This is a genomic window from Pseudomonas sp. Q2-TVG4-2, assembly GCF_013620795.1.
Classification (GTDB): domain Bacteria; phylum Pseudomonadota; class Gammaproteobacteria; order Pseudomonadales; family Pseudomonadaceae; genus Stutzerimonas.
Map to the genome: position 1 here is coordinate 113078 of NZ_LGLW01000002.1, position 57671 is coordinate 170748.

At 61.6% G+C, this 57671-nt stretch carries 46 protein-coding genes, 1 tRNA gene and 1 pseudogene (2 of these 48 running past the window's edge); 21 read left to right on the forward strand and 27 right to left on the reverse strand.

The window, feature by feature from the left end:
* A protein-coding gene (gene rfbB / locus H3028_RS05595) for a dTDP-glucose 4,6-dehydratase (protein ID WP_181296079.1) crosses the window boundary here: on the reverse strand, positions 1–291 show its 5' end (the start). The gene continues 780 nt to the left of window position 1, outside the view; 291 of the gene's 1071 nt are visible here — the first part of the coding sequence; its start codon is at positions 289–291; its stop codon lies off the left edge, out of view.
* A 381-nt stretch (positions 292–672) separates the two neighbouring features.
* On the opposite strand from rfbB, the gene H3028_RS05600 reads away from it, so the two are divergent.
* Positions 673–960: a hypothetical protein gene (locus H3028_RS05600; protein ID WP_181296080.1), complete on the forward strand. Its 288-nt coding sequence runs from the start codon at positions 673–675 to the stop codon at positions 958–960.
* 41 nt (positions 961–1001) lie between these two features.
* On the opposite strand, the gene H3028_RS05605 is transcribed toward H3028_RS05600, so the two are convergent.
* The 4 genes from H3028_RS05605 to H3028_RS05620 form a co-directional block, all read right to left on the reverse strand.
* Positions 1002–1625 (reverse strand): ABC-type transport auxiliary lipoprotein family protein, encoded by a 624-nt coding sequence (locus H3028_RS05605; protein ID WP_181296081.1) that lies wholly within the window; start codon positions 1623–1625, stop codon positions 1002–1004.
* Entirely contained in the window at positions 1622–2560 is a 939-nt protein-coding gene (locus tag H3028_RS05610) for an MlaD family protein (protein WP_181296082.1), read from the reverse strand. Before H3028_RS05610 ends, H3028_RS05605 begins: the two co-directional genes overlap by 4 nt.
* Before the next feature lie 235 nt (positions 2561–2795).
* A complete protein-coding gene (locus H3028_RS05615) occupies positions 2796–3578 on the reverse strand; it encodes an ABC transporter ATP-binding protein (RefSeq protein ID WP_181296083.1) in 783 nt (260 codons plus the stop codon).
* A complete protein-coding gene (locus H3028_RS05620; RefSeq protein WP_181296203.1) occupies positions 3575–4696 on the reverse strand; it encodes an ABC transporter permease in 1122 nt (373 codons plus the stop codon). The genes H3028_RS05615 and H3028_RS05620 overlap by 4 nt, the downstream gene beginning before the upstream one ends.
* A gap of 373 nt (positions 4697–5069) precedes the next feature.
* Here H3028_RS05620 and H3028_RS05625 point away from each other — a divergent pair, with 373 nt between their 5' ends.
* Positions 5070–5477, forward strand: coding sequence for a VanZ family protein (locus tag H3028_RS05625; protein ID WP_181296204.1), 408 nt, complete (start codon positions 5070–5072; stop codon positions 5475–5477).
* Between the two features lie 21 nt (positions 5478–5498).
* Here H3028_RS05625 and H3028_RS05630 read toward each other — a convergent pair whose 3' ends face one another.
* Complete coding sequence (locus H3028_RS05630; protein WP_181296084.1) at positions 5499–6155, reverse strand: DUF2238 domain-containing protein; 657 nt, start codon at positions 6153–6155, stop codon at positions 5499–5501.
* A gap of 117 nt (positions 6156–6272) precedes the next feature.
* On the opposite strand from H3028_RS05630, the gene coxB reads away from it, so the two are divergent.
* Genes coxB through H3028_RS05660 form a run of 6 tightly spaced genes read left to right on the forward strand, consistent with a single transcriptional unit; the run spans position 6273 to position 12686 of the window.
* Positions 6273–7289: a cytochrome c oxidase subunit II gene (gene coxB, locus H3028_RS05635; RefSeq protein ID WP_181296085.1), complete on the forward strand. Its 1017-nt coding sequence runs from the start codon at positions 6273–6275 to the stop codon at positions 7287–7289.
* Positions 7286–9814 carry a cytochrome c oxidase subunit I gene (gene ctaD / locus H3028_RS05640; RefSeq protein WP_181296086.1) on the forward strand — a complete coding sequence of 843 codons (2529 nt, stop codon included), beginning with the start codon at positions 7286–7288 and terminating at the stop codon, positions 9812–9814. The genes coxB and ctaD overlap by 4 nt, the downstream gene beginning before the upstream one ends.
* Entirely contained in the window at positions 9811–10224 is a 414-nt protein-coding gene (locus H3028_RS05645; RefSeq protein ID WP_181296087.1) for a hypothetical protein, read from the forward strand. The genes ctaD and H3028_RS05645 overlap by 4 nt, the downstream gene beginning before the upstream one ends.
* Positions 10221–10850, forward strand: a complete 630-nt coding sequence (locus H3028_RS05650) for a cytochrome c oxidase assembly protein (protein ID WP_181296088.1) — start codon at positions 10221–10223, stop codon at positions 10848–10850. The genes H3028_RS05645 and H3028_RS05650 overlap by 4 nt, the downstream gene beginning before the upstream one ends.
* Positions 10831–12078: a c-type cytochrome gene (locus H3028_RS05655; RefSeq protein WP_219919907.1), complete on the forward strand. Its 1248-nt coding sequence runs from the start codon at positions 10831–10833 to the stop codon at positions 12076–12078. Before H3028_RS05650 ends, H3028_RS05655 begins: the two co-directional genes overlap by 20 nt.
* A 2-nt stretch (positions 12079–12080) precedes the next feature.
* Positions 12081–12686, forward strand: coding sequence for a DedA family protein (locus tag H3028_RS05660; protein WP_181296089.1), 606 nt, complete (start codon positions 12081–12083; stop codon positions 12684–12686).
* Between the two features lie 32 nt (positions 12687–12718).
* Here H3028_RS05660 and H3028_RS05665 read toward each other — a convergent pair whose 3' ends face one another.
* Genes H3028_RS05665 through H3028_RS05675 form a run of 3 tightly spaced genes read right to left on the reverse strand, consistent with a single transcriptional unit; the run spans position 12719 to position 16295 of the window.
* Entirely contained in the window at positions 12719–13903 is a 1185-nt protein-coding gene (locus H3028_RS05665) for a polysaccharide pyruvyl transferase family protein (RefSeq protein WP_181296090.1), read from the reverse strand.
* An 8-nt stretch (positions 13904–13911) separates the two neighbouring features.
* Positions 13912–14970 (reverse strand): nitroreductase family protein, encoded by a 1059-nt coding sequence (locus H3028_RS05670; RefSeq protein WP_181296091.1) that lies wholly within the window; start codon positions 14968–14970, stop codon positions 13912–13914.
* A complete protein-coding gene (locus H3028_RS05675; RefSeq protein WP_181296092.1) occupies positions 14967–16295 on the reverse strand; it encodes a flippase in 1329 nt (442 codons plus the stop codon). Before H3028_RS05675 ends, H3028_RS05670 begins: the two co-directional genes overlap by 4 nt.
* A 930-nt stretch (positions 16296–17225) precedes the next feature.
* On the opposite strand from H3028_RS05675, the gene H3028_RS05680 reads away from it, so the two are divergent.
* From H3028_RS05680 to dctM, 4 genes are all read left to right on the forward strand, one after another.
* Positions 17226–17930, forward strand: coding sequence for a 2OG-Fe(II) oxygenase (locus H3028_RS05680; RefSeq protein ID WP_219919930.1), 705 nt, complete (start codon positions 17226–17228; stop codon positions 17928–17930).
* A gap of 491 nt (positions 17931–18421) precedes the next feature.
* Positions 18422–19183: a TerC family protein gene (locus tag H3028_RS05685; protein ID WP_181296206.1), complete on the forward strand. Its 762-nt coding sequence runs from the start codon at positions 18422–18424 to the stop codon at positions 19181–19183.
* A gap of 723 nt (positions 19184–19906) precedes the next feature.
* Entirely contained in the window at positions 19907–20533 is a 627-nt protein-coding gene (locus H3028_RS05690; protein WP_181296094.1) for a TRAP transporter small permease, read from the forward strand.
* Entirely contained in the window at positions 20534–21814 is a 1281-nt protein-coding gene (dctM, locus tag H3028_RS05695; protein WP_181296095.1) for a C4-dicarboxylate TRAP transporter large permease protein DctM, read from the forward strand. It abuts the gene before it with no gap.
* Between the two features lie 89 nt (positions 21815–21903).
* Here the strand turns inward: dctM and H3028_RS05700 are convergent, their stop codons facing one another.
* The 3 genes from H3028_RS05700 to H3028_RS05710 form a co-directional block, all read right to left on the reverse strand.
* The gene (locus H3028_RS05700) at positions 21904–22599 is read right to left on the reverse strand and encodes a TrkA family potassium uptake protein (RefSeq protein WP_181296096.1); all 696 of its coding nucleotides are present in this window, start codon (positions 22597–22599) and stop codon (positions 21904–21906) included.
* The gene (locus tag H3028_RS05705) at positions 22589–23917 is read right to left on the reverse strand and encodes a TrkH family potassium uptake protein (RefSeq protein ID WP_181296097.1); all 1329 of its coding nucleotides are present in this window, start codon (positions 23915–23917) and stop codon (positions 22589–22591) included. Before H3028_RS05705 ends, H3028_RS05700 begins: the two co-directional genes overlap by 11 nt.
* A 270-nt stretch (positions 23918–24187) precedes the next feature.
* Positions 24188–25102 carry a LysR family transcriptional regulator gene (locus H3028_RS05710; protein ID WP_181296098.1) on the reverse strand — a complete coding sequence of 305 codons (915 nt, stop codon included), beginning with the start codon at positions 25100–25102 and terminating at the stop codon, positions 24188–24190.
* A 176-nt stretch (positions 25103–25278) separates the two neighbouring features.
* Between H3028_RS05710 and H3028_RS05715 the strand changes: the two genes are divergently transcribed.
* On the forward strand, positions 25279–26289 hold the full coding sequence (locus H3028_RS05715; protein ID WP_181296099.1) for an NAD(P)-dependent alcohol dehydrogenase: 1011 nt from the start codon (positions 25279–25281) through the stop codon (positions 26287–26289).
* Between the two features lie 185 nt (positions 26290–26474).
* Here the strand turns inward: H3028_RS05715 and H3028_RS05720 are convergent, their stop codons facing one another.
* From H3028_RS05720 to H3028_RS05730, 3 genes are all read right to left on the reverse strand, one after another.
* Positions 26475–27131, reverse strand: a complete 657-nt coding sequence (locus tag H3028_RS05720) for an FMN-dependent NADH-azoreductase (protein ID WP_181296100.1) — start codon at positions 27129–27131, stop codon at positions 26475–26477.
* Positions 27132–27162: 31 nt separating this feature from the next.
* Complete coding sequence (locus H3028_RS05725; RefSeq protein WP_181296101.1) at positions 27163–29193, reverse strand: protein-disulfide reductase DsbD; 2031 nt, start codon at positions 29191–29193, stop codon at positions 27163–27165.
* A gap of 81 nt (positions 29194–29274) precedes the next feature.
* On the reverse strand, positions 29275–30321 hold the full coding sequence (locus tag H3028_RS05730) for a thioredoxin family protein (RefSeq protein WP_258237707.1): 1047 nt from the start codon (positions 30319–30321) through the stop codon (positions 29275–29277).
* A gap of 187 nt (positions 30322–30508) precedes the next feature.
* Here H3028_RS05730 and H3028_RS05735 point away from each other — a divergent pair, with 187 nt between their 5' ends.
* The gene (locus tag H3028_RS05735) at positions 30509–31915 is read left to right on the forward strand and encodes a PLP-dependent aminotransferase family protein (RefSeq protein WP_181296102.1); all 1407 of its coding nucleotides are present in this window, start codon (positions 30509–30511) and stop codon (positions 31913–31915) included.
* A gap of 403 nt (positions 31916–32318) precedes the next feature.
* On the opposite strand, the gene H3028_RS05740 is transcribed toward H3028_RS05735, so the two are convergent.
* Both H3028_RS05740 and H3028_RS05745 read right to left on the reverse strand, forming a co-directional pair.
* Positions 32319–32690 (reverse strand): response regulator, encoded by a 372-nt coding sequence (locus H3028_RS05740; RefSeq protein ID WP_309109527.1) that lies wholly within the window; start codon positions 32688–32690, stop codon positions 32319–32321.
* A gap of 26 nt (positions 32691–32716) precedes the next feature.
* Positions 32717–34885, reverse strand: coding sequence for a PAS domain S-box protein (locus H3028_RS05745; protein ID WP_181296104.1), 2169 nt, complete (start codon positions 34883–34885; stop codon positions 32717–32719).
* Positions 34886–35557: 672 nt separating this feature from the next.
* Here H3028_RS05745 and H3028_RS21210 point away from each other — a divergent pair.
* Positions 35558–36116 (forward strand): annotated as a pseudogene (locus H3028_RS21210) (alpha/beta fold hydrolase); the annotation flags it as partial.
* A 321-nt stretch (positions 36117–36437) separates the two neighbouring features.
* Here H3028_RS21210 and H3028_RS05755 read toward each other — a convergent pair.
* The 4 genes from H3028_RS05755 to H3028_RS05770 all read right to left on the reverse strand — a co-directional run bounded on the left by H3028_RS05755 (position 36438) and on the right by H3028_RS05770 (position 39829).
* A tRNA-Thr gene (locus H3028_RS05755) sits at positions 36438–36513 on the reverse strand.
* Between the two features lie 75 nt (positions 36514–36588).
* Positions 36589–37851, reverse strand: coding sequence for a methyltransferase (locus tag H3028_RS05760; RefSeq protein WP_375154393.1), 1263 nt, complete (start codon positions 37849–37851; stop codon positions 36589–36591).
* 63 nt (positions 37852–37914) lie between these two features.
* Complete coding sequence (locus tag H3028_RS05765; RefSeq protein WP_181296106.1) at positions 37915–39291, reverse strand: TRAP transporter large permease subunit; 1377 nt, start codon at positions 39289–39291, stop codon at positions 37915–37917.
* Complete coding sequence (locus tag H3028_RS05770; RefSeq protein ID WP_181296107.1) at positions 39284–39829, reverse strand: TRAP transporter small permease subunit; 546 nt, start codon at positions 39827–39829, stop codon at positions 39284–39286. The genes H3028_RS05765 and H3028_RS05770 overlap by 8 nt, the downstream gene beginning before the upstream one ends.
* 195 nt (positions 39830–40024) lie before the next feature.
* Between H3028_RS05770 and H3028_RS05775 the strand changes: the two genes are divergently transcribed.
* The gene (locus H3028_RS05775) at positions 40025–41128 is read left to right on the forward strand and encodes a TRAP transporter substrate-binding protein (RefSeq protein ID WP_181296108.1); all 1104 of its coding nucleotides are present in this window, start codon (positions 40025–40027) and stop codon (positions 41126–41128) included.
* Between the two features lie 64 nt (positions 41129–41192).
* Here H3028_RS05775 and H3028_RS05780 read toward each other — a convergent pair whose 3' ends face one another.
* The 4 genes from H3028_RS05780 to H3028_RS05795 form a co-directional block, all read right to left on the reverse strand.
* Positions 41193–41618: an OsmC family protein gene (locus tag H3028_RS05780; protein ID WP_181296109.1), complete on the reverse strand. Its 426-nt coding sequence runs from the start codon at positions 41616–41618 to the stop codon at positions 41193–41195.
* 101 nt (positions 41619–41719) lie between these two features.
* Positions 41720–42028 carry a DUF2388 domain-containing protein gene (locus tag H3028_RS05785; RefSeq protein ID WP_181296110.1) on the reverse strand — a complete coding sequence of 103 codons (309 nt, stop codon included), beginning with the start codon at positions 42026–42028 and terminating at the stop codon, positions 41720–41722.
* 66 nt (positions 42029–42094) lie between these two features.
* A complete protein-coding gene (locus tag H3028_RS05790; RefSeq protein ID WP_375154394.1) occupies positions 42095–46459 on the reverse strand; it encodes a PAS domain S-box protein in 4365 nt (1454 codons plus the stop codon).
* A gap of 245 nt (positions 46460–46704) precedes the next feature.
* Positions 46705–48333, reverse strand: coding sequence for a murein L,D-transpeptidase (locus H3028_RS05795; protein WP_181296112.1), 1629 nt, complete (start codon positions 48331–48333; stop codon positions 46705–46707).
* A 228-nt stretch (positions 48334–48561) separates the two neighbouring features.
* Here H3028_RS05795 and H3028_RS05800 point away from each other — a divergent pair, with 228 nt between their 5' ends.
* Positions 48562–49269, forward strand: a complete 708-nt coding sequence (locus H3028_RS05800; protein WP_181296113.1) for a murein L,D-transpeptidase catalytic domain family protein — start codon at positions 48562–48564, stop codon at positions 49267–49269.
* A gap of 136 nt (positions 49270–49405) precedes the next feature.
* On the opposite strand, the gene H3028_RS05805 is transcribed toward H3028_RS05800, so the two are convergent.
* Both H3028_RS05805 and H3028_RS05810 read right to left on the reverse strand, forming a co-directional pair.
* On the reverse strand, positions 49406–51184 hold the full coding sequence (locus H3028_RS05805; RefSeq protein ID WP_181296114.1) for a GspE/PulE family protein: 1779 nt from the start codon (positions 51182–51184) through the stop codon (positions 49406–49408).
* A 395-nt stretch (positions 51185–51579) separates the two neighbouring features.
* Positions 51580–52950 (reverse strand): inorganic triphosphatase, encoded by a 1371-nt coding sequence (locus H3028_RS05810; RefSeq protein WP_181296115.1) that lies wholly within the window; start codon positions 52948–52950, stop codon positions 51580–51582.
* Between the two features lie 104 nt (positions 52951–53054).
* Between H3028_RS05810 and H3028_RS05815 the strand changes: the two genes are divergently transcribed.
* The 4 genes from H3028_RS05815 to argA form a co-directional block, all read left to right on the forward strand.
* Complete coding sequence (locus tag H3028_RS05815; protein ID WP_168422611.1) at positions 53055–53732, forward strand: TIGR00153 family protein; 678 nt, start codon at positions 53055–53057, stop codon at positions 53730–53732.
* 37 nt (positions 53733–53769) lie between these two features.
* Positions 53770–55035 carry an inorganic phosphate transporter gene (locus H3028_RS05820; protein WP_181296116.1) on the forward strand — a complete coding sequence of 422 codons (1266 nt, stop codon included), beginning with the start codon at positions 53770–53772 and terminating at the stop codon, positions 55033–55035.
* A gap of 112 nt (positions 55036–55147) precedes the next feature.
* Entirely contained in the window at positions 55148–56305 is a 1158-nt protein-coding gene (argE, locus tag H3028_RS05825; protein WP_181296117.1) for an acetylornithine deacetylase, read from the forward strand.
* Between the two features lie 103 nt (positions 56306–56408).
* Positions 56409–57671 carry the 5' portion of an amino-acid N-acetyltransferase gene (argA, locus tag H3028_RS05830; RefSeq protein WP_181296118.1) on the forward strand. 39 nt of this gene lie beyond the right edge of the window, so the window shows 1263 of its 1302 coding nt (coding positions 1–1263); its start codon is at positions 56409–56411; its stop codon lies off the right edge, out of view.

A 57671-nucleotide genomic window follows, 5' to 3' on the forward strand; every position in this document is an offset into this window, starting at 1 on the left:
GATGAACTCAGCCGGGCCGTCGATGGAGCGATCAACGTGCGACTCGGCGGCCAGATGCATGATGGCGTCCGGCTGGAACTCCAGCAGCGCTTCGCTCACCCGCTCGCGGTCCGCGATGTCGGCTTGTAGAAACTGATAGCGATCGCTGTTTTGCACATCTGCCAGCGACTCCAGGTTGCCGGCGTAGGTCAGCTTGTCCAGATTCAGGACGCTGTGCCCGGTGTCTTGGATGAGGTGGCGGATCAGAGCAGAGCCGATGAATCCGGCTCCGCCGGTTACGAGAATGCGCATGATTGAAAGGCTTCCTTGGCGCGCTACAGAGCAACAGGCTCTTGGCATGTCGGCAGGATAGACCTGCCGAAAATACAAAAATTCCCAGCCGTGGCTGGAGTTGGTAAGACGCAGTGAACGTCTGGGCAGCTTTCAGCGGGCGCGACCGACGCTGTTCGTCGGCGCGGCGTTGCGGTGACCTACGACGCGGTGACGGTTTTTCTTACCCGCCGCCAATTCACGCAGGTTGCAGCAGCCCGTGCGCCGCTGTGCCAACGTCTCTTCTGCCTTCTCGGCACTGCGCGAGTATGCGAACAGACGCAAGCTGGCTAATAAGGAGCGGTGGCGCGAAGGGCACAATTGGGTAATATCAGCGCGATATTATCGACAGGTAGCAACGGAATGCACACCCGTAACGAACAGCTTGCCGAATTGCTGAGCCTCACCACGCACGGTTTTTCTCAACTGGCCGAGGCTCTGGTCACGCTCTCCTTTGAACTCATGGCCAGCGAAGACCCCGCAACACGGATCGCCAGCCGCCGTATGGTCACGAGGATGGCGGCGATCCAGTCGGCTTTCGCTCAGCAGTTGAGCCTGCTCGAACCCATCGGCGAGCAGCAGCCCGCCGCTCCGGACACATGGCCAGAAGACGGCATGGAAAGCCCGGGCGTGAACCCGTCAGACCGTTAACGCTTGAACTGCTCCAGACTTCGCGATCTAGCTCACGTCGGTTACGGCAGTTGACGGGCGTGAGACAGGGTCCAGTCGAGAATCTCCTGACTGAGCGTATCGCTGGCTCGCCCAAATGCCTCGATCACGCTTTCCACGCTTGGATCGGCGCTGGGCTGGCGAACCTCGAACCGTCGGTTGGCCAGGGTGTGCTGGTCGTTACGATTGACCAGGCGCGCATCGAGGGTGATCAGCACCATGGGTTTGCCGTCGATGTAGACGCTCTGAAAGGCGCGCAGATCGCTGTGCAGGCTGAGATCGGCATAAAGATTTACATCCTCGTTGCTCACCGAGGACATGCGGCCATCGCGCTGGAACGCTTCGATCAAGCGATCGCGCAGTAGCACGGGCGCCGCATCGCTCCAGCGTGCGCCGCCATAAGAGCTGATCTGGTTGCCCTGCGGCACCACGGCGATGCGCGGGCTGGAGAGGATGCGACTGGCCTGCGGGGTATTGATGCGCAGCGCGTGTTGGAGTGCCGGCTCGCTGGCCTGCTGCGGCGATGTCGTGGTGGGGAGGAGATAAATTCGCAACGGCTCGGACTCCGGCAGTATCGAGCAGGCCGAGAGGGTGACGAGCAGTCCGAGCAGGACGAGGCGAGGCAGGGAATGAAGGCGACGGTTCATGGGTTGAACTCCTGCAGTTTGTCTCGGCCGAGCAGGAAACCGCTCGGGTTGTCTTCCAGGCGCTGGGTCACCCGGCGCAGGGCGCCAAGGGTGGTGCGCAATTCGTTGATGGCCGGGCCCAGTTCGTTGAAGCCCTGCATGCCGTTGTTCAGCGCGCCCTGGTTCTCCTCCAACAGGGTATCCAGGCGCGCCGTGGTGCGATCCAGTGCGCTCATCGATTGGGCCGCGCTGTCGAGTACGCTGCGGCCCTGATCGTCGAGCAGACCGTTGGCGTTACGCGCCAGGCTCGACAACTCGCCCATGACGACGTTGGCCTGCTGGCTCAGCTGATTGAATTGTTGCAGCGTCTGGGCCAGGTCGCCGCGCTGGTCTGAGAGCACGCTGGTGGCCTGCTCCAAATGTTCCAGGGTGCGGCTCAAACGCGTGGTGTTTTCCTCGGAAAAGATCTGGTTGGCGCTGAGCAGCAGATTATTGATGTTGCTCATAAGGTCCTCGCCGTTCTCCAGCAGCGCGCTGAGCGAGGAAGGATCGGCGACGATCAGTGGCGGGTTATCGGGGTCACCTTCAAGGCGCGGGCTTTCCGGAGTGCCGCCGTGCAGCTGGATGACCATGCTGCCGGTGATGTTGGCGAGCGCCAGACGCGCCTGGGTGTCTACCTTGATCGGCGTGCCGCCATAGACACGAATGCGCGCGCGGACCTTGCGCGGATCGTCCGGCTCCAGCCACAGCTGGGTAACGTCGCCCACCTTGATGCCGCTGTATTCCACCGAGCTGCCGCTGGATAGCCCGCTGACGGCCTGGCTGAAGCCGATGTCGTAGTAACTGTACTCGCGGTCGATGCTGGATTTGCCTAGCCACAGCGCGAAGAGCAGCGCGCAGCCGACCGCGATCACGGTGAACAGACCGATCAGGACATGATGGGCACGGGTTTCCATTCAGAATGTCTCCAGCTTTGGCAGGCCGTCAAAAACTACCTGCGTTGGCAATACTGCGTTAAAACCGACCTGGGTCGCCAGCCCGGTCAAAATGCTCATTACAGCACGTAAACTCGTACGCGAGCCCGGTCCGCTTCTTCGGCTATTTTGACTCACTGCGCTCGCCCTTCGGGCCAGCCTTCGGCTGTTACTCTTTGGTCGTTGCGCCTTGTCTCGCCTGCCTCGCCTACGTTTTTCAACGGACTGCCAGCGCGGCGCCATGCGCAGCGCGGCCACGAGGGCCATGGAAGTATTCGCGGATCCAATCGTCGTCGGTGGCGGCGACCGCCTCCAGGGTATCGACCACCAGCACGCGCCTCTGCGCCAGTACGGCGATGCGATCGCAGATGGTGTAGAGCGTATCCAGGTCATGGGTGACCAGGAACACGCTGAAGCCCAGCGCATCGCGCAGGGTCAGTATCAACTGATCGAACGCTGCCGCGCCGATGGGGTCGAGGCCGGCGGTGGGCTCATCGAGAAACAGTACTTCCGGATCCAGCGCCAGGGCGCGAGCCAACGCCGCGCGCTTGACCATGCCGCCGGACAGCTCGTCAGGGTATTTGCAAGCGGCTTCCGGTGGCAGCCCGGCCAGCGCCAGCTTCTGCCGCGCCAGGTGTTCGGCATCGGCGCGCTTGAGACCGATGTGCTCGATCAGCGGCAAGGCGACATTTTCCTGCAGGCTAAGCGAGGTGAACAGTGCGCCGCGCTGGAACAGCACGCCGAAGCGTCGCTCCACCTCCGAACGACGCTGGGCGGGAAGCTTCAACAGGTTCTCGCCGAACACCTTGACGCTGCCGGCGTTCGGTCGGCGAAGGCCGACGATGCTGCGCAGCAGCACCGACTTGCCGGTGCCGGACCCGCCGACCACGCCGAGGATTTCACCGCGGCGGATATCCAGGTCGAGGTTGACATGCACCGCCTGTTTGCCGAAGCGATTGACCAGCCCGCTGACCTGGATCACAGGTTCTTTCGTGCTCACCAGCCCATCTCCATGAAGAACAATGCGGCGACGGCGTCCAGCAGGATCACCATGAAAATCGACTGCACCACGCTGGAAGTGGTGTGCTCGCCCACCGACTGTGCGCTGCCGCTGGCCTTGAAGCCTTCCAGGCAGCCGATCACCGCGATCAGGAAGGCGAATATCGGTGCTTTGCCGATGCCGACCAGGAAGTGATTGAGCGGAATATCGCGCTGCAAAATGGTGAAGAACATCGCCGGCGAGATGTCCAGCGCCAGCGAACAGACCACCAGCCCCCCGACGATGCCGCTGAGGATGCCGATAAAAGTCAGGATCGGCAGGGTGATCAACATCGCCAGCACCCGTGGCAGCACCAGCAGCTCGATGGGGCTGAGGCCGAGGGTGCGAATGGCGTCGATCTCCTCGTTGGATTTCATCGCCCCGATCTGCGCGGCAAAGGCGCTGGCGGTGCGGCCGGCGAGAAGGATCGCGGCCAGCAGCACACCGAATTCGCGCAGGAAGGAGAACGCCACCAGATTGACCGTATAGATGGTTGCGCCGAAGTCAGCCAACACAGTGGCGCCGAGAAAAGCCACCACGGCGCCGACCAGAAAGGTCAGCAGGGCAACGATCGGGATCGCGTCCAGACCGGTCTGCTCTATATGCGCGACCAGCGCGGTCACGCGCCAGCGCCGCGGATTGAGGATGACGGTAAAGAGTGTCTGCAGGGTCAGGCCGATAAAGCCGAGCAGGGTGCGTTGCTGGTTCCAGACCCCGGAGACGGTGCGACCTACGTGTGCCAGTACATCGGCCAGGCCGTTGGTTTGAGGTGCCTGTTCGGCTTCTGGTTGGTCCAGCGCGGCGGCGACGGTCGTCAGCAGCGCCCGTCGTTCCGCAGGCAGCTGCGGCGCCCATTCCTGCAGGCGGGCCATTCGCGCCGGTCCGAGCAGCTCGACCAGCAAGCCGGCGCCCGCAGTGTCCAGCTCGCCGATCGCATCGAGGTCGACTTGGTCGGCATCGGTGACTTGGCGGCGAGCCTGCTCGACCTCACGGCGCAGGGTTGCGTAGTGTTTCAGCGTCCAGTCGCCGCCGATCGCCAGTGTGGCGGCCGTGGGGTCGCTGTTCGGTTGCCGCTGCAAACTGCCGGGCGGCGAAATCGGGTGCGTCAAAGTGGTTTCCCATGTTTGCGAGGCGTAGGAGGCCGGTGCCCTGCGCCGCGGCTTTTGACAGATCCTATCAGGTCGGACCCTGCAATCACGGTTCCGTTTAGCGTGCCGCAGGCGAGGCGCAAACGGTGCGGCCGGTCGGCGACTGCGCAATTTGTTACAGGCGGTCGCGAACTATCGACTCCGAACGGCCTCCATAGCGTGCGAGTCAGGCAGCCCCGATCGGTACGCCATGCATCAAGGGGTTGCTATCTTACGCCGCCGGTTGCCGACGCTCCTTTATATCAGCCCGCTCGGGCCCTGCCAGCCGTTCATCTAAGACCACTGCGAGAGTCTCCGTTTGCCTATGAATTACTTGCGTGCCCTGCCGTTCATCGTGGTTTTGGCGGTGATCCTGTTCAGCGGTTTGCGGCCCGAACCGGTGCCGCAGGTGTTCGACCAGCAGGACAAGCTGCACCATATGCTGGGGTTCGCCGCGCTGGTTTTCACCTTGCGTCTGGCCTTTCCGCAGTGGCGCGTGGTCTGGACCCTCGCTGCCTGTACCGGGGCGGCGCTGTTGATCGAGATTGGCCAGAGCTTTTTGCCCAACCGTTGGGCATCGATAGGCGACATGCTGGCCAATACGTTGGGCGTGCTGCTTGGCTGGGGCTGCTCGCACCTGGCGTATCTCTGGTACCTGCGACGCATCGGTGTCACCACCGACCGTGAAGCCCCCGATGCGGTCGCGCGTATCGAGAATCCCGCGCGTCCCTGAGTTGTCCACGGGGCGTCAGCATCAAGGCGACGCCCGCCGGGCCAGGTGATTGACTCGCCACGACATCAGCGCCGTGCAGAGCATGGCAAATACCGCACCGGCCGCCGCCAAGGCCATGTCCTTCTGCGTATCCCAGCGATCATGTTGCGTGGCGAGGAAGGTTCGTCCCTCCTCGGCACTAAGCGTCGCGGCACCGAACCATTCGATCAGCTCGTAGACCGCCGAGGTCGAGAGGACGATGTCCACCGGCAGCAACAGGCTCCAGAAACCGGGCTTCACGCCCAGGCGTATCAGCACTTCATGGATGGGGTAGGCCAGCAGCAACCCGTAACTGAGATGCGCCAGCCGGTCGAACTGGTTTCGATCCCAACCAAGCGCCTGGTCCAGGCTTTCTCCCGTCATGGCTTGCCACCAGGCGTCGTAGGGCACCTTGGCGTAGGTGTAGTGCGCGCCCAGCTGATGGATGCACAGATAGAGGACGATCAGTGTCGCGGCGCTGCGCGAGGGCAGATAGTGCCTGTGGCCCAGTAGCAGAGCGACGGCCAACGCGAGCACCAACAGGTTTTCCAGCACCCAGTCATGCCGGTCCTCGGGGGCGATGGCGAGGCTTCCCCAGACCAGCAGGAACAGCATGAGCAGCGTCAGCAGATAGCGTCGATGGCTACGGTCGGCATCCATTCTTCTCTCCGGCAGTTCCAGCGCTTAACCATTCGACCGGCGCTGCGGCTAGAGAATCCATCCAACTTTTCGGCGTTCAAGGCGGTCACACGAACTGGACCTTCAACGAGCCGGACCATGTGGCAGCAGCTGAACAACGACATCCAGCGGACACGGCAATGGCAGCGCGGGCTCGGCCTGTTGCCGCTGACATTGCTGGTCGCCTGTGATGGTCAGCAATCGACGCTGAACCCCGCCGGTACCGGCGCTGAGAGCATCGCCACGCTGTTCTGGTGGATGTGCGCTGGCGGCGTGCTGATCTGGGCCGTCGTGATGGGCATCGCCCTTTACGTCACCCAGGCGCAACCCGGTGCACACGGGATCCGCAGTGCTCGCTGGCTGATCCTTGGCGGCGGCATCATCTTTCCGGTCGTCGTGCTCACGGCGTTGCTGAGCTATGGGCTGATGCTGATGCCGCCGCTGCGCTCAACCACCGATATCGACCTGCGGGTGGATGTATCTGGCGAACAATGGTGGTGGCGGGTGCGCTACCAAACCGAGGCCGGTGAACCCGTCGAGCTGGCTAACGAGATTCGGCTACCCGTCGGCCAGCGGGTGGCCTTCGACCTGACCAGCCCGGACGTGATCCACTCGTTCTGGATTCCCTCGCTGGGTGGCAAGGTCGACATGATTCCCGGCCGCACCAATCAGCTGGTACTCGAGCCGACGCGCACCGGGACCTTTCGCGGCGCATGCGCCGAGTATTGCGGGACGTCCCACGCGCTGATGGCGTTCCCCGTGGTGGTGATGGAGCCGGCGGCCTTCAGTAGCTGGCTCGCCAGCCAGGCACAGCCGGCCCAGGCACCTGAAACGGCATTGCAGCGCCAGGGCCAGCGGGCGTTTCTCAGCAACGGCTGCGGCGCCTGCCATCGGGTGCGCGGTACCGAGGCGGACGGCACGGTCGGCCCCGACCTCACACATGTCGGCAGCCGCTTGAGCCTCGCGGCCGGGACGCTGCCGGCCGATGTCGAGGCGTTCCGGCGCTGGATCGGGCATACCGGCGAAATCAAGCCGGACGTGAAGATGCCGACCTTCGGCATGCTGCCAGATGACCAGCTGAACGCCATGGCGCATTACCTGAAGGGGCTGAAATGAGCGAGCCGATGGATTACCGCGACCCGCCGGAAGAGGCCCGTGCCAAGGCTCAGGCCGAACGCCTCGCCGCCGCCTGGAAAACGCCCACCGGCTGGCGTTACTGGTCGGCGGTGAACAACACCGAGGTCGGGCTCTGGTACACCGGGGTGTCGTTCCTGTTCTTCCTGTTTGCTGGCGTGCTGGCAATGCTCATCCGCGCCCAACTGGCGGTGCCTGAGAACGATCTGCTGTCGGCCGAGACCTACAACCAGGTGTTCACCCTGCACGGCTCGGTGATGATGTTTTTGTTTGGCGTGCCGATCTTCGAGGCTTTCTCGATTCTCATCCTGCCGCAGATGCTCGGGGCGCGGGATCTGCCGTTCCCCCGGCTATCGGCGTACGGCTTCTGGTGTTTCATCATTGGTGGCGTGTTTGTCTGCGGTTCGATCTTCTTCGGCGTCGCGCCCCAGGGCGGTTGGTTCATGTACCCGCCGCTGACCACGACTTATCAGGATGGCCTCGGCGCGGATATCTGGCTGCTCGGGCTGTCGTTCATTGAGGTGTCGTCGATTGCGGCCGCGGTGGAGTTGATCGTCGGCGTGCTGAAGACGCGGCCACCGGGGATGCGCATCAACCTGATCCCCTTGTATTCCTGGTACATCCTCGTGGTGGCGGGGATGATCCTGTTCGCCTTTCCGCCGCTGATCGCTGGCGACCTGCTGTTCGAGCTGGAACGCGCCTTTGATTGGCCGTTCTTCGATGCCAGCCGCGGCGGCGATCCGCTCTTGTGGCAACACCTGTTCTGGATATTCGGCCATCCCGAGGTGTACATCATCTTCCTGCCGGCGGTGGCGTTGGTAGCGACCATCGTGCCCACCGCCGCCCAGCGGCCCATCGTTGGTTACAGCTTCATCGTGCTGGCCGCCGTGGGCACCGGTTTCATCAGCTTCGGGCTGTGGGTCCACCACATGTTCACCACCGGTATGCCGGCAATCTCGCTGGCGTTCTTCTCGGCCGCGTCCGAGGCGGTGGCGATTCCCACCGGCGTGCAGATCTTCTGCTTTCTGGCGACGGCGCTGGCAGGGCGTTTCGTTAAATCGGTGCCGATGCTGTTCGTCGCCGGCGCGCTGGCGATCTTCGTCCTCGGCGGTCTGACCGGGGTGATGGTGGCGCTGGCGCCGTTCGACTTCCAGGCCCACGACACCTACTTCATCGTCGCCCACCTGCACTACGTGCTGATCGGCGGCATGCTGTTTCCAGTGATCGCCGGGCTTTACTATTTCTTCCCGCTGGCACTCAGCAAGACGCTGTCTGATCGCCTCGGGCGGATCGCCTTCTGGCTGATGTTCATCGGCTTCAACATCGCCTTCCTGCCGATGCACTTCACCGGCCTGCTGGGCATGCCGCGTCGCGTCTACACCTATGCGCCGGACATGGGCTTCGATGTGCTCAATATGGTGTCTACGGTGGGCGCGTTCATTCTTGCCGCCGGCGTCGCGGTGCTGGTCTGGGATGTCATGCGGCCCAAGGGCAAGCAGCCCTACAGCAAACGCAACCCGTGGAATGCCGGCACCCTTGAGTGGCTCGCGGAAATGCCCGGCATGCCCTGGGGCTCGCGTTCGATTCCGATCATCAAGAGTCGCTACCCGCTGTGGGATCAGCCGAACCTGATGCGCGACGTCGATGCCGGACGCTTTTACCTGCCGGATGCCGAGGAAGGCAAACGCGAGACTTTGATCAGCAGCATCATCGACGCCGAGCCCATCCAGTGCCTGCGAGTGCCGGGGCCGACCTTTCGCAGCATGTGGGCTGCGATCTTCACCGGGGGGCTGTTCATCTTCGCGACCTACAGTTGGTACGTCCCTGCCTTGATCAGCGGTTTTCTCGCGCTGATAACCATCCTCGCCTGGCTCTGGACGGGCACCGCGGTGATTCCGGAGAAACCGCGCAAGGACATCGGCCTGGACGTGTCGCTGCCGTTGTATGCCTCGGGCGCCAAATCGGTGGGCTGGTGGGCCACCTTCATCACCATGATCGGCGACATGAGCGCCTTCGCCAGTCTGGTCTTCGGCTATTTTTTCTTCTGGACGGTGCACGAGAACTTTCCGCCGGCCGATGCTGCGGGCCCGGGTGTGATGTGGCCGACGGTCGCCCTGGGCCTGATTCTCGCCTCCTGGGGCCTGACGCTGTTGGCGCGCCGCTGCAATGACCGCGACCAGGCGACCGGCTTCTATGCCGCGCTGGGGCTGGCGGCCATTCTGACCTTGGCCGGAGCCTATTCGCTTTGGGCTGGACCGCATTTCAACGGTCTCGACCCGACCGAGAACGTCTACCCGGCGACGGTATGGGTGTTGGTGCTCTGGTGCCTGCTGCATCTCGGTGTGGGGCTGATCATGCAACTGTACTGCCTGGCTCGCCGTGCGGCGGGACGGATGACTGCCGAGTACGACATCGACATTCGCAACGTCGCGCTCTACTGGCACTTCATGGCCATCACCCTGGTCGTGACCGTCGCGGTCATCGCCGGCTTCCCGGAGGTCGCATGAGCGAACAGCGCGAACCCAGGCCTGAGGACCAGCCGGAAGCCACGCCACAGGTGCGAGACACGCTGTGGTTGCTCGTCATCGGACCGGCAATCTGGGCCATGCACTTCCTGTTGTCGTACGTGGCGGCGGCAGTCTGGTGCGCCAAGATGGCGGGGCGCGCCGGTCCCCTGGGCGATCTGCGTGTCGCCATCGGCGTGCTCACGCTCGTGGCGCTGGCGGGTATTGCGCTGACCGGCTGGAGCGGCTGGCGTCGGCATACGTTCGGCAACGCGACGGCCCCGCATGATTTCGATACGCCCGCCGACCGCCATCGCTTTCTGGGCTTTTCGACGCTACTGCTGAGCGGCCTGAGCTTCGTCGCTACGGTGTTCGTTGCGCTGTGCGTGGTCTTCATCGGGAGCTGCGAATGATCTGGCGGCCCTTGTCCTTGATGCTGGGACTGGCCACGCTGGCGGCGGTCTGGCTCGGCCCGCTGCCGGCGATGGCGGATCGTCTGTTCGTCGGCCACATGCTCATGCACGTGATGGTGGTGGCGGTGGCGGCGCCCTTGCTGGCAATCGGACTGGCCGGTGGCCGGCTGGACCTTTCCAGCCGAGTGCCGGTGCTGTTTTCGCCGATCCTGGCCTCGGTGATCGAGCTGTTCGTCGTCTGGGCCTGGCATATGCCAGCACTGCACCATGCGGCGCGAACCTCACAGGCCGCGCAAGTGCTGGAGCAGGGCAGCTACCTGTTCGTCGGGTTGCTGGTGTGGCTCGCAGCGTTCGGCGGAGTCAGGCATAGGCGTGCACTGGCCGGTATCGCCGGGTTGCTGCTGACCTCCATGCACATGACGCTGCTCGGCGTGCTGTTGGCGATGTCCAGCCGACCGCTATTCGAACACGCAGGTTCGGCGCTGTCGGGCCTCAGCCCGCTGGAGGATCAACAGCTGGGTGGCGTGATCATGCTGGTATTCGGCGGCACGGCCTACCTGCTCGGTGGGCTGTGTCTGCTCGGTGGACTTTTACAGGACAAGCGCGATGTCGTTTCGGTCAGCTAGGTCGTTGCTCTGCCGCGTGTCGATGCCGCTGCGTCGCTGGCTGCGCTGGCTAACCGGGGGTTCCTGGCGGCGCGTGGCGGCGGGCATCATGCTGCTGGCGGGGCTTGCTGGTGCGGGTGGCTTGTTGCTCGTCTCGCTGGGGCTGGTCTCGATCAGCGCCAGCTCCGGGCATTGGAAGGCGACTGGCTGGATGCTGCATTACGCCATGCGCCGCGCAGTCAGTACCCAGTCGATGGGCATCAAGGCGCCGCCCCTTGACGATCCCGCGCTAGTGCTCAAGGGCGCCGGGCATTACGAGACGGGTTGTGTGTTCTGCCATGGAGCACCGGGGCGAGAGCGTTCGCTGATCGTGCGGCAGATGACCCCCGAGCCGCCGTTTTTGCCCCCGCGGATAGAGCGCTGGAAGCCGCGGGAGCTGTTCTGGATCGTCAAACATGGCGTCAAGTTCACCGCCATGCCGGCCTGGCCGGCAACGAGGCGGGAGGACGAGGTCTGGGCGATGGTGGCCTTCCTGCAGGCGATGCCGGCGATGTCGGCCGAGCGCTACCAGCGGCTTGCACTGGGTGAGCGAGCCCGCGCGGGCAGCAAACCGCTGACGCCTGATTCTCCGCGGCCCTTGCAGGACCCTCTGGGCTCGGTGCTGGACAACTGCGCCCGCTGCCACGCGGCGGATGGCGGCGGGCGTGGCGAGGGCGCCTTTCCGCGACTGGCCGGCCAGAGTCAGGCCTACCTGCTCGGCACACTGCAGGCCTATGCCGGTGGAAAACGCCACAGCGGCATCATGCAGCCGATTGCCGCCGGGCTCGAACCGCCGGTGCTAACGGCACTTGCCAAGCATTACGCCGAACTGCCCGTGCCTGCCCGAGCGGACAAGCCCGACGCATCGGCTGCAGCGCTCGAGCGCGGCCGCGCCCTGGCTGAGCGCGGCGTGCCGGAACGGGGCGTGCCGTCCTGTGTTCATTGCCACGGGCCGAAGCGCTCGCCACGCAATCCCATGTATCCCAGCATTGCCGGCCAGTACAGCGCTTATCTGAAGCTACAGCTGGAGCTGTTCACTGCGGGCAAGCGTGGCGGCAGTGAGTACGCCAATATCATGCACAGCGCCGCGCAGCGCCTTAAGCCCGAGCAAATGCAGGAACTGGCGGACTATTACGCTTCGCTTCCGGCAAAGGCGTCACCCGCCCAGGCTGAGGTGCCAGACGACCTACCATCGATCCAGCAGAGGTAACGATGTTCGACAAGATCGTGGAAGTGGTTTCGGCGTTCGGCTACCTCGGCGTATTCGCGCTGATGTTGCTGGAGAACATCTTCCCGCCGATCCCCTCGGAACTGATCATGCCGCTGGCCGGCTTCGTCGCGGCGCGCGGCGAGCTGAATTTTGCCGCGGTGATCGCCGTGGGCACGGCTGGCTCGGTGGTCGGCGCATTGCCCTGGTACTACGCCGGCGCCAAGCTCGGTCAGGAGCGCATGAAACGCTTGGCCAAGCGCTGGGGGCATTGGCTGACGCTGTCACCGGAAGATATCGACAAGGCGAGCGGCTGGTTCGATCGGCATGGCAAGGGGGCGGTGTTCTTCGGCCGTCTGATGCCAGCGGTGCGCACCCTGATCTCGGTGCCGGCCGGCATCGTTGGTATGCCGATGGCGCTGTTTCTGATCTATTCGACGCTGGGTTCGCTGATCTGGACGGCGCTGCTGGCCCTGGCCGGTTTCGTCCTCGAATCGCAGTATGAAAAGGTCTCGCAGTACCTCGACCCGATCTCCACCGGCGTGGTGGTGCTGTTCGTCCTCTACTACCTGTACCGGCTGATCCGTCAGCGCTTCGCCGATAAGGATTGAGCCGCGGCGCCTCGTGGCGCCACGGCGATCCCTTAGGCCGCGCCTACCGCCTCGTGATGAGTGTGCCGGACACGCTCGCATCGATCGATCACGGCGAATACCTCCTGCCACATTTGCTCGGACTGATGCTTGAGCTGATCGGTGCGGGACTGGATCAGGGCCTTGATCCGAGCAGCGTCGTCGGTCACCAGGTCGATCTTGCGCTTGATCTCCGCCTCGTCGGTGGTGACCTGGACCAGGCCTTCCGGGAAACCGTAGTCTTCGAAGAGCATCTGGTATTTGTGACTCCAGCCCGTGGCCAGTGCTGGCACACCCTGAGACAAGGCGCTGACCAGGCCATGGAAGCGGCTGCCCAAGGTGCCGCTGCAGGCGCCGAGGATGCCCTTTATCTCCAGTGCGCCGCTTTCCTTGACGATAGGGATGCCGCCGACCGCTGCTGACAGCTCGTCGGCCAAGCGCTGATCATCCTTGCCTTCATGCACCAGCACGAATGGGTTGGCGCCTTTCTCCAGCAAGTAGCGTGTGCAACTGATCAAAAACGGCAGGTAGGCCTCGCGGGTCTTCTGGTCGGTCTTGTCGAGCATTCGGCAGTTCGGGACGATGCAGAAGCGGTTCTGCTCGACATCGAAGCCCGGCGGTAGAACGCCGGTGACCAGGTTGGTGAAATCCGGCGATTGCTTGATCTTGGTCTGCTTGCCGACCAGCTTGGTCAGATGCTCATAGGAAACGCGCTCGCGCGGGAAGATCAGATCAACGTTCTCGACCACGGTCTTCATCGCCGCCTGATTTTTCTCCGACTCGTACGGGCCCAGCGCCTGCGGCAGCAGAATCACTCGAGTGCCGTTCTTCTTCCAGCGCCGGGTCGATTGCGCCAGTTCGGCGCACGGGCTTTCGCCCCATTGATCGCTATAGGCAAAGCCGGCGGCGTCGATGACCACGTCGACTTCTTTATCCAGCACCACGCCGTACATTTCACGCAGCGGGCGCGGAGCGAAATTGGCCAAGGTGCCCCACTGGATGCCGTAGCGCCACAGCCAGGCCTTGGGGTAGAAGCCCAGCTGGACCAGCTTGCGGAACGGTTGCTCGGCCTTCTTCGGCGTCGGCGCCATGACGTAGGTAGCGTCGGGATACCGGGTCCTCAGCTTCTGCAGTGCCGCATGCAACATCAGCTCTGCGCCTTTATTGACGAAGCCTGCCTTTCTGATCTCGATAATCATCGCTTACCTCAATTGAATACGATCAAATCTTTCTCGGTCTTCTTGTCCGAATAAGGAATCCCGCCCGTTGGATCGGCATAGCCCACTGCCAGCAGCATCACCGTGCGCTCGTGGTAGCCCAGGCTCAGTTTCTTCGCCAGTCGGCGTTCTTTTTCTTCGACATCCGGCCAGTTGATCGAACAGCTTGAAAGGCCCAGGCTTTCCAGGGCCAGCATCAGCTGCATCGCCGCCAGTGAACCGTCGATATAGATCACATGGCGATCGCGCGCCTCCGGGTAGCAGCCGAGATCGCCCACCACCGCGATCACGCAGGGCAGGTTGTCGTGAAAGCCCGCCGTGCCGCCGGCGCACTGGGCAACATCGGCCGCCTTGGCCGGGTCGTTGCTGACGTAGAAGCGAAACGGCTGCCGGTTGCAGGCCGAAGGCGCGAGGGCCGCGGCCCTGACAGCCTGTTCGATCAATTCGTTGCTGACCGGCCGGTCCTGATACCAACGCACCGAGCGGCGACGGCGAAACAACACCATCAACTCGTCGTAGCTGACCGGGCACGGCGGTAGCTCACTGTGTGGGTAGGGCACGCAACGGCTGGATTCATCAAGGTTCTGTGCGCCGGCAAAGGCTTGCTTGGCCGAGTCGATGCGCGGCGTGCTGCCGACCGCGGAGAAGTAGTCGGTGAGCACGTCGTTGGCCCAGCGCTGTTGGCCGTTGGCGACTCCGGCCTGGGCCGCGTCAGCGAAGCAGCGCACGGTCGGGCCGATGTAGTCCTCGGCGAAGGTGGAGCGCCGCGGACGCATGATCAGGCCCTTCTCCAAACGGTGCACGTTGCGTCGCAGGAAGGCGTCGTTCTCGCCCTTGCTGCGCATCAGCCGGGCGAACTGCAGCCGCCCCAGCAGTACTGCACGATGCTCGCGGTCGAACTCGCGGCTGATCAGGCAGTAATAAATGGAAGATAGGAAGCCGTTGCTGGAAAACAGCCGGACCAGAGCCAGGCCGGTGTTGTCCCGGGTGGACTTGATCAGATTCTTGACCGGCTCAGGCAGGGCTTTGGCGAGGGACTTGAGGCTCATCGGGCAGCTCCTACGGCGCTGAACGCATAGCGAAACGGGCTGAAAATGGATTTGGTCATCATGTAGAACACCGGCCGGGTCTTCTTGTGCACCAGCAGCGCGGCGTAGGAGGCAATTGCATAGGAAATCAGTGTTGCCATGGCTGCGCCCTCACCGCCGTAATGTGGGATCAGCAGCATGTTCAGCCCGATGTTGGCCAGCGCGCCGAGACCCTGGGTTATCAAAGAAAACATCAGCGCGCCCTCGATCAGTATCCAGCGGCTGAATGCCGCGCGCATAAAGATGAACACGCCCGCCCATATATGGATGGTGAGGATCGCGGCGGAGTTCTGGTACTCAACGCCGAACAACAGCGAAATCAGCGGCCCGGCGACAAGCGTCACCAGCAGCGCAACGGCGATAGCGAGGATGAACAGCACATCGAACAGCTGCTGGAAGCGCTGATTGAATCGCGCCGCGTCGGCGGCATGGAGCTTGATCAGTTTGGGGAAAAAGGACGCGACAATGGCGGTCGGCAGGAAATACCAGGCTTCCGACAGTTGCGCGGCGACTGCATAGACGCCGACCTCTTCGGCGCCGATCATCCATTTGAGCATTACCTGATCGATCTTCATGTAGATCACCGCGAAGATCGAGCCGACATACAGGATCCAGCCTTGACTGAGCAGCTCTTTAGCTTTGGCGAGACTGGCTTTCCAGCTCATCAGCGAGACGGTGGTGGTGCCCTTGTAGAGGATGGCCAGGATCACCGCCGCGAGCACGAACTGTGCGGTATGGGCAAAGGCAAAGGCCACCACCCCGGCGCCGCTGAAGACCAGCAGCAGCTTAATGCCGGCCGAGAGCATAATCGCGCTGGACTTGGCGATGGCCGGATACTTGGCCTGCACCTGCGATTGAAACCAGTATTCCACCACGTCGAAGGTCTGGAAAAAAATCGCCGAGGCGACGATTAGCAGCATCCAGAACTCGGTGCCACCGACCTCTTCGAACAGCAGCGCGTAGATAACGATCAGGGCGAACCCAAGCGTCATCCCCGTTAGCTTGAGTAGAAAAGTGGTGCCCAGCGTTTCCGGTACCTTGTCCGGTTTCTTCACGACTTCGCGCACCACCAACCCGGCCAGCCCCATGTGTCCGGCGGAGGCGAAGATGGCGGTCATCGAGATTGCATAGGACAAGATGCCGAACTGCTCCGGCCCCAGATACCTCGCCAACAGGATTGCTGTAAGAAAACCGACGCCGATATGCAGCAATCGCTCCGCCATCATCCACGAAGCGTTAAATAGATAGAGTTTAAGTTTGTCGAAGATGGTCTTAATCACGATCATTGAATGGCCCGGATCCTCGAGGCTGGCTCCGTGGTGGCAAGCAATGCCTATACAGTTGCGCTGGAGTCTGCGACGCACAGCTGACCGCGGTCTATTCGGTATGTTCCGGGCCGCTGGGTAATAAGAAATATATCGATGAGCTGCGTGAAACCAGATCCGGCGAAAGGCCATCAAGCGTTGGATGCGCCAAAACTTCAGCATTGGCGGGCATTCCCCCGCTGTATCGCCCATGAGTGCGTTCCGTCGGTGCCTAGGCACGCCGAGGCTGCCTCCGACCAGCTGTGTGCTGGCCCAACCGACCATCGGCAACTGGCGTCCGGGCTCGATGCGCTTAACCTGATGGCCTTTTCATTTCAAAAGTGGAACTTTTGCCATCACGCTAGCTCTTAACCCTGCTGCCGTTGCTGGCCGGTCCGTGACCCGTTTCGACGCGTCATGGATCGCCTAGCACGGCGCCCAGCCCGCCACGTTTGGGCTGCGGTAAGGCTGCCGCGAAGGATCTCGCAAGCGCCAGGGACGGCGTAAGGAATTGCTGCTTGGAGCGGCCAAAGGGACAGGACTCAGCCCAACTCAGAAAAGCCCCGCATCGTTTGATGCGGGGCTTTTTTGTATCTGTCTTTCAAAAACGATTCACCGCGAAGCGTCGTGACGCCTGGCTGGGTGTTTCGCTGTTCTCCAGCGATGGGCTCGTGACGCACCTGGCGGTTGCAGTCCAAACGGTAAGGCATATCTGCAGTCGAGCCTTTCATTTATCTATCGCTGTCGCTATTGAGTCGATGTGCTGAAATTACCTTGGCAGACGGCTCGTTGCCTGCTGAGACGGATCAAATCTTCGCTTGCCTGTTCGAAAGCCAGAAGCGGGAAGCGGGCGCACGACCTGCAAGAGCAGGATGAACGATGACCAATCCAATGGATGTCTTGGGCCGTGACATGATCGAGCAGCGGGTCAGTGGGTTCGACTGGCTCCAGGCCGCAGCGGACTTGGATGCGCGCGGCTATACCATTCTCAACGGCCTGCTTTCACCGCGAGAATGCGAGCGGCTCATCGAGCTGTATGACCAGGACGAACTCTTCCGAAGTCGGGTCGTCATGCAACGCCATGGCTTCGGACGAGGAGAATACAAGTACTTCGAATATCCGCTTGTACCGCTTATCTCCGGATTGAGAACAGCGCTCTATCCCCACTTGGCGCCCGTGGCCAATAGTTGGAACCAGGCGTTACGCGTTGGCGTACGTTATCCGCTGGCGCTTGCCGATTTCCTCGCCATCTGCCACGCCGCAGGGCAGCCACGACCTACGCCCCTGCTGCTGCGGTATGGTCAGGACGATTACAACTGTCTTCATCAGGATGTCTACGGCGAGCACATCTTTCCGCTGCAAGCCACGGTCCTGCTGTCCCGGCCTCGCCACGATTTTAAGGGTGGTGAGTTCGTGCTTACCGAGCAGCGTCCAAGGACGCAGTCGCGCGTGGAAGTAGTTCACCTCGATCAAGGCGACGCGGTGATATTCGCGGTTCGACACCGGCCGGTCTCCGGCAAACGGGGCTTCTACCGGGTCACTATGCGTCACGGGATAAGCCGCATCCATTCTGGAAACCGCTACGCGATGGGAATTATCTTCCACGATTCCCTGTAGGCAGGCTCAAGTCGGCCCGCAGGTCTTCGCCGGAATCCGTTTCGCCAGCTGAGCAACGTGGCATCGCTTGCTCCTGGGAAGCTGCGTATGGGCGACACCTGTGAGGAACGTGCTGGGGTTCGAGGAGTCAGTTGTTCTAGCAGCCGGATCGCGACGGAAGTCCGATAGTCGTGCAGGGCTCCGGTTCCCAAGCCCTCGACGGAGGATGGCGCAAAGGGTGATTTGATAGGCGTTTATGCCAATGGCTCGGGTAGCCTGATAGAGAGCGTGCTGGATGCCGCAACCGCTCTTTCCCCATTCCTATCCATGCGGCGCTCGACTGGCTTTTGGTGCGATAGCGCTGCCGGCTCGCGACGTGTTGATGTTGAATCGCCTTGATACAAATCGGCCTGATTGCTGCGCTCTTGCGCCGGCTGGGTTCCGGATATGCTCTTGTGAACTAAATGATCCCGGTTGTGGGATCGTCAACTACCCAGCCCCAGAGATCCTTGATGGAATCGCTTATCCAGCTTTTTTCCGAACCCACCACTTGGGTTGCCCTGGCCACTTTGATTGCCATGGAAGTGGTTCTCGGTATCGACAACTTGATATTCATCTCGATTTTGACCAACAAGCTTCCGGAGCATCAGCGTGAGCGCGCAAGGCGCATTGGCATTGGTCTCGCGCTGATCCTGCGGTTGGGCTTGCTGGGAACAGTGGCCTGGATCGTCCAGCTCACCGAGCCCGTGGTTGAGTTGTTTGGCAATGCGCTGTCCTGGAAGGACATGATTCTCATCGCTGGGGGTCTGTTTCTTTTGTGGAAGGCCACCAAGGAAATCCACCACAGCATGGATCCCACGCCTGGTGGGGACATGTTCGAAGGCAAGCCGCTCGAGAACGCGGCCATGATGGGGTTCGGCTCCGCGATTGCGCAGATTTTGCTGCTCGATCTGGTTTTTTCAGTCGACAGCATCATCACGGCGGTCGGTATGACCGACCATGTTGCCATCATGGTCATCGCTGTCGTCGTCGCGGTGACCGTCATGCTCGTGGCAGCCAATCCGCTGGCCAAGTTCATCAACGACAATCCGACCGTGGTGATGCTCGCCCTGGGCTTCCTGCTGATGATAGGGATGACGCTGATCGCCGAAGGTTTCGGCGCCCATGTGCCCAAGGGTTACGTTTATGCCGCCATGGCGTTTTCAGCGGGCGTCGAAGTGCTGAATATGCTGGCGCGGCGAGCTAAGCAGAAGCAGCTTCAGTCGCCTCAGTGACGAGATGCGGCATCGCGGTGGCGGAGGTGTAATCGGCGCCAGCCGAACCGGGCCGCCGGCCGCCGCTAGCGCCGGCCTGGCTGCCAAACACTGGCCGAGCTAGTAACGCTCAGCAAGCACGACTGTCCAGGGCAGGGAAGTGCGTTCAGGCTTGAACAGGGCGGGGCAGAGAGGCGCTGTGTGTCGCCCGTTTCGCGGCATCCCAGGCCGCGCCCTTAGGCCCGTACTCGACGATTGGTTGGTAGTCGCGGTCGCATCGTTCACCTTCTCCCAGGTGGTATCAGCCCGCTCTCGCATATAGCGCAGGCTACTGCGCAAGATGCCCCCTTTACGCATCTCAGCTGGCGGAACTCCGCCTTGGCATCAGAGCCAATGGCGGCAATCCGCCAGCGCTTCTATACCCGCCCTCGTTTCCCTATGCCGCCCCTCTGCATCAAGGCGTTTCTTCCTCGCTATTTAGCCAGGACGGCTTCGTCGTGTTGCCTCGAATTGGCGCGGGAGCGCCGTATTCGGTACGCCGCGCCCGTGGTGCCGCTGTGGTCCCGACTACCGTCTGGCATGCGCTTTGCTCCGTTATTTACCGACAGGTTGGTGGGTACTGCGGCTCGAGGCGGAGGCCCAGAACAACCGTATTCACTCCCTGCCGCGGCTAGCCAAAAGCCAATCCAACGGCACCCCCCCAAGTGCCAAATAACAATTGATCCTCACCCCGGAGAAACATCCATGAACGCCCTCAGGCGCGCTTGGGATCACTTTGAAGAGGGCTTCATTGCCTTCCTGCTTGCTGCCATGACGTTAGTCACCTTTGTCTACGTCATCCTCAATAACCTCTACACCGCGTTTTACAGTTTGGGAGATCGCTTCTCGTCTGTCGAAAACCTGTTCTTCGCCATGGGCGACTTCACCATCGGGTTGGCCCAATCGATGACCTGGAGCACCGCACTGACCAAAGCGCTATTTGCCTGGCTGATCTTCTTTGGCTTGGCCTATGGCGTACGGACCGCCGGCCACATTGGGGTAGACGCCCTGGTTAAACTCGCCCCGCGCCACGTTCAGCGCTATATCGGAATCCTCGCGTGCCTGCTCTGCCTTGGCTATGCCGGGCTGCTGGCATCGGCGAGCTTCACCTGGATATCGGCGTTGCTCACCGCCAACATCGGCGCCGAGGACCTCGGCCATTTCGGTGTCAAGCAATGGCACATCGGCATGATCGTTCCGATCGGCTTCGCCTTGGTATTCATCCGTTTCGCTGAAATCTTCGTACGCCTCTTGCGTAACGAACAAACCGGCCTGGGCCTGGCAGATGAAGCCGCCGAAGCCGTGAAACTGGGCGCAGAGGAGTCGAAATAAATGACCATTCTCTTCCTGTTCGTCGCGCTGTTTGCGCTGATGTTCATCGGCGTACCGGTCGCCATTTCCCTAGGGTTGGCCGGGTCCCTGACAATCCTGTTGTTCAGCCCTGACTCGGTCACCTCGTTGGCGATCAAGCTGTTCGAGACGTCCGAGCACTACACGCTGCTCGCCATCCCGTTCTTCCTGCTCGCCGGCGCGTTCATGACTACCGGCGGCGTAGCCCGCAGATTGATCGACTTCGCTAACGCCTGCGTTGGCCATATCCGTGGCGGTCTGGCCATTGGCGCTGTCCTGGCTTGCATGTTGTTCGCAGCCTTGTCTGGCTCGAGCCCGGCAACCGTTGCGGCAGTCGGCTCGATCGCAATTGCCGGCATGGTGCGCTCGGGGTACCCGCAAGCCTTCGGGGCAGGCATCGTGTGCAACGCCGGTACGCTGGGCATCCTCATTCCGCCCTCAGTCGTGATGGTGGTCTACGCCGCCGCGACCGAAACCTCGGTTGGCAAGCTATTCATGGCCGGCGTGGTGCCCGGGATCATGCTTGGCGTGGTGCTGATGGCCGCCATCTACATTATCGCCGTCAAGAAGAAGTTGCCCGCTCTGCCACGCGCTACGTTCAAGGAATGGCTCGCGGCTGCTCGCAAGGCTATCTGGGGCTTGCTGTTGATGGTGGTAATCCTGGGCGGCATTTATTCGGGCATGTTCACGCCGACCGAAGCCGCAGCGGTCGCCGCGATCTACTCAGCTTTCGTCGCAGTCTTCGTCTACAAGGACATCACGCTGCGTGATTGCCCGAGGGTCGTTCTCGAGTCAGGCAAGCTGTCGATCATGCTGATGTTCATCATCGCCAACGCCATGCTTTTCGCGCACGTGCTGACGACCGAGCAGATTCCGCAACAGATCACCGCCATGGTCCTTGAGGCGGGTCTGCAGCCCTGGATGTTCCTGCTGGTGGTGAACATCGTGCTGCTGGTGGCCGGTGCGTTCATGGAGCCGTCTGCAATCATTCTGATCCTCGCCCCGATCCTGTTTCCGATCGCTATAGAGCTAGGCATCGACCCGATTCACCTTGGCATCATCATGGTCGTGAACATGGAAATCGGTCTGATCACACCGCCGGTTGGTCTCAACCTGTTCGTCACCTCGGCCGTGACGGGCATGACCGTGCCGCAGGTGGTGCGCGCGGCTATGCCATGGCTGATGCTGCTGATCGGCTTCCTCGTTCTGATCACCTATATCCCGGCTCTGTCGCTGGCCCTTCCGAACGCGCTGGGTATGTAAATGCGGCGCTGACGTTCGAGCCCGGCCTGGCCGGGCTTTTTTTTGTCTTGTCGCCTCACGCCACCGCGCGTTCTGATTAATGGTCCTGACTATTCCGTCTGGCCAGCAAAGCGCTGTATCTGCCCTGTTGGGCCGGAAACGATCAATAGATCGCCTGGCAAGATTAGCGTGCTCGGCGTGGCGTGTTGGAAGTCTTGGTTGGTGCGTTTGATACCCACGATCGTGATTCTGTACTTGGTGCGTACGGTGGACTCTTCAAGCGTACGATTGTGAGTAGCCGATGGCGCATGGATCTTCGCGAGCGCGAAGCCATCATCAAGTTCGATGAAGTCAATCAGCCTCCCGGACACCATATTCGCGACCCGTACGCCCATGTCGGCCTCAGGATAGACGACATGGTGGGCGCCGATGCGCTGGGCGATCTGGCCATGCTCCTTAGTCAGCGCTTTGACCCAGATGTCCTTGGTCCCTAGTTCGGTCAAAGCCATTAGCGTCATTAGGCTCGCCGCCACGTCGGTTCCGATGCCGACGATCGCGTGCGCAAAATCCGCTACGCCGAGCTGACGAAGCACCATGGCATTGGTCGCGTCCGCCTGTACGGCGTGCGTCAGTCGATCAGCCCAGGCATGCACTGGCTCAGACTCTCGGTCGATACCCATCACATCATGGCCTAGATGCACCAATGACTGAGCTACGGCACTTCCAAAGCGGCCCAGCCCGATTACCACGACGCTGTCGCCTTGCGAGAAGGCGTATTGCTCGGAAAACAACAATTTAGCCAACAATTGGATGCTCCTCTGGATAGCGGTACGGCATGCGGTGAGCGCCTAGGGCGAGTGAAACCGCCAGCGTGATAGTCCCGACCCGCCCGGTGTACATCAGCAAACTGAGCATCAGCTGACTGGACTCAGGCAAGGCGGCCGTAATTCCGGTGGAGAGGCCGACGGTGCCGAAAGCTGAGATGACCTCGAAAATTACCTGATCGGTCGGGAAGTCCGTTTCACGCAGGATGAACAGCGTGCCCAGCACGACCATGGCGCTCCCCAGGACCAGGACGGTGATCGCCTGGCGTTGCGAGGCGACAGCGATCCTTCGACCGAATGCTTCGCAGTCGGGTCGACCCCGAACCTCTGCGACAACCATCAGGATGAGAATTGCCACGGTGCCTACCTTCACTCCGCCAGCAGTACCAGCACTACCTCCGCCGATAAACATCAGGAGGTAGTGCAGCGCCCAGCTTTCTTGGGTCATCGCGCCGATATCCAGGGCATTGAAGCCGGCCGTCCTAGCCGAAACGGAGGTGAAGAGTGCGGATAGGAGCTTATCTGCCGTGGACATATGAGCGAAGGTGCGTGGATTGCTCCATTCAAACCACAAAAAACACGCAAATCCGAGGCCCAGAAGAATTGCCGTGCCGCTCAGCGTCAGTTTGGTATGCAGCGACCAATGTCGCGGGTCGGCGAATTTATTGCGCAGATCCTGCAATACCGGAAAACCGATGCCCCCGACGATGATGGCGGCCATGATAGGCCCCAACATCACCCCATCAGTGGCATAACCGATGAGGTTGTCTGCATAGATGGAAAAGCCGGCGTTATTGAACGCTGAAACCGCATGAAACAGGCCGCTCCACGCCGCAGCGGCCCACCCGATGTCGTAATTCAGGTGGAGCCTCAGCGTAAGCAGGAGCGCCACAACCGCTTCCACCACCAGCGTGACAACGAAAACGAGCTTTGCCACGCTTGCGATATCGCCAACTGCCAGTGAGCGATTCTCAACCTGAGCGATCAGCTTGGTGCGCAGACGAAACGATCGGTTCACCAGCAGCCCCAACAGCGTGGCAACGGTCATCATGCCAAAGCCCCCCAGCTGGAAGAGCGCAAGGATGACGACCTGACCAAACGCGGTCCAATACGTACCCGTGTCTACGATGATCAGTCCTGTTACGCATACAGCAGATACGGACGTGAAGAGCGCTGTAACGAAGGGGGCCGAGAGACCGTTGCTGCTTGAGGCAGGAAGCATCAGCAGAGCGGTACCCAATATGACCACGCCAGCAAATATCAGGGCCACCACCCTGGCTGGATGTAGCGAAGACTTCATTCAGTCGCCCTTTTCATGGGATGTCTGCAACGCAAAACGCATGGCGGCCCGGTAACCGCTGCCCCGGTTCCCAGCGGCGCACAGCGGCCGCGTTTACGCTGGGCGTACGGCAAATGGGTGCGCGATTATCTGCCGAAACGCTCCAACTAAACAGCCTGGTGCTCAATGCAGGGACAACCCCGGCCTGTCCGCGTGTAAGGATGCGAGCTGAGCTCACCCGACATGATCCAACCCGAAGCGGACAGTGGATGCTCATGTATTCACCGTCGCCTATCGCTCCAACCATTCAGAGTGAAGAAGCGGAAACGCCTTTTGCAGCCAATCCAGGAACACGTCCACTTGCGGTGCCAGATGAGTGCGACTTGGGTACAGCACCGTGACTGGGCGAGGTTGCGGGCGGTAGGGTTTGAGAATTTCCACGAGGGCGCCATCGGCCAGGTATCGGTCGACTGCAATGCCCGGTGCTTGAATAATCCCGAAGCCCGCAACGCCACATTGCACGTAAGCGTCTGACTCAGTAACGGCTATTCCGGTATGGCTGATATAGGTTCTGTCTTGCCCATCCATAGAGAAGTGCCAGGGGAGTGGCCTGTTGTTTTGCCCGGACAGAAAGTTGACTCCCCGGTGGGCATCCAGATCCTCCAGCGTGGTGGGCTCGCCGTGCTCGTGCAGGTACGCTGGAGCTGCGCAGGTAACCATTTTTGCCATGCCAATCGGGCGCGCTATGAGCGTCGAGTCCGGCAGCAGCCCGATGCGCAGGGCGCAATCAATGCCTTCACCGACCAGATCGACCGTGCGATCAGTCACGCCGAGCACCAGGTTTATAGCCGGGAAACGCTTGGTGAACTCTCGCAAACTGTCCATGAATTTCAGTTGAGCGAATGCGGTGGGTATGTCGATGCGAAGTCGCCCGCCAAGGGTAGAGCCGGAGCGATCGAACATGGACGTGGCTTCCGAGATAGTCCCGAGAATCTCCTTGACCCGTTCATAAAAGCGTTCACCTTCGGCCGTCAGTTTGACCTGTCGGGTGGTGCGCTGAAACAAGCGAACCCCGAGCGACGCCTCCAACTCCTGGATAGACCGGGTGACTTGCGGACGGCCGATCTGCAACGACTCCGCCGCTTTGGTGAAGCTCCCGAGCTCGGCCAGGCGCGCGAACAATCGCATCGATTTAAGCAGTTCCATTTCTTACCTCACTGCGGTCACGGGCGGCCACATTCAAGCGCACCTATTGTTGCCTAACAATAGAATTATCATGTCGGTTTGCGCGCATTTATTGCCTTCTTCCAAAGCTGAACAATAGGCCGAGAACACAGCGGATCGCCTGATCGGCTGCCTTATCCCTCTTTGGAGATGTGAAAATGAAGGCTTGGCTACTGAAAGATTTTGGGCTTGATAACCTGCAACTGGATGACGTACCTACCCCGCAACCCAGAGCCGGCGAGCTGCTGGTGAAGGTCGGCGCGGTCTCCCTCAACTTCCGCGACAAGGCCATCGTCGACGGCATCTACGAACCTCATCTGGTTCCCAAGCCCCTGATTCCTGTCAGCGATGCCGCCGGCACCGTGGTTGCGGTGGGAGACGGCGTAACGCGCTTCAAGATTGGCGATCGCGTCAACTCGCACTTGTACTCGCGTTGGCTGGATGGGGAGCCGGGCCCGAATGAGCCGGCTTATTGCTTCGGCTCGCCGCTGCCGGGCGGACTGGCTGAATACATGATTATCCATGAGGACAGTGCGGTTGGTGCTCCGGACAATATGTCCGACGAAGAGGCTGCGACATTGCCTATCGCGGCGCTCACCGCCTGGTACTCGCTGGTCGATTTCGGGCAGATTCAGCCAGGTCAGACCGTGCTGGTTCAAGGTACGGGTGGTGTCTCGATTTTCGCCGTGCAGATTGCTACCGCACTCGGCGCCAAGGTGATCGCAACCTCCAGCAGCGACGAAAACTTGCAAATCGTCAAAGGACTGGGTGCCGTGGCCGGCATCAACTACCGCACGTCGCCCGACTGGCATGAGGACGTGCTCAAGCTGACCGGTGGCAAGGGCGTTGACCTGTTGCTCGACGTGGCCGGTGGCGAGGGCATCAATCAATCTGTTGCGGCTACCAAAGCAGCTGGCCGTATTGCACAGATCGGTTTCATGGCGGGGCAGAGCGTCCAACTGAACCTGATGCCACTCATCTTCCGTCAGACCACTATTCGCGGTATCGCCGTGGCGCCGCGCTCATCGTTCGACCGGATGAATGTGTTCCTGAACGCGCACAACATTCGTCCGGTAATCGCTCAGGTCTACCCGTTCGAGAAGGCGCATGAAGCCTATGAGCACCTGGCCAAGGGTGCATTTGGAAAGCTGGTGATCAAGATCGCCTGATGATGAAAAAGGGCGCCACCGGGGCGCCCTTTTGCGTTCGCTTTCCAGCAATCATGTCGACTATCACCTCCACCCGCCCGTCCTTGGCCTGTTCGGCCCAGATCGGGCGGCCGCGTGTGACAGCGCTTCAACCGCTCGGGGCATCGCCAGCAGGCTGGCGGTGCCACTGGTTGTGCGTTCGATTTTCATCCCGTCGGCATCGGTGGTGCCGACGCGGGAATCAGCGAATCGATACGTACATTGGCCCGTTTGACGGCTTCACTGAATTGATCACCGCCGATAGCGGTGTATTCCAGGCTGACCGTCGTTACGTCGTGGACGCCTAGCATGCCCAATACTGCGGTCAAGTAGGGTTGCTGGAAGTTCATGTGTGCGTATGCTCCGTCTTCCTCATAGCCATGGCCGCCTCTCACAAGCAGCAGGTACGCCTTCTTGTCGTGCAGTAGGCCGGCGTAGGGGCTGCCAGGTGTGCCAGGTACCAGGCGGGTCGTCACTCCCATGCGGACGGTCTGGTCGATATAAGCTTTTAGCGTACTGGGTACCGACAGGTTGTGCATGGGACAGCCGATCACAAGCTGGGTGGCTTGCTTCAGCTCGCTCACCAGCTCGTCGCTGAGCGCCAATGCGTCTTTCTGTTGATGGTTTCGGGCCTCAGGCGGGGTGAAAGCGGCCTCAACCCAGCGCTCATCGACGTGTGGAATCGGCTGGTTGCCCAGCTCTCGGTAGACGATTTCCCCGCTCGGGTACCGGAGGCGCCAGAGATGCACGAAGCGTTCAGTCATTTGCCGACTGTACGACGCGCTGCACTGCGGACTGGTGTTGATGACGAGCAATTGTTCCATGAACGACTCCTTGGTATTTCGACGATCAGAATTACCGTTGCACCAGTTCGAGCAGCGAGTCCGGTCCGAGGATCTGGGGCAACAGCCGTGGTTCGGCTTCGCCCGCTCCGTACCACAAGTACAGCGGAACACCTGAGCGACCTTGACGCTCGAGGAATGAGGTAATGACGGGATCGCCATTGGTCCAGTCGCCGCGCATCATTTCGACCCCGGCAGCGGCAAAAGCCTGCGCGGTCGCTTTACGGTTGATGGCGACTTGCTCGTTCACCTTGCAGGTGATGCACCAGTCGGCGGTGAAGTAGACAAACACCGGTACCTTATCAGCGCGCAGTTGAGCGAGTTGTTGCTCGTCGAACGCGCGTCGCTGCACATCCAAGGCAGGCGCGGTTTGCCCAGAGACCTGGCTCCAGCCCAGGCCGAGCGCCAGAATCAATGCCAGAGCAGCGGGCAACCAGGCATTGCGTTTCAGTTTCTGCTGCCAGAGGCCAGTCAGCCAGAGCCCGAGTGCAAGCAGCATGGCGCAGCCCAGGGATGCGACCAGCGCATTGGCCGGGACCTGTTGGCTGAGTACCCACAGGAGGGCGAGCGCGGTGAGGAACATCGGCACTGCGAGGAGGCGGCGCAGGGTTCCCATCCAAGGGCCAGGTCTGGGCAGGCGCCGCTGCAGCGCCGGGATGAACCCCAGCAGTAGAAAAGGCAAAGCGATGCCCAGGCCGAGCCCGGCGAATACCAGCATGGCTGCGGCAGTCGGTAATACCAGCGCTGCGCCAAGGGCCGCAGCCATGAAAGGTCCGGAGCACGGCGTGGCGATGAAGGCAGCGAGCGCGCCAGTCCAGAACGCGCCGCTGGCGCCGCTTTGGTTGGTTAGCTTGGTACCGGCATCAATTGCTGCCAGCTCGAACAGCCCGGCTAAATTGAAAGCGATGGCAGTGGTGAGCAACATCAGGGTCAGAATCACCGCCGCGTTCTGCAACTGGAAGGCCCAGCCCACTTGGGCGCCAGCGGCACGTAGAACGAGCAGGGCGGCGCCCAGCAAGACGCACACCAGCACCACACCGCTGGTGTAGGCGACGGCGTCGCGACGAGCTATAGCCGGGCTGATGCCAGAGCGCGCCAGGCTCATGGCTTTGAGGCTGAGGATAGGAAAGACGCACGGCATCAGATTCAGCAACAGCCCGCCGGCAATCGCGCCGGCCAGCGCAAGCAGGATGATGCTCAAGCGGCTGTCGGGGGCGCTCGTCGGACCGTCGCGTGTCGCGTTTATGTCCAGGCCCAGATCATCACTCAGTTTCAGCGTGGCCAGGAAAGTATCGGGTACTTGATCACCCACACGTGTTTCCAGCATCAACTCATCGCCGCGTCGCTCGACACGTTGGGGGGCGGCATTGTCGATCGCCCCCCTGGTTGCGGAGAACAGGTGGGGGTCTTGGATCGAGACGCTGGCAGGAAGCGGCACGCGGAGGCGTAGGAGATCGCCGTCTACGTTAAAACTGGCCGGTGCGGCCAGCGGTCTGGGCAGCGCCTGGCGCCAGCCGGCGAAGCGGGCTGCAACGTCAGGCGACTGGTGACCATCGCCTACGTGCAATGTCGTGTCCAGTGAGGCGCGCTCAGGAACGCAGGCGTCATACCGACAGGCCAGATATTGCATATCCACTCGGATCGGCAATGCCGTCCCGCCTGGCAGGCCGTCGTCGAGGGTCAGGTCTACGAGCAGCGCGTAGGGGTGCTCGTAGACATGGTTCATCAAGCCTTCAATCAGCAGCGTTTGCGGCAACGGGTAGGCGGGATCGCCCACGCTCACACCGTCCGGCAGATGCCAGGTAAACGTAGCCGGGAGGCCGACATCGCCTGGCTGCTTCCAGTAGCCGTGCCACTCGCCCTGCGGTTCCATGTAGATCGCCAATGTCGTGGTCGATCCAGGTGAAGGCGATTCGGTTGCAGCGATCAGCGACGAGGCGATCAAAACATCGTCAGGACCGGGCATCTCGGCTGCCATGCCAGGCAGATTGATCATGCACAGGCAAAAGCAGAGCAGGAGCCTTTTCAGCGATAGCAGTGGCATGGGCTTCCTGATGAAAGGATCGAGAGGATAAAGAGAGGAGGCGTCATGGCGCCTCTTCCCGTAACCGCGGGGCGAAACGGGTCAATGCAGAGCCTTGATTGCCTCTACGAGATTGCTGTCCTGCGGTTTGAGGATATTGGCGACACGGCCTTGCGCATCCAGGAGGACCACCGTCGGGATGTCTCGAATGGCGAAGGCGCGGAAGAGCTCGTCCTGCTCGTCGAGCGCTAGCGGCAGAGCGGTAGGCGTGGTGGTCTTGTAGTCCTGCAAATCGCTGGCCGAGACCCACAGGCCTGAAGAAACGCCCAGCCACTCTATGTCGCTTTGGCCCATCAGGCTGTCCACATCCTTGCGCACCCGTAGGCAGGCCTGGGACGTCTCTGGCCGGCTCTGCTCGAGATAGGACTCGCACCAGGGCGCGAAGAACACCAGCGCGCGTGGCTTGTCGCCCTTGCCCAGCTTCACCTGATCGCCGTCGAGGGTCTCGATGCTCAGACCGGTCACGGTGTCGCCCACGGCGAACTGCGGCGTCTCTGGCGCTGTGTTGGTCTCCGAGCGCCTGGCGGAGGCCGTTCGCTCTGATACGGCACGCTCCAGCGCGGCATGCAGCGCCTGGTCATCAAGGTGACCAATATGGGATATCAGCCCATCCCGGCCGATCACTACATGCTGGGGTGTTACCCGTAGGTTGAGGTCCGCCGCCAGACTCCCGTCATCGACTGTGATCGGCATGGTTAACTGATGCTCCTTGCGGTATGCGCGGATCGAGTCAATGTCGTCGCTGAAGCCAGTGTTTACCGCGATGACCTGCACCTTGTCGCCCATCGTCTGTTGCAACTGCTCGAAGCCAGGCATCTGCTGGCGGCAGGGCACGCACCACGTGGCCCAGAACTTCAAGTAAACCGGCTTTTCTCCATATAGCTCAGCCAAGTCGATCTTTTTTCCATCGATGGTTTCGAGCACTGCGACCGGCCCAGGCTGCCCGATCAACGAAGCGCCGGCGGTGCGTGCCCGCCGCTCACCCTCATCGTCCAGACTGTCATCGGCATGAGCCGAGTGGAGCGCGCTTCCGAGCACGAGCAGGGTCGCGAGTTGCTTGATGAGTGAGAGGAGAGACGGTGATTGCAAGGGAGCTCCTTGACCCGGATGGGCATGAAATCGGTCGTTATGGTGCTCCATCATATTGGTTAAAGGTTCAATAAAAAGGCCCATGAATAGCAAATCTGGTTGTACCATCGGTGGCCTGATATCGCTCGTACCTGAAACCGTCAGGCCGCCTTTTGTCTTTTCGTCGATGCCCGCGGGTGAAGGTTGCATGGAAGATTTGCGTATTGAGCTCAACCGCGAGGCGGGGCTTTCTCTGGTTGAGCAAATTGTTGGAGCCATTGGCAGGTCAATCGGCGAAGGGCATCTGTATGCGGGTGCTCGCTTGCCGTCCTGGCGGGACCTCAGCGCTCAGCTAGGCGTAGCTCGTGGCACCGTGCGGGCGGCTTATGAACGACTGATCGATGAACAGCTGATCGTCTCCCGCGGCGCTGCGGGTACCTTTGTCGCGCAGCCGTTACCGGCGGTCCGGGCGACTGACGCCAGCAGTCTGCGCTCGCCATTGCCGGACTTCTACCAGCATCCATTCAGCAACGCGCCCATGGTGTTTCAGGCTGGCATACCCGCGCAGGACGTTTTTCCCTACAAGGTGTGGTCACGCATTGCCGCGGGCGCGGCCCGTCAGGCCGCAATGGCACCGGTCAGCTACCCGGACCCTCGCGGGGAGCCTGGTTTGCGGACCGAGATCGCCGCCTATCTTTCAGTGGCGCGAGGCGTCGTCTGCGCGCCAGAACAGATCGTCATCACCTCAGGCTACTCCGGTGGCCTTGGGCTGATCCTGCATGCGCTCGGCTTGCGAGGGCGGACGGCGTGGATGGAAGATCCCGGCTATCCAATGACCCGAACGGCGCTTTCCATGGCGGGGATTAAGTCGGTACCGGTCAGCGTTGATGCACATGGGTTGGACGTCGAAGAAGGTATCCGACATGCGCCGAATGCGGCGTTGGCGGTCGTCACCGCAGGACAGCAGGCACCGCTAGGGGTGACATTGTCGCTGTCACGGCGCCTTCGCCTGCTGGAATGGGCGGATAACAACGGCAGCTGGATCATCGAAGATGACTATCTGAGCGAGCTTCAACTTGCTGGTCGGGCCGCCCCAGCGCTTGCCTCCCAGGATCGTTCAGGCCGGGTCATTCACATCGGTACGTTCAGCAAAACCATTAACCCGGGCTTGCGTCTAGGGTTTGTAGTGGCGCCGACATCCCTGGCAAACAGAGTCGCAGACACAGCGGCTGCGCTGGCACCCGCTGCATCGATCGCCAGCCAATGGGCGCTTGCAGAGTTCATGCGCAAGGGGCACTACCTGCGCCATCTGCGCAGAATGAAGCGCACTTATACCGCCCGGTTGGCCGCTCTACAGCGTGCCTTGAGCGTTCCGGCCACGACCGAAGCGATGGCGGGGCTTGCTTTGCTGCTGCACTTGCCTCAAGGCACAAACGACGTTGCCATCAGTCAGCAAGCATTAGCATTTGGGCTTGCGCCCTTACCGCTATCTATCTGGTATGCCGACGCCGCACAGGCCCGTAGCGGCTTGCTGTTGGGCGTCACCAACATACCGGACGAAGGCATTGACGACTGCTGCAGACGCCTGGTTCAGCTCACTGAAGCGCTTATCTAGGAATAGAAAAAGCCATACCGTGGCAGCGCGCTCGGCCTGCACGAGGCTGCTCCAATCACTGACCGTACCGGCTCATCGGCAGCGAGGGGGAAACGGAATGAACGATGTGCCCAGCGTTACCTGAAATGCCGACAGACCTGGATACACAGCCTGTCATCGATAGCTACCGGAAGCGATCGCTGTCCAATACGGACGCGCATGAGTGGCAGGCTTGGCGGTTAGCGGACTGCATCCAAGGGTTGCCATCGGCCAAACGCGGTCACTCCGGCTGTGTTGATTTCACCGATCAGCCTGATGATTGAACAATGATGGCGGTCCAGTACTTCAAACATAGCGTGGGCGACGAAAGCCCAGCTGTCGTAGGAGGTGCGCAAAGCGAGCGGCATTTGCGACATGCAGCGGCTCAGGGTGCCCGTTGTCCTGGCAAATCGCTGGTTGTCGTTTCCAGCACAACGGCGATCTTTGCCTCCAGTTCACTTTGCGAAAACGGCTTATGCAACACGGGACGCTGAGCGAACTCACCCCGTAGCCCGCTGGCGCCGTATCCCGTGCTAAAGAAAAAAGGAATATTGCGGTCGCGCAAAATCTCAGCGACAGGGAAGACGAGCTGGCCGGCCAGGTTCACATCCAGCATCGCCAGATCGACTTCTATTGAGCGCGCAACGTCGCTCGCCTTGGCTAGCCGGGCAACAGACGCAACAACAACGCATCCGAGTTCTTCCAGCATCTCCTCGATCAACATGGCGACCGCGCCCTCATCCTCGACTACCAGCACTCTGATTCCATTCAGGCAAGTCACCGCTAGTGCGCTCCGATGACTAATGAAAAGCGGAAAACGACACCCTCGGAAGCGAACGAGAGCTCGAACGTCCCATCCAAATCACGCTCGATGCAACGCTCTATCAGGCGCAACCCCAGGCCGCGCCGCTTTGGCTCAGATACCTGCGGCCCGCCATGCTCGCGCCAGTCCAGCGAAAGCAACACGCCATCCGCATGCGGCTGCGTGCTCCAGATGATTGAAAGGCGGCCCGTCTCGACCGTCATAGCCCCATGTTTCAATGAGTTGATCGCAAGCTCGTTGAGCGTCATGGTGAGATTGAGCGCAACGCGCGAGCTGACCTCGATTGGCGGGCCTTCGATGAACAAGCGGTTTGCTTCAAGCCCGAACACGGGCACGACCACCTCACGTACCAGCGAATCCAGAGGTGAGTGGCTCCAATGGCGTTTCGTCAATAGGTCGTGAGCCCTGGACAACGCGAGCAGCCTGGCTTCAAACCGCTGGTAACCCTCTTCAGCGCTGTCAGCATTGCGCGCCGTTTGGCCAGCCAATGACTGCACGGTAACAAGCGTGTTTTTGACCCGATGATTGAGCTCGTCGATCAGGGTCTTTTGCCTGTTCTCTGCCTGCTTTCGCTCGGTGATGTCCACAAGCATGTTGATAGCGCCCACCAGCTTGCCATTAGCGTCATGGAGCGGTGTCGGGTATGGAATAAAAGGAATGCGGGTGCCATCAGGGCGCTCCGCAATCGCCTCGACGCCCCGTATCGGCCGGTTTTCCTTCAATGCCACCGCCATCGGACATTGATCATGGGGAAGCGGCGATTCATCAGCGTTCAATAGACGCCACGTTACGCACCACATATCACCCAACTGAGGCGTATATCCCGCCAATTCGACGGAGGCTCGGTTGTAGAAGGTGATCCGGCCTTCGGCATCGGTCGTATACACCGCAGCAGGCAACGCTTCGAGGAGATCGCGCATGTGCTGTTCGCTTTCCCGGACCCGTTGCTCCATCTGATGCGCAAGGGTGACATTCTGAATGACCCGCACTCCGTAGCGGAAATTACCTGCAGCGTCCCTCACCGACGAGCTGTGAATGTCCAGGTAGACGATCTCGCCATCAGGCTTGAACGCTCGCTTTCGAAGCACATAGTGATCAAGCTCTCCGGCAACTTGCCGTGTGTACAGGGCGGCATCCTGCTCTATGGAATCCGCATGGGTGTAGTCAAGGAAAGTCATCGCCAGCAGCTGTTCGCGGGTGCGACCCAGCATGTGGCAGATGGCGTCATTCACACGGAGAAAGCGCCCTTTGGAATCGGCCTCGGCAATGCCAACCGTAGCCGCTTCGTACGTGGCAGACAGTCTGTCGTCACTCTCACGGCGCGCCGTTTCTGCTTCGTGAACGTCCGTTACATCGATCATGAAGCAACGGGTATTGAATAATTTCCCGTTCTCGATGCGTGCATTCGACGTGATAAGGACGTGCTTGATGGATCCGTCCTTGGCGCGTAAACGCGCTGGGTAGCCTTCCAGACTTTTACCGCTGCCAAGCTTATTGAGAATGTCATCAATAACATGGGCGTCTGCATGGAATTCCGCAACTCGACGGCCGATGTACTCGTGTGCCGTATACCCCAAGAGCGAAAGCTCAGCTTTGTTAGCGCGAAGGATGACCCCCTCGCCACTGACGACGTGAAGCCCGACTGCGCTGTTGTCGAAAAAGTCTTCCAGGTCAGCGCTTTTAAGCAGTAGCTCTTGCGCCAGGGCGTGGTGTGCCGAGACGTCTTGGAAGCAATTGATTGCCCCTTGTACCGCCCCATGGCTGTCCCTAAGTGCACGAATATTTACAAGGGCAACGAAACGCGAGCCGTCTGGGCGTTGGATTACCACGTCAGCGTTTCTTGAGTCGACGCCCGTTCTGAGCGCCGATGCCATCGGACAATCTTCAGCCGGGAGCGGCGTACCGTCCGGCAAGAAAAGTTGATACGACCCGCAGAATCGATCTCCATTGCGCCCGAGTACGGGCACCCTTCCCCACAGCCGAGCCGCCTCTGTGTTGTATCTGACGACCCATCCCTCGTGATCGCACAGATAGACGGCGCCCGGAAACGCATCGAGCGTCTCCGTGCTCATCGAGATTAGGCTGGCGTACTCACTGAGCGCGTCGTGAAGGCCTTGGGTACTTGACATTGGGTTCCTGATTCTTGCCCTGAATGAAACGCCACGACAGGTAGCAACCAGAGCGTATTTCGTATGAAGCGATTTGTAGGCCAGGCGAACTCGCGCGCATGTCGGGCAGTAAGCCAAAGATGTAGCGACGGCGTGATCTCAGCCTCTTCGATAAGCCGTAAATCAGGTTCACCATCAGCGCAGCCGGCAATACATGATAGTCGCTCGACCGCGGTCGAGCGCAGCTGCCGGGATTCTTCTAGATTATCGGTAGGGAACCGTGACAGGGAAACATGGAGCACCCGTAATGTCGACTAGTTGGTCAACAGATCCAGCCGTATCCGATGACCGTCAGGCGCGACCGCCCGCCTAAACGTTCGTTGCGCCTCATCCTTGTTGACTGAGTTCAAGTACGCCGCCGCTTCTGGCACCTGAACTCCCGCCGCGACCTGTCACATAGGCGTAGCTGCCACCGGTGCTCATGTGTGCTGGCTTAGCAGCGTCGGCGGAAACAAACTGCGCATGCTCGGCGTCGCCGCGTCGCCGCGTCCCCGACTCACAGCGAACAGCTACGGCCGTGGGAATCTCTCCACCCAGACCGCGCCACTTTACCCGACATCTGGCTTTAAGCCCGGATAGCGCTGAATACTTAAAACTCGCTGGCGCGTGCCAACACCTTGTCTGGAAATGCAGGTGGGCGTTAAACATCGCAACAACGTAAACGTAATGGGCGATGGTCCAGCCACGCTGATCTTTTCCTCATGGTTTCGGCTGCGACCAGACTATGTGGCGCTATCTCTCAGGCCTTTTGAACCATTTGAGAGTGGTCGTGTAGGACCTGCTGGGTGCAGGCCGGTCAGACATTGACCCGCACGAGTACGACTCGTTGGCCCGGTATGCCCAAGACCTCAACGAGACCATTGACCAGTTCGCCATCGGGCCGGTGATCTTGGTAGACCCCTCTCTAAGCGCCATGATCGGCGTCCTGGCTGACCGGCAAGTACCCAGCCGTGTCGCTGCTCATATCATGGTTGGCCCTTCTCCGTGCTACGTCGACACCGATGACTACGTGGGTGGGTTTACCCTTGAAGATATCCAATCGCTACTCGACAGCCTGGATGACAACTACCTCAGCTGGTTCAGCAACATGGCGCCGGTCGTCATGGGGGCGCCTGGGCAGCCCGAGCTGGGCGCTGAGCTGACCAAAAGCTTCTGCCGTACCGATCCTGTGGATGCCGAAGACGGCGTACGAAGCGTTGGTCTGGGGTTGTTCATCGTCAGGGAAGTCGCCAAGGCGCAGGGGGACGAGTATCCGTAAGTTCCGATGAGAAGAGCGGCACGTCATTCACCGTCAGCTTTCCGCTTGGTTGACGTTTGCTGTCGTGGCCAGAAGCGGACCTTGCATCTCTAGCGTGAAAGGCATGCGTTTCGCCGAACACAGCGGCAAGGCCTGCCAGGTGCAGTGCTTCGGCCTGTGGACCGGTAGCGGGAGGGGAGATGCGCTGTTTTGGCCGTTTTTTACGGCTAGCAGAAAAAGCAAAGGCCTGCATCGCTGCAGGCCTTTGCTTTTATATGGTGCCGGCACCAAGAGTCGAACTCGGGACCTACTGATTACAAGTCAGTTGCTCTACCAGCTGAGCTATACCGGCTAAAAGATGGGCGCCATTATAGCGATTGCTCGCGGCGAGTAAACTGTTTGTTGCCAGTTGTTTGCATGGCTTCTTTCATGTGTTTGCGCGCTGATCGTCGAACTCGGCGATCAGCATCAGGTTGCGCGGTGTCAGCTCGGCTGGACAGAAGGTGCCGAGCCGTATCGTGTAATTGTTTTCGGCCAGTAGCAGGGCGCGATCGAGCACCAACCAGAGTTCCAGCGGACGCCGGAACAGGCCGCGCAGCAGCTCCAGGTTGCGCACTTCGGCCAGGCGCTGCCAGCCGCGTCGCTCTAGTGCGAGCCAGTCCCGCACGGGCGGTTCGGGAAGCGCCTTCAGGGCGGCCAGGTCGCGGCAGTAGTGTTCGAAGCTCTTTTTCAGCCAGCTGCTCGGTAGCGACGGCGTCGGCAGGTAATCATCCTCGCCGCGCAGGTCGCGCTGGAGCAGGTCGAAGGCCAGGCGCCAGGCCATCGAGTGGTCGCGCTGACGGCGTTCGCGGGCACCGGCGGTGACCGTTTCGTTGAGCGGCAGGCCCAGATCGTCGCGCGACAGCTGGAGGGCCGAGCCTGCGGCGAGTTGCGACAGGGGCCGATAGCGCTCGGTCTGGATGCGGTTGTAGCAGCAGGGCGCGATCGCCAGCTGGCGACAGCTCTGCGCAATGCTCAAGTCGATCAGGCGTACATGTAGATCACCGCAAGCGTGCAGTGCCACTGGAGTCACCGTCGGGCCGAGCTGTGCAGATGCGCCATCACTCAGTACGTCTTGCTGACGATGCTCCGCGTCGATGCCCAATCGCTCGCTGAGACGGGTGCCGGCTGCGACCAGCGCCGGGTCCCGTTCGAGGCAGGTCAGCGCACCGCCGCGGTTGGCCAATCGCCGCCCCAGGTGGCCCTTGCCGGCGCACCAGTCGAGCCAACGCCGTGGGCGTTCACTGAAGCTTAGCGCCGAGCCGAAAGCTTGAATCTGCAGCCATTTGCGCCCGGGTACGTCGACCGACTGTCGGGCATCGGTGCTTGGGTTCGGTGACGTGGGCAGCTCGTCCACGAGGCTCAGCGTCGCCGCTTGGACGGCCAACTGCGGGAACGGTGCGGGCGCCATGAGGCGGTCGGGGTGGTTGTGTGCCGCTTCGGCTTGTTCCAGCGAGCGGCCACGCAGCCATCGAGCCAGCTCCGGATGATCCGTTTCCCAGGCCAGGCGCTGGTGGGTAAAAGGACGCGGGCGCCACAGCGCTTGATGCCGCAGCAGAAAAGCGTCGAGCTGCTGAAAGCGGTCGGCCAGTTGTGCGTAGCTGAGTGAGTCGGTGGGCATGGAGCGCTCGGGGTGTGCGGCTTCGGGCATATGATCGCGCCGAAACCCTTTGCCGAAAAGCGAGACGCCCGTCGAAACGGGCGTCTGCTTGGGCTATTTGCCGTAAACCTGCTCGGGTAGCCAGGTAACCAACCCCGGGAACTGGTAGGCAATCACCAGCAATAGGAGCTGAATGAGGATGAACGGGACCACGCCTTTATAGATAGTGCTGGTGGGCACTGACTTCGGTGTCACGCCGCGCAGATAGAACAGGGCGAAACCGAAGGGTGGCGTGAGGAATGAAGTCTGCAGGTTGAGCGCGATCATTACGCCGAGCCACACCGGGTCCAGGCCCATGGCCAGCAGCACCGGGCCGACGATCGGCACCACCACGAAGGTGATCTCGATGAAGTCCAGGATGAAGCCCAGCAGGAAAATCACCACCATCACCAGGAAGAAGGCCCCGAGCACGCCTCCTGGCAGCTGAGCGAAGATGTCTTCGATCATCGCTTCCCCGCCGAAGCCGCGGAACACCAGCGAGAACAGCGAGGCGCCGATAAGGATCAGGAACACCATGGCGCTGATTTCGGTCGTGCCGTATGCCACATCGCGCAGCTGGCGGAAATTGAGCTTGCCCTTGTAGAAGGCCAGGATCATCGCGCCCAATGCACCCAGCGCTGCGGCCTCGGTGGGCGTTGCGTAGCCGGCGAGGATCGAGCCGAGCACGGCACTGATCAACAGCAGCGGGGGTACCAGCGCATTGATCAGCTTGCCCCACTCGATCGGTCCGAGTTCTTCCTTTGGCAGAGCCGGCAGTTTCTTGGGCTGCAGCACGGCGACGGCAATGATGTAGAGAATGTACATGCCGACCAGGAGCAGGCCGGGGATCAGTGCGCCGACGAAGAGGTCGCCGACCGAAACGGTCTTCGGCGAGAAGATGCCCAGTTTCAGCTGCGCCTGCTGATAGGCGCTAGACATCACGTCGCCCAGCAACACCAGCACGATCGACGGCGGGATGATCTGGCCCAGGGTGCCGGTGGCCGCGAGCGTGCCGGTGGATATGGCCGGATCGTAGCCGCGACGAAGCATGGTCGGCAGTGCCAGCAGACCCATGGTTACCACCGTGGCGCCGACGATACCGGTGCTGGCCGCCAGCAGTGCGCCGACCACGCAGACGGAAATCGCCAGGCCACCGCGCAGGGTGCCGAACAGGCGCGACATGGATTCGAGCAGGTCCTCGGCCACTCGGCTCTTTTCCAGCATCACACCCATGAAGACGAACAGCGGTACAGCCAGCATCGTCTGGTTATTCATGATGCCGAACAAGCGGTTCGGCAGCGCGCTCAGGTAGCCGCCGTCGAAGGTGCCGGTGAGCATGCCGATGCCGGCGAACAGCAGCGAGACGCCGCCTAGGGTGAACGCTACGGGGTAGCCGGCCATCAAGGCCACGCAGATGCTGACGAACAGCAGTATCGCCATCAACTCAACCATGCTTCACCTCCGGCGCGGGCAGGCGACCGGCGAAGATGTAGGCGGCCTTGATGATTTCGGAAATGCCTTGCAGCACCAGGCCGACGACGAGCACCAGAATGATGCTCTTTTGCAGGTAAACGTATTTGAGACCGCCCGATTCGCTGGACGCCTCCAGCGTCGCCCAGGAGTTGCCGACGTAATCCCAGCTGGCCCAGCCGAGAAACAGGCAGACGGGCAGAAGAAACAGCAGGGTGCCGAGCACTTCGACCAAGGCCTGGTAGCGGGCGCTGAATCGCTGATAGAAGATGTCGACGCGGACGTGCCCGTTGCGCTGTAGTACCCAGGCGGCGGCGCCCATGAAGACTAATGCGTGAGCGTAAAGGACGGCCTCCTGCAGTGCGGTTGCACCGATGCCGAACCCGTAACGCAGCACCACAACCACGGCAGTGCCCAAGACCAGAAACAGGGTCAGCCAGGCGCAGGCCTGTCCGAAGCGGGCGTTCACTGCGTCGATCACCCTGGCGAGACCGAGCAGTGGAGGGGCATGTTTCAACATTGCAGATCCTTTATTGTTATGGCCCAGACGGCCGGCGATTCTAGGCGGCTGCGCGACGGCGTCGCAACCGGCAGTACTACGTACGTAGTCGCCGTACGTAGTCATGATGCTTGAGTGACAGATAGCCATATGATAGCTAGAACCACCTGAGATCGGGATTCCGATATTCAGCATTACAACAACAAGGAGTTACTCATGAAACGTCGTCAAATTCTGGCCGCTGCTGGCGTTGGCCTGGCTGCTACGGCTCTGGCCGGTTGCAACAAGGAAGCCGAGACTGCCGCGGCCAAGCCCGAAGGCAGCGCTAGCACCGAGAAATTCAATTGGAAGATGGTCACCTCCTGGCCGAAGAATTTCCCTGGTGTGGGCGTCGGCGCGGAAAACTTCGCCAAGCTGGTCAACGAGATGAGCAATGGCCGTCTGACGGTCAAGGTGTATGCCGCTGGTGAGCTGGTGCCGGCGCTGGAAGTATTCGATGCGGTCTCCCGTGGTACCGCCGAGATGGGGCATGGCGCTCCCTACTATTGGAAAGGCAAGGTTCCGGCCGCGCAGTTCTTCTGTGCCCTGCCGTTTGGCCCGAACGCTCAGGAAATGAACGCCTGGCTGCATCGCGGCGGTGGTATGGAGCTGTGGGAAGAGGTCTACAAGCCTTACGGTGTACTACCGATGGCATGTGGCGCGACCGGCGTGCAGACCGCTGGATGGTTCAACAAGGAGATCAACTCGGTCGACGACTTCAATGGCTTGAAGATGCGTACCCCAGGCCTGGGCGGCGAAGTGCTGACCAAGATGGGCGGTACCGTGGTCAACATGCCGGCCGGTGAGATTTTCACCGCGTTGCAGACCGGTGCCATTGATGCCACTGAGTGGATCGGCCCGTACAACGACTTGGCCCTGGGCCTGCATAAAGCGTCGAAGTATTACTACACGCCGGGCTGGCAAGAGCCGAACGTGACCTTCGAGCTGGACGTTAACCTGAAGGCCTGGGAAACCCTGCCGGACGATCTGAAGGCCATCGTGCGCGCCGCCGCCCGCGCAATCAACGGCGATATGCTCGACGACTACAACGCCAAGAACATGGAAGCGATGGAGCAGCTGCGCGAGCAGGGCGTTGAAGTTCGCCGGCTGCCGGACGACGTGCTGGCTCGCCTGCAGGAAGTTGCGGCCGAAGTGGTGGATGCCTCCGCCGCGGCCGATCCGGTTGCGAAGAAGGTTTGGGATCAGCAGAGCGCCTATCTCAATCGCTTGTATGAGTACGCCGAGCTGAACGAAAAGGACATCTACAACATTCGCGGCTGAACGCCCCGAGGCGTCCGAAACGGAAACGCCGCCCAATCGGGCGGCGTTTTTTTTGCCTATCGGATCAGCTCTCCAGGGTCGCGCTCAGGCTGATTTTGGCGTTGAGGACCTTGGATACCGGGCAGCCTTCCTTCGCCTGATTGGCGATCTGCTGGAACTGGTTTTCGTCTGCGCCGGGAACCTTGGCGTTCAGCGTCAGTGCGATAGCGGTGATCGAGAAACCCTCGCCCTCCTTGTCCAAGGTGACTTCGGCTTTCGTCTCTATGCGTTCGGCCGTGAGGCCGGCTTGGCCGAGCATCATCGATAGCGCCATGGAAAAACAACCGGCATGGGCCGCGCCGATTAGCTCTTCAGGGTTGGTGCCCGGTGCGTCTTCGAAACGCGTGTTGAAGCCGTAGGGGTTGTCCTTTAGCGCGCCGCTTTGGGTGCTGATGGTGCCTTTGCCGCTTTTCAGGTCACCTTGCCAAATGGCGGATGCGGTTTTTTTCATGGTTCCTCCGGATGCTGCGAGTGGACGAATGGCGGCGCTGACCGCCGCTTGGCTGCACGCGGAGCAATACGGCCGACCTGCCGGTCGGCCTGCTTCGTGGGCTATTGCTGTTCGGCTGCGAGAATGGCGTTCGCCAGCTGCATGTCAGTGGCCTGCAGCTGTGGTTGCTCACTGCGTAGCTTCAGGAGCATCGCTTCGAGATAGGGACCACGGATGGCCCCATCGCTGGCCACGAAGCTGCCAGCGTCCTCGCGCGCGGCGGCGACCAGTTTGTCGTCGCGGAAGGTCATGTAGGTGGAGGCGGTCGTCGCGCCCGAGGACAGAATCTGCCGGACGAAGCCGTTGTCGGCCATCGCCGCACCAAAAGGAATACAGCTCAGGGTAATTGCCGCCAGCATTGTTCTGCGCATGATGGGTGCCTCCGCATGATCCTTCTCTAAAGAGTGCACAGCGGTCGGCAGAGTTCCTCGGCGACGCTATCCGCTGCGTTCGATCAGCTCGCGAACCTTGGCGGCGAGCTGATCGATGCTGAACGGTTTAGCCAGCATGTCCATACCGGGCGCGAGGAACTCTGCGCGAACCTCGGCATTCGGTGCATAGCCGGTGATGAATAGCACGCGCAGCTCCTGGCGGTGTTGGCGAGCGAGTTCGGCCAGTTGGCGGCCGTTGATGCCCGGCAGGCCGAAATCGCTGACCAGCAGGTCGATACGCTGATCGCTCTGTAGGTGAGGCAGCGCGGTGCCGCCGTCCACTGCCTCGAGGACCTGGTAACCCAGCTCCTGCAGCACCTCGACTACCAGCATGCGTACGGCGGCCTCATCTTCCACCACCAGCACGGTTTCGTTGGTCCGTGCGCCGTGTACCGCTACTGGAGCGCTCTGGCTTTGCTCGAGCTGCGCCGTCTGTACTCGGTTGCGCGGCAAGAATAGCGTGATCAGCGTGCCCTGACCGGGCGTACTGTCGATGCGCACGTGGCCACCGGTTTGCTTGACGAAGCCATAGACCATCGACAATCCGAGGCCAGTGCCTTGGCCGATGGGTTTGGTGGTGAAGAACGGGTCGAAGGCTTTGGCGACCACTTCTGCCGGCATGCCGGACCCATTGTCGGCCACGCTGAGGGTGACGTAATCGCCCGGCTCGAGGCTGTCGGGTTGCGAGCTGCTGATCTGTGCGCAGCCGGTCTGAATGATCAGCCTGCCGCCGTCACTCATGGCGTCGCGGGCGTTGATCACCAGATTGAGCAAGGCGTTTTCCAGCTGATGCGCATCGGTGTGGGCCAACCAAGGCTCTGGCTGCAGGTGGGTTTCAAATTCGATGTGCTCGGCCATAGTGCGGCGCAGCATGTCCTCCATCGACTGCACCAGCTGATTGATGTCTACCGGTTGTGGATCAAGTGACTGGCGTCGGGCGAAGGCCAGCAGGCGGTGGGTCAGGGCGGCGGCACGGTTGGCCGAGCTGGTGGCCGCCTCGACATAGCGGCCGAGATCGTTCACCCGTCCGCTGGCGACCCGGCGCTGAATCAGGTCGAGCGCGCCCAGGACGCCGGTGAGCATGTTGTTGAAATCGTGGGCGAGGCCGCCGGTGAGCTGACCGATGGCTTCCATCTTCTGCGCATGGCGCAGCGTTTCCTCGGCGCGCTCGCGTTCGCCCATTTCCAGGTGCAACAGGTGGTTGATTTCGGCGAGTTCTCGGGTGCGCTCGGCGACCCGCCGTTCGAGGTTGTCGTTCAGCTCGCGCAGCGCCTCTTCCGCCTCGACCTGGGCGGTGATGTCGGTGTTGGTACCGAACCAGCGGGTGACCTGGCCGAAGTCGTCGCGAATGGGCACCGCACGCGAGAGGAACCAGCGGTACTGGCCGGCCTTGCCGCGCAGCGGGAAGGTTTCTTCCCAGATCGAGCCGATGGCCACCGCGCGCTTCATCGAGGCGCTGACGCGCACATGGTGATCGGGATGATGCACCGAGCGCCAGCCCAGGGCGCGCATGGCTTCGAAAGTGGTTCCGGTGTAGTCGTACCAGCGCTTGTTGTACCAGTAGATGCGCCCGACCGGATCGGCCATCCAGGCGAACTGGCTCATGTTGTCGGCGAGCGTGCGGAACTGCTCTTCGCTGGAACGCAGCGCGCGTTCGGCGCGCATCCGCTCATCGGCGGTCCAAGCCCGGTCGGCGACCTCGCGGATGAAGGATATGTCCTCCTCGGCCCACTCTCGCGGGTGGTCCTGCAAGAGGATCAAGGCGGCGATCAAGCGCCCCTGATCCTGCAGCGGAACGCACACCAGGCTCTGAATTCGTCGCAGCCGTAGGCTCGATGCCTGCGCGGCGGTGCGGGGGTCATGCAGGACGTCTTCCACCACCACCAGTTCATCGTTCTGCAGGTCACAGACGAAGTCGCCATAGTCGGCGAAGCACATGCGCTCGCTGTAGTCGCCCAGCGCCCCGTCGCTCCAGTACCGCTCAATGGTGGCGTACTGGCCCCCGGGGTCGAGGGTCAGAAAGGCCGCGCGGGTCACGTTCAAGGTCGTGCCCAGGGCGCGCACCGCGGCGGTGACGATCGTGATGCTGTCCGGCTGCCCGCGCAGCAGGTCGCCCAGCTCCATTAATACCGACTGGCGCTGTTCGGTAATCCTGCGCTCCTGTATCTGCTCTTCGAGCAGTGCGTTCATGCGCAGCAGTTTGAGCGCGGCATTGCGCTCCTCAGTAATTTCCCGGGCGGTGCCGAGCAGGTGAATCCGGCCGTCGGCATCAAGCACGCGGCGGCCGCGGTTGGTTAGCCAACGGAACCGGTCATCGGTTTCGTTGTAGACCCGGTAGTCGAGATTCAACTCGCCATCGCGGACACCTTCGAGAGCGTTGCGGAAGGCATCGAGCAGGGCGCGTCGATCGTCTGCATGGACCCGTGCAAGGAATTGGTCGACAGACAGTGCCGGCTCGTCCGGCGCGATGCCCGCGAGAGCCTTGAGCTGCGCATCCCAGCGCAGCGTGTTGCGTTCGAAGTCGTATTCCCAGACGCCGATCGAGGCGATTTCATTGGCCAGGCTGACGCGTTGTTCGGCCTCCCGCAGTGCATTGCGTGCGCGTAGCCGGTCGGTGGCGGCGCGGATTCGCTCGGCGACTTCGCGCACCAGCGAGATGTCGGCCTGGCTCCAGGGTCGTGACTGCCGGTTAGCGAATAACAGGAAGGTGCAATGCTCGCTCTGTTCCAGCACTGGCGCCAGAAGCAGGCTGCGGTAGCCAAGCCGATCATGCAATGCGCGGCAGTTATCGCTGCAATCGGCCTGGTCAAGCAGGTCCTCGAATGGCACGGCCTGGCCCTGCGAAAGGCACTGGCGCAGGGTGTGCGCGCACTCGCCGAGCCGATGCAGATCGGTTCGCTCACGGCCGGCTTCCTGCGGCCACTTCTGGTTGATGACCAGGCCGTCGCGGTCGTCGAGATGACCGCTGGCAATGTGGTCGATGGCCATCAGCTGGGCCAGCCGCTCGGGCATCATCTCAAACAGTTCGATACGGCGATCGCCGTCCTGCAGGCGGTCGCTGAGCTCTAGCAGATAAGTCTGCTGTGCCTCGCCCCGGGTTCGCTCGCTGATATCGGTAAAGGTGCAGATGGCGCCCTGCAGCACGCCGTCCCGGTACAGTGGCGCGACCCGGTACTCCACCGGCAGGCTGGTGCCGTCCTGGCGAAAGAACAGTTCATGCTCGATATGAGCGGGTTCGCCGGTACGGGCGGTGCGCTGGATCGGGCAATCCTCTGTCTCGTAGGGTGAGCCGTCCGAATGGCTGTGGTGCACGATCTGGTGCAGCTGGCGGCCAAGAACCTGCTCTTTATTGGAGAAGCCGAGCAGCGTGATGAACGCCTCGTTGCACAGCGTGATGACACCTTGAGTGTCGATGGAATAGAACCCTTCGCTGGCGGCGTCCAGCAGGCTGCGGGTGAACGCTTCGCTTTCCAGGCGCTCGGTCTCTACGCATCGCCGCTCGTGTATGTCCTGGGCTACCACCACCCAGTGCAGCAGGCGACCGTCGTGGTCGTAGACTGGCGCGCCGCAACCCTGGAACCATCGCGGGCAACCATCGGCGGCAAGCAGGGGGACCTCAAAGCTGCCTGATCTGCCGCTTTTCAATGCTGACGTCCATTGATGCAGCACCGCCTCGCGGTGGTCTGGCGCGACGGCCTCCATCCATCCCCAGCCGGCCGATTCTCTTGTCGACAGGCCGGTGAAATCGCACCAGTACCGATTGCAGAAGATCAGCGCGCCGCTCGCATCGCATTGCCAGATGACTTGAGGGCTGAGATCGACCAGCGCGCGGTAGCGCGTCTCGGCCTCGCGAATCGAAGCCTGGTCGCTATCCCGATCGCGCTCATCGTGCTCCCCGCTGCGGCGAGGTTCAAGCAGCGCAATAACCTGACGGCCCAGCGCCTGCAGATGTGCAAGCTGCCGCTCCGACAGCTGCTGCGGCTGGCTGTCAATCACGCAGAGCATGCCCAGCGGCAGGCCGTCTGAAGCTCGTAGGACGGCGGCGGCGAAGAAGCCCGTCGCACCTTCGCTCAGCGGATCATCGGGCATCTTCGAGGTAACCAGCGATTGCGAACCGCTCAGCGCGAGGTTGTAGAGCGCGGGATCAAACTCGAGGGGGCTGCCTTTGGTACTTACCGACGTTTTGACCCGTTGGCGCTGCCCATCAGCGAGCGTAATGGCAGCGTCGGAGCAACCACACAGATCTGCAGCGAGCCGTGCCAGGTCGTTGAAAGCCGCACCCAGCGGACTGTCGTAGATGCGGTAACGGCTCAGCGAGGCCAGTCGGTCGGCCTCAGTACTCTTGTTGTTATCGTTTTCTTCGATGTTCAAAACTTCTGCTCGGCTATCCATGGCGGCAAGATGAACGCTTGGGAATGAGGCCCAAGCATCGGTACGTGACAGAGTTTCGTATAAGTCAGCCGGCTGTTGTCACTGCGCAGGATATCTTGGGCAGTATCGCTGCCAAGTAGACCTCGGTCTACCGGCGCCTTCCAGTGCCTTCGGTCTATCCACGCGCATCTGTGCGCTGACCGCCCACCACTTAATTGTCGCCGGTTCGCTTCGCTGGATTACGGCTACCGGCTGCCCAGCAGCTCTCGCCGATCGGCGGCCAGCAGCGCGGCCAGCAGGTCGGCGTCTCGGCTATAGATGTCCGGGCGGAAGTGCGGTTGCCCAGCGCTGTCAGCTTCGGCCGTCCAGTAGGCCAGCAGTACCGGCGTCGGTTCGGCCAGATTGAATTCGTGGGTCCGGCCCGTTGCGAGCAACCGGTCGAAGCGTTCGCGCTCGCCATCGGACAGCAGCAGATCGACCAGCTGCATCACCGACTCGACCCGGACGCAACCGGAGCTGAACGCCCGTTGTGAGCGGTCGAACAGGCCTTGGCTCGGCGTGTCGTGCAGGTAGATGGCAAAGGGATTGGCGAAGCGGATAACCAGGCGCCCGAGCGGGTTGCCGGGCCCTTCGGCCTGACGCAGGAGAATCTTGCCGGGGTTGTCCCAGTCGATTTGTTCCGGTTCCAGCGTGTTGCCCTGATAGTCGAGCACCTGCATGTTCTGCTCGGCGAGATAGCCCAGATCTTGGCGAATGTTGGGCAGCTTGTCTTCGCGCAGGATGGTCGGCGGCACCGTCCAGGTCGGATTGAGCGTAAGGCGCGTGACGTTCGATTTGATCGCCGGGGTTTGTCGCGTATCGCGGCCGACCTGGCTGCGGGCCTGCCATTGCGGGCGATTGTCGCGGAAATAGATGACTTGCCCACCGGCGATGTCGACCAGCAGCGAGCGCGCCTCGATATCGCGGGACAGCCAGCGGAACCGCTCGAGGTTGATTTTCAGCTGGTTCAGCCGGTCGCTCGGGCTGACGTTAAGAGCGGCCAGGGTCTCGGCGCCCAGAATGCCGTCATCCTGTAACCCGTGCTGGGCTTGAAACGCCTTGACCGCCTGCTCGACCGGCTGGTTGTAGCGTGTCTCGATGCCGCCCGGCACCAAGGCATCGAGCAGATAGCCGTCGCTGATCAGCCGCTGGCGCAGCAATGGGACCCGTGGGTCCGACATGCCGGGGCGTAAGGTCCGGCCGGCAGGGATCGGCAGCCACTGCCGGGGCGCCTCGGCACGTAGGCGCGAATGGGCCTTGCGCAGGTTGTGGTATTGCTCGAGCGTCGGGCGCGCCCTATCGAAGGCCTGCTCGAGGTGCGCCAGGCCGGCGTCGGCGTTTGCCAGCAGTTGCTCGTTCGTCTGTTGTTGAACTGCGGCTGCAGGGCTGCGCCAGACCGGCTCCAGGCGATCCTGCGGCAGGCGCCCATGGCTCAGGTGCCGCAGCGCCAGCAGGTACCCGTGGGTGGCGAGGATGTCGCTGCATTCGCGGTGCAGCGGTTTGGTCGTGGCGGTCTGCATCGCCTGACGAATCGCTTCGGGATGGTAGATGACCGGGTTCAGTCCGTCATCGATCAGCCCGTTCAGTTGCGCGAGCAGCTTGTCGAGCTGCACGTAGGAGGTCCACAGCGCTTCGAACTGATGCCGGCGATAAAGCTCGGTCAGCTGCTGCCGAGCGCTTTCATCGATCGCCGCAAGGGGCGCCCCGCAGGTACTGGGCAGTGTCTCCAAGGCGTTGCGGATGGGGTTGAGTGGCTCATTGGCGGGTTGCGCCAGCGCCAGTACGGGTGCCAACAACAGTGCGCTTACCAGACGGAATGCATGTTTTTTGTACAACGCTTCACTCCCGGCCATCCCACCGACTGCTAGACTCCGCCGCTGATCCGTTGCGGCTTCTGGGAAAACCAGACCCTTCCGGGCCACTACAAAATGATCTGTCAGACGAAGTGGGAGCCCCTTCGCTCCCGTCTGACCTGTTTCGCTGAGCCCGCTCGGGTCGGCAGCGAGTCAAGGCGCCAGCCGAAAGGGACGTTCGGCCTTGGCGTCGGTGAGGTATATCAACACATGATGGTTTCGTTCCGACGCCTTTGTCTCGTGGCAGGCCTTTTCCTGTCAATGCCGCTACTGGCGGCCAGCCCTTCCTACCAGCCGATCGTGGACGACCTGTCCCCTCTGGCTCCGGCGCTGAATCCCGAAGTGCTCACGCACGCCGTAGCGGCCATGCAATGTGCGGTCAACAACGGCGCCAGCCCCGCACAGCGGTTGGCGGTGATCGATTTTTCGTTGCCGTCGTCGGAGCGCCGCCTCTGGATCTTTGACCTGAAACAGCGTCGATTGTTGCTGAAGGAGTTTGTCGCCCACGGGATGAAGTCTGGCGATAACCTCGCCACCCGCTTTTCCAACGTGCTGGGCAGCCATCAGTCGAGCATCGGGCTGTTCCGCACCGCCGAGAGCTACAGCGGCAAGCACGGTTATTCGTTGCGCATGGATGGCCTCGAGCCCGGCATTAACGATCTGGCCCGCGAGCGGGCGATCGTTATCCACCCGGCCGATTATGTGAATCCCGCCTGGATCGCGACTCAGGGCCGCATCGGCCGCAGCCAGGGCTGCCCCGCGGTGCGTCCGGAAGTGGCGCGTATGGTGGTCGATAGCCTGAAAGGCGGGCAGTTCATGTTCTCCTGGTACCCGGATCAGCAATGGTTGGAATCCTCTGCGTACCTGAATTGCAAGCCTTCCACCGTCGCAGGTATCTTGGCCGCGCGGCAGGGGTAGCTGGCGTAGGGTGGATCACGCTTCACCGATCCACCGGCGGAGTTGTGTGGATGTAAAAAGCGACATTCACCCTACAATCACCTCCAGCCTCCAGCCTCCAGCCTCCAGCCTCCAGCCTCCAGCCTCCAGCCTCCAGCTACTTCTGCTCACTCTGCGGCGTTACCCGCAGCACTTCTTCCAGCGTGGTCAGCCCCGCCGCGATCTTCTGCGCGCCGGACAGGCGCAGGCTGTGCATGCCGTCCTTGAAGGCCTGGCGGCGCAGGGCGATGAGATCGGTGTCGGCGGTGATCAATGGCTTGATCGCATCATTGAGCAGCATGATTTCGTAGACGCCGGCGCGGCCGCGATAGCCAGTGTCGCGGCATTCGATGCAGCCCACGGCCTGTTGCGCATTGCCTGGTAGCGGGGCGTTCCAGGGCTTGGTCAGCGCCTGCCAGTCGTCGGCATCCAGCTCTACGGGCGCTTTGCAGTGCGGGCACAGGGTGCGCACCAGACGCTGCGCCATCACGCCCAGTAGCGTCGCGCGCAGCAGGTAGTGCGGTACGCCCAGCTCCAGCAATCGCGTGATGGCGCTCGGCGCATCGTTGGTGTGCAGGGTGGACAGCACTAGGTGCCCGGTCAGCGCCGCCTGGATCGCCATTTCTGCGGTTTCCAGGTCACGGATCTCGCCGACCATGATGATGTCCGGATCCTGGCGCATCAGCGCGCGCACGCCGCTGGCGAAGGTCAGCTCAATGTTGTGCTGCACCTGCATCTGGTTAAAGGCGCCTTCGATCATTTCGATCGGGTCTTCAATGGTGCAGACGTTCACCTCCGGCGTCGCCAGCTGCTTGAGCGTGGTGTAGAGCGTAGTGGTCTTGCCCGAGCCGGTGGGACCGGTGACAAGGATGATCCCGTTGGGCTGGCCGGTCATGCTCTGCCAGCGACGCAGGTCCTCGGCGGAAAACCCCAGCTGATCGAAACCCTTGAGCAGCACTTCCGGATCGAAGATCCGCATCACCATCTTCTCGCCGAAGGCAGTCGGCAGGGTCGACAGGCGCAGCTCCACCTCGCCGCCTTCCGGGGTTTTCGTCTTGACCCGGCCATCTTGCGGCTTGCGCTTTTCCGCGACGTTCATTCGCCCCAGCGTCTTCAGCCGGCTGACCACCGCCATCGCCACCTGGGGCGGGAATTGGTAGACATTGTGCAGCACGCCATCGATGCGAAAACGCACCGTGCCCTGTTCGCGTCGTGGCTCGATGTGAATGTCACTGGCGCGCTGATCGAAGGCGTACTGGAACAACCAGTCGACGATGTTGATGATGTGCGAATCGTTGGCATCCGGCTCTTGATCGCTGGCACCGAGGTTCAGCAACTGCTCGAAGTTGCCGGTGCCGCTGATCTTCTGATCATTGGCGGTGGCCCCGGTAACTGACTTGGCCAGTCGGTAGAACTCCACAGTGAAGCGCTGCAGGTCGACCGGGTTGGCCACCACCCGCTTGATCGGCCGCTTGAGCACGTGGGTCAGGTTGGCTTCCCAGCTTTTCACGAATGGCTGACTGCTGGCGATTGTCACCGCCGAGCTGTCCACCGCCACCGCCAGAATCTTGTGGCGCTGGGCGAATGCGTATGACATGAGCGGCGTGACCGCGGCGACATTGATCTTCAGCGGATCGATGCGCAGATAGGGCTGTCCGGCCTGCTCGGCGAGCCAGACGGTCAGGCTTTCCAGATCGAGTTTTTTGCCGGGCCGCGCCAGATCGTCGAGTTGCTGTACGCCGAGGAATTCCAGCGGATGCTGCTGATTGTTCGCCGCGCTGCGCCGAAGGTTCATGCATTGCTCGGCAGTTTCCTGCTGCAGTCGTCCTTGGGCGACCAGGTCACGCAGCAGGTCATTGAGGTCGAGAAAGCGGTCCTGGGTGGGCGAGTTCAACACGGTATGGGGGCCTTTCGATCATTGCGGAAACGAAGGTTAAGCTTGCCGTTAAACGCGTGCTCTGTCTCTCCGGGCGGTTCAGCTTTGCGGAGTCGTCGGTGCGTCGCCGATGAATGACTGCGCAGCCTGGGTGCCGGATCCGGACAAAGCAGCGAGCATACTGCTTTACCCACCACGGTAACTCAGCGCGGTGGATCGATGGGGAATCGGGGCCGGGCGGCGTTCCAGCAATCGCGGGCGGGGCAGCAAGCCAAGCGAGGCAGACAAAGGCTGCCGTGCGAGCAAGCAGTGGGCTAAAGCCCACCCTACGCGGGGGAGGGTGGGTGCCGCTTTCTTTCTCCACCGCGGCAACGCTCAGGGCTATCCCGCCCGAGGTTCAGTAAGGACAGTTCGGCCTACGCCTTCTTGAGCAGCTGCTTCCAGGGCTTCAGCGTCCAGACCGTACGGGCCTGCTCAATGCGAGCATCGAGCAGCTCGTCGTTCAGCGGCTGCTGCGCCAGTGCATAGAGTTTGGCCAGTTCACCATAGAGACGGTCGACCTCCGGCAGCTCCAGCGTGGCGCGGGCCAGATGCAGCCAGACCAGCAGCCGTTCCATGCGTGGGCGCTGCTCGGCGAGGTCTTCGGGTTGCTGCTGATAGCGCAGCAGTTGCAATGCCTCGGCTTCCTCGCCCAGCAGACGTGGCAGCCAGTTACCCAACTCGGCAGCACCCTGGCGGTTACCGCGGTTGTTGCGACCGACCGTCCAGCCGCGCTGGAACAGCCACAGCGAGGCTTGCAGCGAGAAGAGGCCCCAGCGCGGCTGGGCCAGCTCTGCAGCGAAATCACCGGGTGCGGACTGGCGGATGCTCTCGTCGTCCTGGCCGGCTTCGATACGAGGGCGCCAATCCTGAATCAGCGCATCGAGCTGTTCACGCAGCTCACGGCTGGTGGCGCGCGGTGCAGCCTGACCGAGGCTGCCGAGCAGGGCGCGCAGTTCCACCAATTGCTGCAGCCATTCCCCGAGCAGCTTCCAGCGGCCATTGAAGCGGTATTGCTCCGCCAGCCGCTGGCTGTTCCCCAGCAACTGCCAAGACAGCGCGGCAAAGGCGTCATCCAGCGGCATCGTCGCCTCGAGCGCGGGTGCCGGCAGGGTCAATGAATAGCTGTCAGCGTCATACAAGCGGTAGCCGCGCTCGGCTTTGCTGATGTCGCAGGGCATTAGTGCCAGATCCGCAGCCAGCTCGGCTGCCAGCTCCAGCAGCGCCTCGGGGTCGCCCTGACGTAATTCCAGCTCCAGCTCGCAGATTTCCTCGCTCTGCTTGCCTACCACCACCTTGCCCAAGTCCAGCGCCGCCTCGATGACCACCTTAGCCTTACCGCGCCCCCAGGCGATCTCGGCTTTTTCACGCACGAAATCAGTGGTGAAGATCGGCTTCAGGGTTTTTTTGTCTAGCTCGGCGAGGGCGGCTGGCCAACATTCATTGTCGAGTTTCTTCAGGTCCAGCTTGGCCTTGTCCAGGTACCAGTCCCACTCGTTGCGCTCGGATAGCCCGGCAACACTCTGACCACGGCTTTTCAGGGTCTGGATGAACTGCTCGCCATCACGGCGCAGGCGCAGCGCAACCTTGGCATGAGCAAGTTCGCGTTCGGGCGTGTCGAAATACTGATTGAACAGCTCGTGCCGCTGCCAGCCGCTCTTGTTGCGCTTTTTCAGCAGCGGGTGGTCGCGCAGCGCCGCGAGGGTTTCGCGACTGGCGCGCAGTTTGATTTCAGTTTCTTTCTGCATGATGCCGAGATGATGCCTATGTTTAAGTGTGACTAACGTCACGCGGTAGCGGCCCTTTGAGGTCATCCGTATACTTGCCGCCTTCTGAAATCGGGGTGCTCCCTATGCCAATGAATCCTTTCGCCAGCTTGTTCGGACGCTCGCCAATCGGTCCGATGCAACAGCACATGGCCAAGTCCCACGAATGTGCCGCAAACCTGGTGCCGTTGTTCCAGGCGATTACGGCAGAAGATTGGGAGCGCGTCGAGCAGATCCAGCAAGAGATGGCCCGACTGGAAAACGAGGCCGACAAGCTCAAGAAAAGCGTTCGCCAGCATTTGCCTCAAAGCCTGTTTTTGCCGGTGCCGCGCTCGGATCTGCTGGAGCTGCTGAGTGTACAGGACAAAATTGCCAACCGCGCCAAGGACATCGCCGGGCTGATGTTGGGACGCTGCATGACCGTACCGCCGGCCATGCAGCCGGAAATGCTGGCCTTCGTGCAGCGCAGCGTGGATGCCAGCTGCCAGGCGCTGAAGGCGCTCAAGGAACTGGACTCCTTGCTCGAAACCGGCTTCAGCGGCCGCGAAGCCACGCTGGTTGAAAGCATGGTCGAAGAAATAGGCGAAATCGAGCGTGAAACCGACCGCATGCAGATCGCGGTGCGCCGAGCGCTGTTCAGGCTGGAAAAGGAATTGCCGCCGGTCGATGTGATGTTCCTCTACAAGATCATCGAATGGATAGGCGACGTCGCTGACCGCGCCGAGCGCGTCGGCAACCGTCTGGAACAACTGCTGGCGCGCTAAGCGCCGGCTTCCTTTACGGCTTCAACAGGTAATTTTTATGTCTTTTATCGCGGATTACGGCTTCGTACTCCTGATCCTTGCGTGCACGTTCGGCTTTTTCATGGCGTGGGGTGTCGGTGCCAACGACGTGGCCAATGCCATGGGCACCTCGGTGGGCTCCAAGGCGCTGACCATCAAGCAAGCGATCTTCGTGGCAATGGTGTTCGAATTCTGCGGCGCCTATCTGGCCGGCGGCGAAGTGACCGAAACGGTCAAGAGCGGCATCGTCGATGCTGCGTTAATCACGCCAGACCTGATGGTGCTGGGCATGATGTCGGCGCTTTTAGCCGCCGGCACCTGGTTGCTGATTGCCACCACCAAAGGTTGGCCGGTTTCCACCACCCACTCCATCGTTGGTGCGGTGATCGGCTTTGCCGCGGTCGGCATCTCTGTGGACGCCGTGCATTGGGATGCGGTGGGGCCGATCGTGGCGAGCTGGGTGGTTTCGCCAGTGCTCTCCGGGACTATCGCCTTCGGCATCTTCGTCAGCGTGCAGAAGTTGATTATCGACACTGATAATCCCTTCCAGAATGCCAAGCGCTTCGTGCCGATGTATATGTTCCTGACCGGCTTCATGGTCGCCCTGGTTACCCTTTCCAAAGGGCTCAAGCACGTCGGTCTGGACCTCAGCGGCGGGCAGAGTTTTCTGCTGGCGATAGCTGTGGGCGTACTGGTCATGTTGCTCGGCATCCTCTTGTTGCGGCGGATCCAGGTGGACGTGGAAGCGGACAGGGCTTTCCACTTCTCCAGTGTGGAAAAAGTCTTCGCCGTCCTGATGATTTTTACTGCCTGCGCCATGGCCTTCGCTCACGGCTCTAACGACGTGGCCAATGCCGTCGGCCCGCTGGCCGCTATCGTCGGCGTGCTCGAGGGCGGTGCTGACGTAGCCATCGGCACGAAATCCACAGTGCCCGGCTGGGTGCTGCTGCTGGGGGCGGTGGGTATCGTTATCGGTCTGGCCACCTATGGCTACAAAGTCATCGCCACGATTGGCAAGCAGATCACCGAACTGACTCCGAGCCGTGGTTTCGCCGCTGAGTTGGCAGCTGCCAGCACCGTGGTCGGGGCTTCGGCCATCGGCCTGCCGGTTTCCACCACCCACACATTGGTGGGTGCTGTGCTGGGCGTGGGTCTTGCCCGCGGCATCGGTGCGCTAAACCTCGGTGTGATCGGCAAGATCTTCATGTCCTGGCTGATCACCTTGCCGGTAGGCGCCGCGCTAGCCGTGCTGTACTTCACCATCCTTCGGGCGATCTTCGTCTGACGTAACGGCCAATCCCAAACCGCCGCGACAGTTTTTCCCGAACGGGAGAACTGCCGCGGCGCGTTTCATGTTTCACTGAGCGCCCTCGTCCCCGTCTTTCAGGAGGCTGTCGGTGCCCATTCCCTCGTTCAGAGACCAGTTTGCCGCACTTATTGCTGCGCCTTCGGTGAGCTGCACTCAGGCCCACTGGGACCAGACGAATCGTCCAGTCATCGATCTTCTTGCCAGCTGGCTGAACGATCTCGGCTTCGCCTGCGAAACGCAGGAAATCTCCCCCGGCAAATTCAATCTGCTCGCCAGTTACGGCACCGGGCCGGGCGGCCTGGTGCTGGCGGGGCACAGCGACACCGTGCCCTTCGATGCTGAACTGTGGACGGCCGACCCGCTACGGCTGCGCGAAGCCGACGACCGCTGGTACGGCCTCGGCAGCTGCGACATGAAGGGCTTCTTCGCGCTGATCATCGAAGCGGTGCTGCCCTTGCTCGATCAGCCGTTCAAGCAGCCGCTGCTGATCCTCGCCACCTGCGACGAGGAGAGCTCCATGTCCGGCGCTCGCGCGCTGGCCGAGGCGGGCCGGCCGCTGGGACGGGCTGCGGTAATCGGTGAGCCGACGGGGCTGCGGCCGGTGCGCCTGCACAAGGGCATCATGATGGAGGGCATCGAGATACATGGGCAAAGCGGCCATTCCTCCAACCCGGATTTCGGTCACAGCGCGTTGGAGGCCATGCATAGCGTGATGGGCGAACTGATCACGCTGCGTCGCGAGTGGCAGAACCAATACAACAACCCACTGTTCGACGTGCCACAGCCGACCCTCAACCTGGGCTGTATCCATGGCGGCGACAATCCCAACCGGATCTGTGGCCAGTGCTCGCTGGAGTACGATCTGCGCCCGCTACCGGGCATGGAACCGGCGCAATTGCGCGAGGCTATCGCCCAGCGGTTGCGCCCGGTCGCCGAAAAGCATCAGGTAAAGGTCGATCTGACGCCGTTGTTTCCCAGCGTGCCGGCCTTCGATCAGCCCGCCGAGAGCGAACTGGTCAAACTGGCCGAACGGCTCACCGGTCATGCCGCCGAGGCAGTGGCCTTCTCCACCGAAGCGCCTTATCTTCAGCAGCTTGGTTGCGAGACGCTGGTGCTCGGTCCGGGCGACATCGCCTGTGCTCACCAGCCGGACGAATACCTGGATCTCGACAGAATCGAACCCACCGTGAGGCTGTTGCGCGGAATGATTGAACACTACTGCCTGCAACCGGCGAGCCGAGGATAGGAGCAGGTTCGGCGATCCTGAATCGCAGCCCGAACCTGCTCCCTGCCTCTCACTTACTCGACCCGGCTTCCGGACTGAAAAGCGGTTATCTAAGGCTTTTGCAATGCACAACTACGTCACCTGGCTTCGCGACTCATCGCCCTACATCAACTCGCACCGCGACCGCACTTTCGTGGTCATGTTGCCTGGCGATGCGTTGGAGCATTCGAATTTCCCCAATATCGTCCATGATCTGGTGCTGTTGCACAGCCTCGGCGTGCGTCTGGTACTGGTGTTCGGCTCGCGTCCCCAGATCGAGGCGCGGCTGACCGCTCGCGGCATCGAGCCGCGCTTCCACCGCGACCTGCGTATTACCGATTCGGCCACGCTGGAGTGCGTGATCGACGCTGTTGGCCACATGCGCATCGCGCTGGAGGCGCGGCTGTCGATGGACATGGCCGCTTCGCCGATGCAGGGCGCACGGTTGCGCGTGGCCAGCGGCAACTTCGTCACTGCAAGGCCGATCGGCGTGCTCGACGGAGTGGATTTCCATCACACCGGCGAGGTGCGCCGGGTCGACCGCAAGGGTATTGGCCGTCTGCTCGACGAGCGCACCATCGTGCTGCTCTCGCCGCTGGGTTATTCCCCCACCGGGGAGATCTTCAACATCGCCTGCGAGGACATCGCTACCCGCGCGGCCATCGACCTGCAGGCCGACAAACTGGTGCTTTACGGTGCCGAGCGCGGTCTGCGCGACGAGCTCGGCAAACTGGTGCGCGAACTGCGCCCACAGCAAATCCCGGCTTATGTCGAACGGCTTGTTGGAAGCTATCAGGCCGAGCTGCTCAGCGCCGCGGCGCAGGCCTGCAAGGGCGGGGTGCGGCGCAGTCACGTGATCAGCTACGCCGAGGATGGCTCGCTGCTCAATGAGTTGTTCACCCGCGACGGCGGCGACGGCACCCTGGTGACTCAGGAACAATTCGAGCAGCTGCGCGAAGCGACCATCGAGGATGTCGGCGGGCTGATCGACCTGATCACGCCACTGGAAGAACAGGGCATCCTGGTGCGGCGCTCGCGTGAAGTGCTGGAGCGCGAGGTGGAACAGTTCAGCATCGTCGAGCGTGACGGACTCATCATCGCCTGTGCGGCGCTCTATCCGATCGCCGATTCCGATGCGGGCGAGCTGGCCTGCCTGGCGGTCAACCCCGAGTACCGTCACGGCGGGCGAGGCGACGAACTGCTCGAGCGCATCGAAGCACGCGCCCGCCAGCTGGGGCTGAGAACGCTGTTCGTACTCACCACGCGCACGGCGCATTGGTTCCGCGAGCGCGGCTTCGAGCCCAGCGGCGTGGAGCGGCTGCCGGCGGCGAGGGCTTCGTTCTATAAC

What these genes read in the sequence shown, in the direction of transcription:
- H3028_RS05760 (WP_375154393.1), bottom strand. Translation starts at nt 37,851, where the DNA reads ATGCCCGAAGCCGCACACCCCGAGCGCTCCATGCCCACCGACTCACTC.
- H3028_RS05685 (WP_181296206.1), top strand. Translation starts at nt 18,422, where the DNA reads ATGGAATCGCTTATCCAGCTTTTTTCCGAACCCACCACTTGGGTTGCC.
- H3028_RS05775 (WP_181296108.1), top strand. Translation starts at nt 40,025, where the DNA reads ATGAAACGTCGTCAAATTCTGGCCGCTGCTGGCGTTGGCCTGGCTGCT.
- coxB (WP_181296085.1), top strand. Translation starts at nt 6,273, where the DNA reads ATGTGGCAGCAGCTGAACAACGACATCCAGCGGACACGGCAATGGCAG.
- H3028_RS05820 (WP_181296116.1), top strand. Translation starts at nt 53,770, where the DNA reads ATGTCTTTTATCGCGGATTACGGCTTCGTACTCCTGATCCTTGCGTGC.
- H3028_RS05690 (WP_181296094.1), top strand. Translation starts at nt 19,907, where the DNA reads ATGAACGCCCTCAGGCGCGCTTGGGATCACTTTGAAGAGGGCTTCATT.
- H3028_RS05765 (WP_181296106.1), bottom strand. Translation starts at nt 39,291, where the DNA reads ATGGTTGAGTTGATGGCGATACTGCTGTTCGTCAGCATCTGCGTGGCC.
- H3028_RS05720 (WP_181296100.1), bottom strand. Translation starts at nt 27,131, where the DNA reads ATGGAACAATTGCTCGTCATCAACACCAGTCCGCAGTGCAGCGCGTCG.
- H3028_RS05660 (WP_181296089.1), top strand. Translation starts at nt 12,081, where the DNA reads ATGTTCGACAAGATCGTGGAAGTGGTTTCGGCGTTCGGCTACCTCGGC.
- H3028_RS05605 (WP_181296081.1), bottom strand. Translation starts at nt 1,625, where the DNA reads ATGAACCGTCGCCTTCATTCCCTGCCTCGCCTCGTCCTGCTCGGACTG.
- H3028_RS05680 (WP_219919930.1), top strand. Translation starts at nt 17,226, where the DNA reads ATGATCGAGCAGCGGGTCAGTGGGTTCGACTGGCTCCAGGCCGCAGCG.
- H3028_RS05650 (WP_181296088.1), top strand. Translation starts at nt 10,221, where the DNA reads ATGATCTGGCGGCCCTTGTCCTTGATGCTGGGACTGGCCACGCTGGCG.
- H3028_RS05710 (WP_181296098.1), bottom strand. Translation starts at nt 25,102, where the DNA reads ATGGAACTGCTTAAATCGATGCGATTGTTCGCGCGCCTGGCCGAGCTC.
- dctM (WP_181296095.1), top strand. Translation starts at nt 20,534, where the DNA reads ATGACCATTCTCTTCCTGTTCGTCGCGCTGTTTGCGCTGATGTTCATC.
- H3028_RS05670 (WP_181296091.1), bottom strand. Translation starts at nt 14,970, where the DNA reads ATGAGCCTCAAGTCCCTCGCCAAAGCCCTGCCTGAGCCGGTCAAGAAT.
- H3028_RS05745 (WP_181296104.1), bottom strand. Translation starts at nt 34,885, where the DNA reads ATGTCAAGTACCCAAGGCCTTCACGACGCGCTCAGTGAGTACGCCAGC.
- H3028_RS05675 (WP_181296092.1), bottom strand. Translation starts at nt 16,295, where the DNA reads ATGATCGTGATTAAGACCATCTTCGACAAACTTAAACTCTATCTATTT.
- H3028_RS05800 (WP_181296113.1), top strand. Translation starts at nt 48,562, where the DNA reads ATGATGGTTTCGTTCCGACGCCTTTGTCTCGTGGCAGGCCTTTTCCTG.
- H3028_RS05725 (WP_181296101.1), bottom strand. Translation starts at nt 29,193, where the DNA reads ATGCCACTGCTATCGCTGAAAAGGCTCCTGCTCTGCTTTTGCCTGTGC.
- H3028_RS05715 (WP_181296099.1), top strand. Translation starts at nt 25,279, where the DNA reads ATGAAGGCTTGGCTACTGAAAGATTTTGGGCTTGATAACCTGCAACTG.
- H3028_RS05735 (WP_181296102.1), top strand. Translation starts at nt 30,509, where the DNA reads ATGGAAGATTTGCGTATTGAGCTCAACCGCGAGGCGGGGCTTTCTCTG.
- H3028_RS05780 (WP_181296109.1), bottom strand. Translation starts at nt 41,618, where the DNA reads ATGAAAAAAACCGCATCCGCCATTTGGCAAGGTGACCTGAAAAGCGGC.
- H3028_RS05610 (WP_181296082.1), bottom strand. Translation starts at nt 2,560, where the DNA reads ATGGAAACCCGTGCCCATCATGTCCTGATCGGTCTGTTCACCGTGATC.
- H3028_RS05655 (WP_219919907.1), top strand. Translation starts at nt 10,831, where the DNA reads ATGTCGTTTCGGTCAGCTAGGTCGTTGCTCTGCCGCGTGTCGATGCCG.
- H3028_RS05645 (WP_181296087.1), top strand. Translation starts at nt 9,811, where the DNA reads ATGAGCGAACAGCGCGAACCCAGGCCTGAGGACCAGCCGGAAGCCACG.
- H3028_RS05810 (WP_181296115.1), bottom strand. Translation starts at nt 52,950, where the DNA reads ATGCAGAAAGAAACTGAAATCAAACTGCGCGCCAGTCGCGAAACCCTC.
- H3028_RS05625 (WP_181296204.1), top strand. Translation starts at nt 5,070, where the DNA reads ATGAATTACTTGCGTGCCCTGCCGTTCATCGTGGTTTTGGCGGTGATC.
- H3028_RS05630 (WP_181296084.1), bottom strand. Translation starts at nt 6,155, where the DNA reads ATGGATGCCGACCGTAGCCATCGACGCTATCTGCTGACGCTGCTCATG.
- H3028_RS05815 (WP_168422611.1), top strand. Translation starts at nt 53,055, where the DNA reads ATGCCAATGAATCCTTTCGCCAGCTTGTTCGGACGCTCGCCAATCGGT.
- H3028_RS05705 (WP_181296097.1), bottom strand. Translation starts at nt 23,917, where the DNA reads ATGAAGTCTTCGCTACATCCAGCCAGGGTGGTGGCCCTGATATTTGCT.
- H3028_RS05785 (WP_181296110.1), bottom strand. Translation starts at nt 42,028, where the DNA reads ATGCGCAGAACAATGCTGGCGGCAATTACCCTGAGCTGTATTCCTTTT.
- ctaD (WP_181296086.1), top strand. Translation starts at nt 7,286, where the DNA reads ATGAGCGAGCCGATGGATTACCGCGACCCGCCGGAAGAGGCCCGTGCC.
- H3028_RS05600 (WP_181296080.1), top strand. Translation starts at nt 673, where the DNA reads ATGCACACCCGTAACGAACAGCTTGCCGAATTGCTGAGCCTCACCACG.
- H3028_RS05665 (WP_181296090.1), bottom strand. Translation starts at nt 13,903, where the DNA reads ATGATTATCGAGATCAGAAAGGCAGGCTTCGTCAATAAAGGCGCAGAG.
- H3028_RS05770 (WP_181296107.1), bottom strand. Translation starts at nt 39,829, where the DNA reads ATGTTGAAACATGCCCCTCCACTGCTCGGTCTCGCCAGGGTGATCGAC.